This is a genomic window from Enterobacter sp. CFEC122 (assembly GCF_052983755.1).
Genome location: NZ_JBRIQR010000023.1, coordinates 1 through 57,671, shown reverse-complemented (window position 1 = coordinate 57,671; position 57,671 = coordinate 1). Strand labels below are relative to the sequence as shown.

The 57,671-nt window shown below is 53.5% G+C and carries 44 protein-coding genes and 1 pseudogene (1 of these 45 running past the window's edge); 17 read left to right on the top strand and 28 right to left on the bottom strand.

Features of this window, described 5'->3' with window-relative positions; all coding sequences use genetic code 11:
• The 3 genes from silS to copM form a co-directional block, all read left to right on the top strand.
• A protein-coding gene (silS, locus tag ACVCAM_RS16555; protein ID WP_000555736.1) for a copper/silver sensor histidine kinase SilS crosses the window boundary here: on the top strand, positions 1-275 show its 3' portion. 1,207 nt of this gene lie to the left of the window's left edge; only the last 275 of its 1,482 coding nucleotides appear in the window; its start codon lies off the left edge, out of view; it ends in the stop codon at positions 273-275.
• A gap of 244 nt (positions 276-519) precedes the next feature.
• Positions 520-951, top strand: a complete 432-nt coding sequence (gene silE / locus ACVCAM_RS16550) for a silver-binding protein SilE (protein ID WP_000790485.1) — start codon at positions 520-522, stop codon at positions 949-951.
• Positions 952-1,098: 147 nt separating this feature from the next.
• Positions 1,099-1,449 carry a CopM family metallochaperone gene (gene copM / locus ACVCAM_RS16545; RefSeq protein WP_000647571.1) on the top strand — a complete coding sequence of 117 codons (351 nt, stop codon included), beginning with the start codon at positions 1,099-1,101 and terminating at the stop codon, positions 1,447-1,449.
• A gap of 168 nt (positions 1,450-1,617) precedes the next feature.
• On the opposite strand, the gene ACVCAM_RS16540 is transcribed toward copM, so the two are convergent.
• The 8 genes and pseudogenes from ACVCAM_RS16540 to ACVCAM_RS16505 all read right to left on the bottom strand — a co-directional run bounded on the left by ACVCAM_RS16540 (position 1,618) and on the right by ACVCAM_RS16505 (position 12,940).
• Positions 1,618-3,444 (bottom strand): AAA family ATPase, encoded by a 1,827-nt coding sequence (locus tag ACVCAM_RS16540; protein WP_001239419.1) that lies wholly within the window; start codon positions 3,442-3,444, stop codon positions 1,618-1,620.
• A gap of 563 nt (positions 3,445-4,007) precedes the next feature.
• A complete protein-coding gene (locus ACVCAM_RS16535; RefSeq protein ID WP_001097216.1) occupies positions 4,008-4,307 on the bottom strand; it encodes a helix-turn-helix domain-containing protein in 300 nt (99 codons plus the stop codon).
• 352 nt (positions 4,308-4,659) lie between these two features.
• Entirely contained in the window at positions 4,660-5,586 is a 927-nt protein-coding gene (locus ACVCAM_RS16530; RefSeq protein WP_000262423.1) for a hypothetical protein, read from the bottom strand.
• An 11-nt stretch (positions 5,587-5,597) separates the two neighbouring features.
• Positions 5,598-7,154 carry a TnsD family Tn7-like transposition protein gene (locus ACVCAM_RS16525; protein ID WP_001324699.1) on the bottom strand — a complete coding sequence of 519 codons (1,557 nt, stop codon included), beginning with the start codon at positions 7,152-7,154 and terminating at the stop codon, positions 5,598-5,600.
• 40 nt (positions 7,155-7,194) lie between these two features.
• The gene (locus ACVCAM_RS16520; protein WP_001049180.1) at positions 7,195-8,643 is read right to left on the bottom strand and encodes an ATP-binding protein; all 1,449 of its coding nucleotides are present in this window, start codon (positions 8,641-8,643) and stop codon (positions 7,195-7,197) included.
• Positions 8,643-10,766: pseudogene (locus ACVCAM_RS16515) on the bottom strand (transposase). The gene ACVCAM_RS16520 and the pseudogene ACVCAM_RS16515 overlap by 1 nt, the downstream one beginning before the upstream one ends.
• The gene (locus ACVCAM_RS16510) at positions 10,753-11,595 is read right to left on the bottom strand and encodes a TnsA endonuclease N-terminal domain-containing protein (RefSeq protein ID WP_000090707.1); all 843 of its coding nucleotides are present in this window, start codon (positions 11,593-11,595) and stop codon (positions 10,753-10,755) included. The pseudogene ACVCAM_RS16515 and the gene ACVCAM_RS16510 overlap by 14 nt, the downstream one beginning before the upstream one ends.
• A gap of 142 nt (positions 11,596-11,737) precedes the next feature.
• On the bottom strand, positions 11,738-12,940 hold the full coding sequence (locus ACVCAM_RS16505; RefSeq protein ID WP_447093627.1) for an NAD(P)/FAD-dependent oxidoreductase: 1,203 nt from the start codon (positions 12,938-12,940) through the stop codon (positions 11,738-11,740).
• 228 nt (positions 12,941-13,168) lie between these two features.
• Here ACVCAM_RS16505 and pitA point away from each other — a divergent pair, with 228 nt between their 5' ends.
• The gene (gene pitA / locus ACVCAM_RS16500; RefSeq protein WP_008503116.1) at positions 13,169-14,668 is read left to right on the top strand and encodes an inorganic phosphate transporter PitA; all 1,500 of its coding nucleotides are present in this window, start codon (positions 13,169-13,171) and stop codon (positions 14,666-14,668) included.
• Positions 14,669-14,722: 54 nt separating this feature from the next.
• On the opposite strand, the gene uspB is transcribed toward pitA, so the two are convergent.
• Entirely contained in the window at positions 14,723-15,058 is a 336-nt protein-coding gene (gene uspB, locus ACVCAM_RS16495) for a universal stress protein UspB (RefSeq protein WP_003861224.1), read from the bottom strand.
• 283 nt (positions 15,059-15,341) lie between these two features.
• On the opposite strand from uspB, the gene uspA reads away from it, so the two are divergent.
• A complete protein-coding gene (gene uspA, locus ACVCAM_RS16490) occupies positions 15,342-15,779 on the top strand; it encodes a universal stress protein UspA (protein WP_003861223.1) in 438 nt (145 codons plus the stop codon).
• A 91-nt stretch (positions 15,780-15,870) separates the two neighbouring features.
• Here the strand turns inward: uspA and rsmJ are convergent, their stop codons facing one another.
• Together rsmJ and prlC are read right to left on the bottom strand one after the other, a co-directional pair.
• The gene (gene rsmJ / locus ACVCAM_RS16485; protein WP_021242153.1) at positions 15,871-16,623 is read right to left on the bottom strand and encodes a 16S rRNA (guanine(1516)-N(2))-methyltransferase RsmJ; all 753 of its coding nucleotides are present in this window, start codon (positions 16,621-16,623) and stop codon (positions 15,871-15,873) included.
• A 7-nt stretch (positions 16,624-16,630) separates the two neighbouring features.
• The gene (prlC, locus tag ACVCAM_RS16480; protein WP_193149042.1) at positions 16,631-18,673 is read right to left on the bottom strand and encodes an oligopeptidase A; all 2,043 of its coding nucleotides are present in this window, start codon (positions 18,671-18,673) and stop codon (positions 16,631-16,633) included.
• Between the two features lie 207 nt (positions 18,674-18,880).
• Here prlC and ACVCAM_RS16475 point away from each other — a divergent pair, with 207 nt between their 5' ends.
• The 3 genes from ACVCAM_RS16475 (at position 18,881) to ACVCAM_RS16465 (ending at position 22,980) form a co-directional block, all read left to right on the top strand.
• Positions 18,881-19,723: a 23S rRNA (adenine(2030)-N(6))-methyltransferase RlmJ gene (locus tag ACVCAM_RS16475; protein WP_021242151.1), complete on the top strand. Its 843-nt coding sequence runs from the start codon at positions 18,881-18,883 to the stop codon at positions 19,721-19,723.
• A gap of 71 nt (positions 19,724-19,794) precedes the next feature.
• Positions 19,795-21,147, top strand: a complete 1,353-nt coding sequence (gene gorA, locus ACVCAM_RS16470) for a glutathione-disulfide reductase (RefSeq protein WP_407223737.1) — start codon at positions 19,795-19,797, stop codon at positions 21,145-21,147.
• A 183-nt stretch (positions 21,148-21,330) separates the two neighbouring features.
• Positions 21,331-22,980: an alpha,alpha-trehalase gene (locus tag ACVCAM_RS16465; protein WP_008503121.1), complete on the top strand. Its 1,650-nt coding sequence runs from the start codon at positions 21,331-21,333 to the stop codon at positions 22,978-22,980.
• 47 nt (positions 22,981-23,027) lie between these two features.
• On the opposite strand, the gene ACVCAM_RS16460 is transcribed toward ACVCAM_RS16465, so the two are convergent.
• Positions 23,028-24,617 (bottom strand): STY4199 family HEPN domain-containing protein, encoded by a 1,590-nt coding sequence (locus tag ACVCAM_RS16460; RefSeq protein WP_008503122.1) that lies wholly within the window; start codon positions 24,615-24,617, stop codon positions 23,028-23,030.
• Positions 24,618-24,764: 147 nt separating this feature from the next.
• Between ACVCAM_RS16460 and ACVCAM_RS16455 the strand changes: the two genes are divergently transcribed.
• Positions 24,765-25,304, top strand: a complete 540-nt coding sequence (locus ACVCAM_RS16455; protein WP_069598862.1) for a GNAT family N-acetyltransferase — start codon at positions 24,765-24,767, stop codon at positions 25,302-25,304.
• Positions 25,305-25,375: 71 nt separating this feature from the next.
• Positions 25,376-25,714 (top strand): lysozyme, encoded by a 339-nt coding sequence (locus tag ACVCAM_RS16450; RefSeq protein ID WP_008503124.1) that lies wholly within the window; start codon positions 25,376-25,378, stop codon positions 25,712-25,714.
• Here ACVCAM_RS16450 and ACVCAM_RS16445 read toward each other — a convergent pair.
• Both ACVCAM_RS16445 and ACVCAM_RS16440 read right to left on the bottom strand, forming a co-directional pair.
• Complete coding sequence (locus tag ACVCAM_RS16445; RefSeq protein WP_023294761.1) at positions 25,693-26,295, bottom strand: response regulator transcription factor; 603 nt, start codon at positions 26,293-26,295, stop codon at positions 25,693-25,695. The two genes, ACVCAM_RS16450 and ACVCAM_RS16445, sit on opposite strands and share 22 nt — an antisense overlap.
• A 154-nt stretch (positions 26,296-26,449) precedes the next feature.
• Positions 26,450-27,208 (bottom strand): SDR family NAD(P)-dependent oxidoreductase, encoded by a 759-nt coding sequence (locus tag ACVCAM_RS16440; RefSeq protein WP_025910193.1) that lies wholly within the window; start codon positions 27,206-27,208, stop codon positions 26,450-26,452.
• Positions 27,209-27,327: 119 nt separating this feature from the next.
• On the opposite strand from ACVCAM_RS16440, the gene ACVCAM_RS16435 reads away from it, so the two are divergent.
• The 3 genes from ACVCAM_RS16435 to ACVCAM_RS16425 all read left to right on the top strand — a co-directional run bounded on the left by ACVCAM_RS16435 (position 27,328) and on the right by ACVCAM_RS16425 (position 30,886).
• Positions 27,328-28,227 carry a LysR family transcriptional regulator gene (locus tag ACVCAM_RS16435; protein ID WP_008503127.1) on the top strand — a complete coding sequence of 300 codons (900 nt, stop codon included), beginning with the start codon at positions 27,328-27,330 and terminating at the stop codon, positions 28,225-28,227.
• 50 nt (positions 28,228-28,277) lie between these two features.
• Complete coding sequence (gene yhjD, locus ACVCAM_RS16430; protein ID WP_008503128.1) at positions 28,278-29,303, top strand: inner membrane protein YhjD; 1,026 nt, start codon at positions 28,278-28,280, stop codon at positions 29,301-29,303.
• 260 nt (positions 29,304-29,563) lie between these two features.
• On the top strand, positions 29,564-30,886 hold the full coding sequence (locus tag ACVCAM_RS16425; protein ID WP_407223738.1) for an MFS transporter: 1,323 nt from the start codon (positions 29,564-29,566) through the stop codon (positions 30,884-30,886).
• Between the two features lie 93 nt (positions 30,887-30,979).
• Here ACVCAM_RS16425 and ACVCAM_RS16420 read toward each other — a convergent pair whose 3' ends face one another.
• Positions 30,980-33,022, bottom strand: a complete 2,043-nt coding sequence (locus ACVCAM_RS16420; RefSeq protein ID WP_367071430.1) for an AsmA family protein — start codon at positions 33,020-33,022, stop codon at positions 30,980-30,982.
• A 65-nt stretch (positions 33,023-33,087) separates the two neighbouring features.
• The gene (gene pdeH / locus ACVCAM_RS16415) at positions 33,088-33,861 is read right to left on the bottom strand and encodes a cyclic-guanylate-specific phosphodiesterase (protein ID WP_008503227.1); all 774 of its coding nucleotides are present in this window, start codon (positions 33,859-33,861) and stop codon (positions 33,088-33,090) included.
• A 229-nt stretch (positions 33,862-34,090) separates the two neighbouring features.
• Here pdeH and ACVCAM_RS16410 point away from each other — a divergent pair, with 229 nt between their 5' ends.
• Positions 34,091-35,020, top strand: coding sequence for a 2-dehydro-3-deoxygluconokinase (locus ACVCAM_RS16410; protein WP_407223739.1), 930 nt, complete (start codon positions 34,091-34,093; stop codon positions 35,018-35,020).
• Between the two features lie 57 nt (positions 35,021-35,077).
• Here the strand turns inward: ACVCAM_RS16410 and ACVCAM_RS16405 are convergent, their stop codons facing one another.
• From ACVCAM_RS16405 to bcsR, 9 genes are all read right to left on the bottom strand, one after another.
• Positions 35,078-36,571: a M16 family metallopeptidase gene (locus tag ACVCAM_RS16405; RefSeq protein WP_008503229.1), complete on the bottom strand. Its 1,494-nt coding sequence runs from the start codon at positions 36,569-36,571 to the stop codon at positions 35,078-35,080.
• Positions 36,572-36,798: 227 nt separating this feature from the next.
• Entirely contained in the window at positions 36,799-38,085 is a 1,287-nt protein-coding gene (locus tag ACVCAM_RS16400; RefSeq protein WP_021242141.1) for a dicarboxylate/amino acid:cation symporter, read from the bottom strand.
• 159 nt (positions 38,086-38,244) lie between these two features.
• Positions 38,245-40,251: a biofilm formation regulator HmsP gene (hmsP, locus tag ACVCAM_RS16395; protein WP_023345069.1), complete on the bottom strand. Its 2,007-nt coding sequence runs from the start codon at positions 40,249-40,251 to the stop codon at positions 38,245-38,247.
• Between the two features lie 119 nt (positions 40,252-40,370).
• Positions 40,371-43,853, bottom strand: coding sequence for a cellulose synthase complex outer membrane protein BcsC (gene bcsC, locus ACVCAM_RS16390; protein ID WP_407223740.1), 3,483 nt, complete (start codon positions 43,851-43,853; stop codon positions 40,371-40,373).
• Positions 43,835-44,941 carry a cellulose synthase complex periplasmic endoglucanase BcsZ gene (gene bcsZ, locus ACVCAM_RS16385; RefSeq protein ID WP_023294768.1) on the bottom strand — a complete coding sequence of 369 codons (1,107 nt, stop codon included), beginning with the start codon at positions 44,939-44,941 and terminating at the stop codon, positions 43,835-43,837. The genes bcsC and bcsZ overlap by 19 nt, the downstream gene beginning before the upstream one ends.
• A gap of 6 nt (positions 44,942-44,947) precedes the next feature.
• Complete coding sequence (gene bcsB, locus ACVCAM_RS16380) at positions 44,948-47,368, bottom strand: cellulose biosynthesis cyclic di-GMP-binding regulatory protein BcsB (RefSeq protein WP_045408650.1); 2,421 nt, start codon at positions 47,366-47,368, stop codon at positions 44,948-44,950.
• Between the two features lie 10 nt (positions 47,369-47,378).
• Positions 47,379-49,994, bottom strand: coding sequence for a UDP-forming cellulose synthase catalytic subunit (bcsA, locus tag ACVCAM_RS16375; RefSeq protein WP_025910169.1), 2,616 nt, complete (start codon positions 49,992-49,994; stop codon positions 47,379-47,381).
• Entirely contained in the window at positions 49,991-50,743 is a 753-nt protein-coding gene (bcsQ, locus tag ACVCAM_RS16370; RefSeq protein ID WP_008503236.1) for a cellulose biosynthesis protein BcsQ, read from the bottom strand. Before bcsQ ends, bcsA begins: the two co-directional genes overlap by 4 nt.
• 11 nt (positions 50,744-50,754) lie before the next feature.
• Positions 50,755-50,943 carry a cellulose biosynthesis protein BcsR gene (bcsR, locus tag ACVCAM_RS16365; RefSeq protein ID WP_407223741.1) on the bottom strand — a complete coding sequence of 63 codons (189 nt, stop codon included), beginning with the start codon at positions 50,941-50,943 and terminating at the stop codon, positions 50,755-50,757.
• 174 nt (positions 50,944-51,117) lie between these two features.
• Between bcsR and bcsE the strand changes: the two genes are divergently transcribed.
• The 3 genes from bcsE to bcsG are packed head-to-tail and all read left to right on the top strand — an operon-like array spanning position 51,118 to position 54,543.
• Positions 51,118-52,680, top strand: coding sequence for a cellulose biosynthesis c-di-GMP-binding protein BcsE (gene bcsE / locus ACVCAM_RS16360; RefSeq protein ID WP_025910162.1), 1,563 nt, complete (start codon positions 51,118-51,120; stop codon positions 52,678-52,680).
• On the top strand, positions 52,674-52,871 hold the full coding sequence (bcsF, locus tag ACVCAM_RS16355; RefSeq protein ID WP_024908822.1) for a cellulose biosynthesis protein BcsF: 198 nt from the start codon (positions 52,674-52,676) through the stop codon (positions 52,869-52,871). Before bcsE ends, bcsF begins: the two co-directional genes overlap by 7 nt.
• Positions 52,864-54,543, top strand: coding sequence for a cellulose biosynthesis protein BcsG (gene bcsG, locus ACVCAM_RS16350; RefSeq protein WP_008503239.1), 1,680 nt, complete (start codon positions 52,864-52,866; stop codon positions 54,541-54,543). The genes bcsF and bcsG overlap by 8 nt, the downstream gene beginning before the upstream one ends.
• 54 nt (positions 54,544-54,597) lie before the next feature.
• On the opposite strand, the gene ACVCAM_RS16345 is transcribed toward bcsG, so the two are convergent.
• The 3 genes from ACVCAM_RS16345 to murB are packed head-to-tail and all read right to left on the bottom strand — an operon-like array spanning position 54,598 to position 57,594.
• Positions 54,598-55,590, bottom strand: coding sequence for a glycosyl hydrolase family 8 (locus ACVCAM_RS16345; protein ID WP_407223827.1), 993 nt, complete (start codon positions 55,588-55,590; stop codon positions 54,598-54,600).
• Positions 55,591-55,606: 16 nt separating this feature from the next.
• Positions 55,607-56,569 (bottom strand): bifunctional biotin--[acetyl-CoA-carboxylase] ligase/biotin operon repressor BirA, encoded by a 963-nt coding sequence (gene birA, locus ACVCAM_RS16340; RefSeq protein ID WP_008503241.1) that lies wholly within the window; start codon positions 56,567-56,569, stop codon positions 55,607-55,609.
• Complete coding sequence (gene murB, locus ACVCAM_RS16335) at positions 56,566-57,594, bottom strand: UDP-N-acetylmuramate dehydrogenase (RefSeq protein ID WP_025910154.1); 1,029 nt, start codon at positions 57,592-57,594, stop codon at positions 56,566-56,568. Before murB ends, birA begins: the two co-directional genes overlap by 4 nt.
• Between the last annotated feature and the right edge of the window lie 77 nt (positions 57,595-57,671).

Here is a 57,671-nt window from a genome sequence, read left to right as displayed (position 1 = left end):
GAGAGCAGGAGAGCTTTTTTGACCTTGTGATTGAAAATCCGGGGAAACCAATCCCTGAAGAGCATTTATCAAGGTTGTTTGACCGTTTTTATCGGGTGGATCCGTCCAGACAACGAAAAGGAGAAGGCAGCGGCATCGGCCTTGCGATTGTGAAGTCAATCGTGGAAGCACATCACGGAAGAGTGCAGGTGGAATCGGACGTACACTCAACGCGTTTTATCTTATCCGTGCCCAGACTGGAGAAAATGATTCCGGACACCCAGTGCTGGGAATAAAGATTTAAATGACAAAGATGTCATTAGCCTGTCATGCAGCAAACAGAAGCCATTCGATATAATTAGTGCAACTTATCAGGAAGGCTGGATTGCTTTATCAATATCCGGCGTCAGTGGACGCCAGGAAATGAATATCCAGTCCCCTCCCGGAGAAATAAACACTTCCGAACCTGTTTCAGTTATGGAACTGAAAACACCGGTTGTACTCCCCCGGACATCACTAATTAAGAAATGGAGAGTTATCATGAAAAATATCGTATTAGCATCCTTGCTGGGCTTTGGCTTAATTTCTTCGGCCTGGGCCACTGAAACCGTGAATATCCATGAGCGGGTCAACAATGCACAGGCACCTGCTCACCAGATGCAGTCTGCTGCGGCTCCTGTCGGGATCCAGGGGACTGCACCTCGTATGGCCGGTATGGACCAGCATGAACAGGCCATTATTGCTCATGAAACCATGACGAACGGGTCGGCGGATGCGCACCAGAAAATGGTGGAAAGTCATCAGAGGATGATGGGAAGTCAGACCGTTTCCCCTACCGGGCCGTCGAAGTCATTAGCGGCAATGAATGAGCATGAAAGAGCTGCAGTTGCCCATGAATTTATGAATAACGGTCAGTCTGGCCCACATCAGGCCATGGCCGAAGCGCATCGTCGCATGCTCAGTGCAGGCTGACGGCGAGGGAAGTATCTGTGCTGTCCTTATTTCCTTGATAGATTTTTCCGTAACCGGATATATGGCAACATCTTTGCCCCCTACAGGGGGCATTTTTATCAGATTCTGCTACAGTTAACGGGCATCAACGCTAAAAGGATATTTTTTATGAAAGCCAGAAACACTTTATTTGCAGTATTAATGTTATCCCTGCCAGCGATTTCAGCAGAACATTCAGAAATGAAAATGACTGATATGTCTACCTCGGCTTCGTCACAGGAATATATGGCTGGCATGAAAGACATGCATGACAAAATGATGGCTGCCGTAAATGAGTCCGATCCCGACAAGGCTTTTGCGAAAGGCATGGTAGCGCACCATGAAGGGGCAATAGCAATGGCTGAGACCGAGCTCAAATACGGAAAAGATCCGAAAATGAGAAAGCTCGCGCAGGACATCATTAAAGCTCAAAAAGGTGAAATTGAGCAGATGAATAAATGGCTTGATAGTCAAAAGTAAACATTGTAGAAATGTCACGACAAGCGTGATTTTACATCGTTCCTGGGCGCGGGAGTCGGTTAATCTTTATATAATTCAAACCCGATTAATTTCGGGTTTTTACTACTCTGTACTCCGGTCCTTTGTTGAGGACCGGAATATATGCACCTGAGATGCTTATTTAATACATTATCTCGTCATGGATACAATGTCGCTCAGGATCTCAACCAGCTCGCTTCTCTCCTGCGTTCCGTCATGATAGGTTGATCTTGAGATGATTCTTTCTGATGTCATCTGAGGCCAGAATTTATCTAGTACATTATCGGGTTTCATTCCCACAGCCCGGCCGATTATTTTTTTAGCGTCACAGGTGTCCGTAAACGTGACGGCTACACCAGTAATTTCCTCGATAAGATCCGGGCACAGATAGTTTTCTATCTCACGTTTGCGCGTAGCGAAAAATACCTTACCGGCCTCCTCTACTTCTTTTTTACGCTTCTGGATGGACAGAACCTGTGCAGGGTCTCCCCCAATATCGGAGTCCAGAAATACGCACCAGGGAAGCCCCAGATCTTTGGCCAGATTCAATGTAACCCAGTGTTTGACGCTACCACACCCTCCTATGAGGACTGGCACTATTTTCACGTCCTCCAGAGAGGCTGGCAGCGCACCTGACTGTTTTAATGAACTGGCCGCATGCCTCAGGAAAGTAACATCCGACTTTCCCTCTACCAGAACAATCCCCTGCGCCCTTTCCATACCGGTCTCTGGCAGCACCCCCAGGCTTTCAGTGGCTTCCTTCAGCACTGCGTCATCCGGCATTTTTACTACGGGTTCACCCGCCTCATTTCGGGTAACATAACGTACGCCTTCGACAGGGATTAATCCGGCCAGCGCCGGGACATGGGTGGTGACGATAATCTGACGGTGCGGCTGGCCTGCCAGTGCCAGTAACGCTTTCATCAGCATCATCTGATAGTTCGGATGCTGTGACGTTTCAGGCTCCTCTATGGCATAAATCACATTTCTGGGCGTCCCCGCGACATTCTTTTCAGCCTCAGCCCGAAAAAAATTCAACAGGATAAGCCTCCTTATCCCGCTGCCGCGCTTATTGATGGGGATGCCATTTTCCCCGTCCAGGGTGAAATTGAAGGTCCACTTGGGTTTCTCCTTAAATCGTGGAGTCAGTTCACTGGCGAGTTCGGGGGCCATTTCACGTAATTTATCCAGCGTTCTCTGTGCGACATCCAGGACGCTGTCCTGAATCTCATTTTCCAGCGCTGTAATTTTGTCCTGCAGCGCAGCCTGAGCGTCTTTTACGGCCTGCTGTAAGGGGTTTTTAGCTTCGGAATCCCCGTCGCTGCTTTCCCTGTCGGCTTTGAAAATCGCATACGTGGGCAGCAAATCGAGGATCTTACCCCATAATGATTTTGTGTCGGTTCCGAACTCTTTATCGACATCCAGCATAATTTCCGAACAGGTATAGGGGGCTGCGGCTTCCCTGATGGCCTGACGCCATAACGATGCAGTGCGTTTATCCGCCACATTTTTTTCAACTTCTTTTCCCACCGCCTTGAGCTCAGAAATTTTCATGCCCAGTAAATTTCTCAGGGGCTCCTCATCCGGGTGGATGCAGCGGATGCAGGTCTGCTCCGGTTTTCCTGAGGTCGTTGCTTTAAACGTTTTGACGATTTCAAAATTGCCGTCCTCATTCAGCAGATGTTCTGAGGCGAGCGTGGTCTGCACCCTGTCGTCGATCATGATAAAATCGGGCAGGTCATCAAATTCACAGGCTATTTCAAAACGGCCGTCCCCTTCTCTTAGGCTGAAACAGTTCATGTCATTCTTGTCAGCCTTCATTCCTTCTGTTTCAAAAAAAATAGCCAGCGCTTCCAGAAGCGTTGATTTCCCAAAGTCATTACGACCGACAATACCCGTCATGCTTTCATCAATAATGATTTCAGTAGAGTTTCTGTAGCCTCTGAAGTTTTTCAGTTTTAATTTTCTGAGCCGCATATGAAGTCCTGTGTGTAAGAAAGCGTTTTGCTGCAACCTGAATACAAAATATATTTTCAAATGCCTGCCAACAAGCAGGGATAACCGTTATTCAGAATATCTTAACGACATTTCGGGATTATGATCTGGTCGCGCTTTCAGAACTTTACTGCCCCTCAAAACACCGGAAACTAACTTGTGGTTGGTTACATGGCAAAGTTAAAACTCCAGAATCACGGGTAATGATTTCAATGCTTATTATATTTTTTGGAATTGACTCATGAGCTTTATAATTTAAATGATAATAATAACCATTCTTTTATGCGTAATATTTGCTACTGACACTGATGAATTTAAAAGAAGATAGATTTTCATTTACGGATTATTTCCTAAATTCATCGATAATGTGATCGACATAAAATTTTCACTGAAGAATGAAGAGATAATTTAAGGCCGAGCGAAATAGCTCAAAATGGTGTATTTAACATAACAGAAGAAATGAAAGGCTCTATCGCAACCTGATACTTCAGGCCGCTAAGGGGTTAATCTTGTTGAAGAAAAATTAGACCGGGAAGCGCCAGGCGTCACCATTTCTCCCGCCTGGCTGGAAGTGAAGAATAATTGTGCATAGCTCCGTATTCGGGCTTTGCATCTGACAATGGTTCCCTGGATGAAAGTACGATCTCCACTCCAAGGACGCTGAACACCCTAAACAAACGCTCAAAACCCGCACTTGCAGGGTTGGCCTCTAGTCGGGCATAAGTTTGCTGTGTTATACCCAAACGTTCAGAAACATCTTTTTGCGTCAGTCCATTGGCTTTGCGAAAGCCGATTAAAACAGGACGTAACTGATTCAAAGTCTTCAAAGCGTATTGAGTGTTCATAAGTGACCTTCCGTATCGACGAGTTAACAAGCATAACGCAGGGATTTACAGCATATAGGCTGTAATGCTCATTAACAGACTATAGGCTGTAATACGAATCCTGCCAAGATGCGGCATCTTTCAAATACAAGGCCGTATTGGGTAAGCAGTACACCGTTATATAGCACCCCTTGCCCCTTTGCTGGAGAGGGACCCACGTGATCGCAGGTCTTTTAGACGTTGTTGCTAACCGGCATCATACACAGGTGGTAACCCCCAGGGAAACTCTATGAGTGATAATTTATTCCTGCCCCAGTCAAAATATAAAACCTTATCTAACTAGCTTTCTTAGTATTTTATAAATGAAGTGAAATTAGCGAAGAAGTTTTACATTGTAAAGTGAGCAAAAATATTTACCATTCAACTGGCAAAATTTACAATCTGCAGCCCTTAGCCTGAGAAAATGCACATTAACAGAATAATCATCAAGTCCGATAGAGGCATAACTTACGTCCTCAAAAATATCAGAAATAAATGAGTTGAAATTACAAAAATTAACTTCACTTAACATCTTGAACACCGCAGAAATATATCTATCATGCATTATCTTGACTTCGATAACCTTAGATAAACTTGAATGCGACTTACATTTGAAGAGATCAAAGAGAAAGTAAATCAGCATATTTTTATTGTCCGAAATCCATTTTAAAATTTTATTACGTGCACATGGTAATATATACACTGGATTTTTGAAAGGGTTTGAAACGTCAACCACAAGGGAACAATAACCATGAGGATTTATTCCACTTATAATTAAGTCACTAAGTCCTTTCACTGCATTCAAATAGTTATCAAAACAAACCTCATATAAACTGGTACTATGAACTGCACATTTAGATTCAAACAACCATCTATGACGCAGATAACCAATGCCTTTAGAGTGTATATCTTCAACAATACATTTGTGACAGTAACGAATGTTTGAGATGTTTACCAATGGATATGAATTAGTTATGTGAAAATTTTTCCGACAGGCATCTTCAACAGCGTTAAAATACCCGTAAACACCAGAAGATAACGACACTATATTGGAAGTTAGTATATAACCATTTCTAGTGGCAAGAATGTCATATATATCCTGCAAGCTATGCAATTTGTACATATCAATCAGTTCGAAACGAGGAAAGGCATCGTACCTTAGTGCGCCATGCTTTGATATTATGTTCCTGCAATTGGATAAGTTATACATTATCTGTGAACGCAGAAGAAAACTGTGCCACAATTCATTTTCGTAAACCATATAACTCCCTCTTATTTAATTAGTTCCATTTTTCTGAGAAGTATCATTGTCATTGGTAGTTTATCTCTGTATTTCAAAAGCCAGCCATGCCCTCCCAGTAAAGCATCTAGACTTGTAAGTGACATCGAGTACTGCCCCTGAGATAAAACATCATTTATTAATGATGATGAGATAATATCTCTCTCGCTCCAGTCTACTCTTTTATTTTTATAGCATCGTATTGTTTTAGGAAGACAGGAATTAAGCCAGTCACATTCATGTTTATTTAGCCAATAGAAACTTGCATAACAACTTTCTTTGACTAACTTTCGTGTTATAGAAACGGATTGATTATGTATAAATCTTAATATTTTCTGCTTATGACGCCGTCTTAAAGAATCTTTTTTACATTTTTTACGCCATGAGCATAAACCGTAACAAGATGAAATTACAGAGGATACAGCTCCTTCCGATAATGAGTTTTTCTCAGCTATGGATGCCAGACTAAACCCCCTTACAGCCATAGACTTGATAAGCAATTCAGTGAATATATTAATTTTTGTGTTTCGCTTAAACGCCCTCAGGTATTTTTTATAAATAAGTGTTTTAATGTAACATCTGCTGCGACTAAATTCCTTCCCAAGGTTGCTAACACTAGTATTATTTTCAACTATATGAAAACTGTATTTCTTATGACTTTTAAAGATTTCTTTCTTTTTATTAGTACGACTTCCTGCATACGTTGGCCAGCAAGTATTTAACAAACAATAACAAAGCAAAAGATGCTTTGTGGGATGCTGACAACATTTGTCTTTGAGTATAGGCTCCCAGTAATGATAATCAGTTAGGGATGTTGGTATAAGTCCCGATGAACCCTCCCCAAATAACTGGCACTTAGCATAAACATGTGCGTAGAATACATTTTTCTTTAAATTTCCATCCAATGATAATAAATTCAACTTTTTAAGTACATCCATGTAATTGGGGTGTGTAATATCTTTTCTTCTGATTATATTTAGGGACTCATAACAAAACTTAGCAAAATCGAAGTCTATCTCATTGCTAAGTTGTTCTGTATACGAAACAGGAGGCATCAGTCCAATACGTATGTGCGGTGAAGAAGGGACATGGATGCTTTCAAGCGCTACCGGATGCCGATGGCAGGTTGTAACCCCATGAAGCTGATGCGCCAGATGCCAATAAGTAACACCATAATGAAAAGTATCTTCACGAGCGCAAACCGGGCAAAACTTCAATAGTGTGCGCTGCCCTAGTGAAAAATTACTAAGGCGGCACAATCGATTAAGCCTGGCAGGGGTCGTGTTGAAATCCATAATTTCATTACGACTGATTGGTAGTGCCCAGGCAAAAAGAGGGAGTAAAGTCTGTTCATGCCAGAGCTGATCTGCACTTTCGGATGTATGAAGAGAAATAGCCTTTAATCCTGAATTGAGAATTGGATGGACGTTCATATCAGGTTTGTTGAAAATGATCGTTAACAGAGAAGATGGGGACATACCGTACACGGTAGTTGTCCGACAAAACCGGCTGAACAAGGATTCATCAGGCAAAACAGGCAACATTCTCATTTCCCACACCTCTCTTTGACCGTTACGAACTGTTACCTCATTACAATTTATTAAGTGGATCTATATTTATAAGCCCGCAACGCTGAAGAGCATCGTAGGTATTTTTCTTTTCAGCTGTTCTGTTGATAACAAGATCGTGGTCAAGAGACAGTATTTTCTCGTCGAAATTGCGCAAAACCTCGTCTATTTTTCCTACGAATTCCTTGTGCTGTGGCCTGTCTATATCCCCAGGGATCAAAGACTTTAGGGACTTCTCTGCCATGATTTTAGCCGAAGCATCACCCTCATTAGATGCAGAGAGCCATTTAGCTTCCTCATCTTCAGTCGCGGCCCCCGGGAGTGGAGTATCCTTATATTCCTCCGTATGACTCACGAGTACCGGTACAGAGGCCGACAAGACTGCGCCAGTGATGATTTCATTGCCGCTACCGATAACCTTTAATTGTGCCCCCCGATAAATCATCTGAGCCAATCCAATATTGCCTTTAGATAAAATGAATAATTTTTCGTTTAACTCATCATTTAATGGAGTTTCAACATTTGTCCATTGTAATGGCCATAAATAATGAATAAACGATTGCCAGTCTTGTGAATCGTATCTAACATTCTTAATTTTCATGTAACCACCAGACTCTGCCCGCCTGGCAATTCTCATTTTCTTTGTCAGCGTCTCGTCAAAAGGATGATTTCCACAAAAAACCATAGATACCCCCATGGAATCTACAATTTCATGTAAAAAATCAATCAACTTACTCTCACCCCCGGTTCTTGAAAATTTAAGCCTCTGCATTTCATCAATAACAAGGATACCCAAAAATGATGATTTAATTCTTTGTGCAATCTGGCGAGCCAGAGCACCATTTCTAATCTCAGGTGTAGTTCGTTCAATACCAATTGCATCATCTAATTTTTGTAAAATCTCTTCACAAAGGTCTCTCACACTTGAATTGTATGGACAATTAATCTTTACCCATACAATTTGCTTACTGAAGCCGGGAAAAACTCCTTTATAGCTGCTGTGTTCTATAATCTGAGGGAAATGATCCATGACTTGCTCAATCATGGTAGTTTTTCCAGAACCACTCATTCCAACTATCGTAATAGTTTCAGCCTGGGATTTAAAATATCCACTTTCTGGCTCAATATCAGGACGCTCATTTCCATAGTAATGAAGATATTGAATTGTTCCGCTTTTTAAAGGATTACGAGCTGCATAGCTTTCCCTAAGTGCCCGTAAGATCATCTTATAAGCCTGGATAAGATTGGTTTGAGGGCAACGGAATTTCTTTATACGTTCGACATACTGCTCTCTAACATTCGCCGGGGCAGTCCAGCGGATTTTTTCGTCAATTTCGGGGAAATAACTCATTTCCAGAAGTACTTCATCTTCCGTAAGCGCTTCAGGAAGTGCTTCAATTAAGGGATTGCCACGATACTCAGGTAACTCCTGTTCTTTATATATCGCTGAAACGCGCCGTATAAGATTCATTATTCTGCGTCCTCAGTCTTCTTCTTACCTTTTAACCATCTTTGTTTCTCCTCCCGGCCAGGCAAAAGCAGAACATTACTGGATGAAGGAAGTAGGGGTTCAGATCTTCCATTAGCAACATGAGTTCGCCCTAATGAATCAAGTTCATTTTTCCTGTTCTTTTTAATATCTTTACCATGTACCCGGCGAGATTCGTATATTTCATTTAATCTTTCGTTACCTTTCCTGTTAAATTCATCTTTATTATTGATATTGCTGAGCGAATCCAGAGTAAATAAATTAATTTCTTTTTGAGTATCTACCCAATCAGCCATTACATCTGTATCAAGATGAGCTTTCCCTTTAAATACATCTCTTTTCTTAAGTAGGTAATGTTTTTTGAAAATGCTATTTTTGTCAAATCTTACATATATATAATCTACGCAATTGTCATCTATTCTTGCTTCACAAGTGGTTCTTCCAAATACTCTGACACCTGATGCAATTTCAGGATCACATTCATAAAAAAGATTATTGTACTGAATCCCACCGGCGGTAATGTTAGCGTTCACAGGGATTAACAATCGTGCGATCACTTCGTCGGCCCCAACGGCTCTTGCGCTGAATCTCCCGTGCTTTAAGCTTATCATCCAACTATTTTTTGGTGATATTACGAGATCATTTTCAATCAGTAAGGGATTGATATAAGCCAGTTCCTCATACGTTCTCTGATTATGTGCAAGTATCTCCCGAATCAGTAAAGACGTGACCTCCTGAATCGTTAAACAAGCCCTGGATTGCGGTGTTGGCTCTCCTTTAACAATCTTTCCCCTTCGTGTTGTTCCAATAAGCCTATGAATAACCTCATCATTCAGAATGCCGAAACAGCGTTCAACAATGCTTTTTCTGTCGCCTCTACCGACTGGCGCAAACTCAAGTTTTGTCAGGGGGGTCATCTCTTCCTGAGGTTTAAGACCAATCATCTCCCCGTTGTCACACATCAATGTTAATGGAATGTGAGAACAAGGCCAATCATCATCAGTAATAGAGATTCCAAATAATCTACAATATTCTTTTTTTGGCATAAAGCAATTTGCTAACGCTTGTCGGGCGGCTCGCCATGAAGCATGGTATAAAGAAACATGAAGGCCAACAATCATTCTTGTTGCACGATCCACCACTGTATAAATAGTAGGACGCCCAATGACTTTTCGTCTGTTTAAACTCGAAATAAGATGTACATCAGCGACAGTTGAGTCTATTTCGAAAACATCACCCGGCAAAACAGTTGTATTAGCCACACTACCTAAAAGCGCCCGCATTTTGAGGTCTATTTCTTTTTTCGTGTTCTTCTTATTTATCGAGAAATCTTTAGTGAAGAGTTTTTTATTCCAGTATGAAAATTGTTTTAAAGAAGGAACATATGGAGCTCTATTTTCTAGGTTTGCTGTTTTAATTTCATCCCTAAAATACAAATCAATATGTCTCTCTAATGTTTTCTTTATCGTATCTCCGTTAACTTTATAATGATACGTAATGAGAGATTTTCTAATATTATTTATATCTCTTTCATTAAGAATGAAAACACGTGATCGTTCATTAGGTAATGCTCTGTTTTTTTTTGGAATTCCCAAGTTTAATTTCATGTTTGATTCTACTTTTCCCAGCGGCGCCACAGTTCGAGAATGCGGGTAGCAATGCATAAATATCCTGCCCATGTCGCCAATACAACGCCAGAAGCGTTCTGATAGTATATTGTGATATTTTTTTATTTCTTGAGTAATCCATTAAAAGGTGCGACTTTTTATGTAATGCATAGTCGAACAGAAACATTCTGTCATCTACAAGATCTTTAATGATATTGTAATTTTCATCTCGCCTTCCTCTGTCTTTATCTGTTAATTCTTTCTCATCTACTAACATATATGAAGGATATATATAATCTTTACAAGTTATGCTATTTGATTCAATATAATATTTAAACATTGAAATGAGAAAGGGATTGGCTTACCCGTTCTTTCTGATTTTATTTTAAACAAAATTAACAAATCGACCTTTCTGTCAAAATCCAAAACACGGTAAAGTCCCTCTGCAAGCAAATCAGTGCCTTGAGAGAGCCAGACTGAATTCCTAATAATATCCATTTGCGTTCAGTCCTATATAGTGGTCATTGGAAATTATCTTTATCAGACCGGTTTCGAGTATTGGATATGATAAATCAACATTTATCATTTTTAATCCAATCATTGCCTGCAATAACATCATCGCTTCTTGTGCATCTACCCCAAAGATTGATGAAATCATTGCACGTAGTCCTACTATGGGATAAACATCTGGTTTAAGCTTCCATAGGATTTTATCAAGAGGATATTTATCATAAAATTCAGAACCATCTCTTAATACAGAAGTAGCCCAGCAAATGTTTTTACCGACGACGTTATTGAGTTCCGAGCCAACATAAATTTGAAACTCAACATCAATCAACTGCCAAAACATCCTCTCTATTTCAAGTTTTTGGGCTTCGCGTTCAGGTATGCTCTCGTTATGTTTTACTGCTATAGCTTTGTATCGAAGTCCGCCTTCAGGAGTTCTCAAGGTCAGTAAAAAATCGGTTGTCATAACATTCAGAACTTCGACAGGTACTCCTCTTACTCCCCTCACCATAGGATGTTGAAAATGTAGATGATTTGCTATTTGTTGGGTAAGCCGGAGAGGAAAGAGTGGGAATTGTTCCCGGATATCAATCACCGAGTCATTAAACTCAGCCAGATAGAAAAAGTTACTTTCGACAGAAGAAAGGAGATGATGGTTTCGAAACGTCTTAAGGCCAAAGACTATCGAACGGTTTCCACGGGATTTAACGTCCTGAGCTCTAAGCCAGGGCTGATAACTTTGGCCATAGCCCACTCCTATGCCGTCACCTAGCGCATTTTCATAATCCAAATAGGATTTGAGACGCCTACCCCTAGCCATGATCGTACCCTAAAAACGACATTGATACGTACCTATATGTGCATTTTATAGTCTCCAACCCTATAACCACACATTCAGTAAGTATACAACATTAGCGTCGTTTTTTGAGAATGGTTACAACTTTAGTGCTTTGTGTACAACTTTATTGTCCTCGGACATCTGCCAGCGCCTGAGCACACGCCCAGGCACTTGCCCAGGCCCACTGGAAGTTGTACCCGCCGAGCCAGCCGGTGACGTCCATCACTTCACCGATGAAGTAGAGCCCCGGCACGTTCCGCGCTTCCATGGTACGGGAAGAGAGTTCATTCGTGTCGACTCCGCCCAGCGTGACTTCCGCCGTGCGGTAGCCTTCCGTGCCGTTTGGCTGCACGCGCCAGTTTGTTAGCGTCTCGACCAGCGTTTCCTGCTCGCGGCTGTTAAGCTGCTTGAGCGACACGTCGGGGATCTGCCCCAGCACCTGCAAACATTCTACCAGACGCTTCGGCAGCTGCATTGCCAGGGTGTTTTTCAGGCTCTGATTCGGGTGCGCCGCACGCTGCTCGTTGAGGAAGGCATCCAGATCGCAATCGGGGAGCAGGTTAACCGTGACAAACTCCCCCGGCTGCCAGTAGCTGGAGATTTGCAGGACCGCCGGGCCGGAGAGGCCGCGATGGGTAAAGAGCAGGTTTTCGCGAAACACCGTGCCGTCTTCGGCGGTGATAACAGAGGGAACAGACACGCCAGACAGCGTCTGAAGCTGTTCCAGAAGCGGTTTATGCAGCGTGAACGGCACCAGCCCGGCGCGCGTAGGCAGGACTTTCAGGCCAAACTGTTCGGCAATCTTATAGCCGAACGGGGAAGCGCCCAGCCCCGGCATAGAGAGGCCGCCGCTGGCGATCACCAGATTATCGGCACTGACGGTTTCGCCGTTGAGCTGCAGCGTGTAGCCCTGGTCGTCACGGGAAACCTCCAGCACCTCGGTGCGCAGGCGCATGACCACGCCGCCCTTCTCGCACTCGGCCACCAGCATATCGACAATCTGCTGCGCGGAGTCGTCGCAGAACAGCTGGCCCAGCGTCTTCTCATGCCATGCGATACCGTGCTTACCCACCAGGTCGATAAAGTCCCACTGGGTATAACGCGCCAGCGCAGATTTACAAAAATGACGGTTTTGGCTCAAATAGGCCGCGGGTTCAACATACAGGTTAGTAAAGTTGCAGCGCCCGCCGCCGGACATCAGGATCTTGCGGCCTGGCTTTTTACCGTTATCTAGCAGCAGCACGCGACGACCCGCCTGTCCGGCCATTGCCGCACAAAACATACCCGCCGCACCGGCGCCAATTACCACGGCATCAAACCTTTCCACGTCAAAACCCTCTTTGTTAACTGCCGCGGATTGTAAAGTTTCCTCTGTGGTCACACCAGCGTAAAAAGATATTACAAAGCCATTCCATTGAAATTTAAAGAATATCCTTTCAGGCACTTTTCTCAAATCAGGTGGTATGTCAAAAAAAGTCTATATTTCACTTTGCCCGTTGCGCATTTGTCCTGGATAATGCGCCGCGTTCATGTCCTCAAAATGGCGTAACGTCCTATGCTACATTTGTTTGCCGGCCTGGATTTACATACCGGGCTTTTACTCTTGCTTGCTCTGGTTTTTGTACTGTTTTACGAAGCGATCAACGGCTTCCACGACACTGCAAACGCAGTAGCGACGGTTATCTACACTCGCGCAATGCGATCGCAGCTTGCGGTTGTTATGGCGGCGGTATTTAACTTTTTTGGTGTCCTCCTGGGCGGACTGAGCGTTGCGTATGCCATTGTGCATATGCTGCCAACAGATCTGCTGCTTAACGTAAGTTCTGGCCATGGCCTCGCTATGGTGTTCTCAATGCTGCTTGCTGCAATTATCTGGAACCTCGGTACCTGGTATTTCGGCCTGCCTGCATCCAGTTCTCACACCCTCATCGGCGCGATTATCGGTATCGGGTTAACCAACGCCCTCATGACCGGTACATCGGTTGTTGATGCGTTAAATATCCCGAAAGTACTGGGGATCTTTGCCTCTCTCATCGTCTCCCCTATCGTGGGTCTGGTGGTGGCGGGCGGGCTGATCTTCATCCTGCGTCGTTACTGGAGCAATACCAAAAAACGCTCCCGTATTCACCTGACGCCGGCAGAGCGTGAAAAGAAAGACGGCAAGAAAAAGCCGCCATTCTGGACGCGTATTGCCCTGATCATTTCCGCTATCGGCGTGGCTTTCTCACACGGCGCGAACGATGGTCAGAAAGGCATTGGTCTGGTGATGCTGGTACTGATCGGTGTTGCTCCGGCAGGCTTCGTGGTTAACATGAACGCCTCCGGCTACGAAATCACCCGTACCCGCGATGCGGTCAACAACGTTGAAACTTATTTCCAGCAGCACCCTGAGCTGCTGAAAAAAGCGACCGGCGTTGACCAGTTAATTCCGTCTCCGGAAGCCGGTGCCACGACTGCGCCTGGCGAATTCCACTGCCATCCGGCAAACGCGATTAACGCGCTGGAACGTGCCAAAGGCATGCTGGGCAATATCGAAAGTTATGACAAACTGACCGTTGAGCAGCGTGGTCAGCTGCGTCGCATTATGCTGTGCATCTCTGATGTGACGGATAAAGTGGCGAAGCTGCCAGACGTGAATGCTGACGACCAGCGTCTCCTGAAGAAACTGAAAGGCGATATGCTCAATACCATTGAGTACGCGCCAATCTGGATCATCATGGCGGTCGCACTGGCACTCGGTATCGGTACGATGATTGGCTGGCGCCGTGTGGCGACCACCATCGGCGAGAAGATCGGTAAGAAAGGCATGACCTATGCGCAGGGTATGTCCGCGCAGATGACGGCGGCAGTGTCTATCGGTCTGGCGAGCTACACCGGTATGCCGGTATCCACCACCCACGTACTCTCCTCGTCCGTGGCAGGTACCATGATTGTTGACGGTGGCGGTCTGCAGCGCAAAACCGTGACCAACATTCTGATGGCCTGGGTGTTCACCCTTCCGGCGTCCATCCTGCTGTCTGGCGGGTTGTACTGGATTTCGCTGAAGCTGATTTAATCGGTTAAAGGCGACAAAAAAGCGGGTCAGGTAACTGACCCGCTTTTTTTATGCTCAGTGCCAAATCATCAATGCAATCATGCTGACGACGACCAGCCCGCACAGGGCACTGGTCAAAATGAACTGACGACGCAGGCGCTCGCAGCGACGGATAAATTCTTCATCGTGATGATCGCGGTAGCGCTGGTAGTAGATATATCCCACCAGACGCATCTGTTTGCTGGGCTGTCCATGCGAGGTGAAGAACCCTCCACCGTCCACATACTGATAAAGCAACGGATCGCAACCACGAAGTACCACTAACAGCGCACGTAACGATGAGAAGTAGCGCGCCATATTCACTATGCAAACTACGCATAACGCCCAAAACAATGCGACGGTGCTAATCATACATCCTCCCCGGCGTCCGCCCACGAAGCAAGGCTTCTGAGCTACCGCACCCCAATGCCCTGACAGACAGTTCAGTGAAAGAATGACCAAAAGTCGATCCGGTTCGCGTTTTAATATCCGAACGGCTCATTTAATAGTGTAGGAGATCCGTTAATTTTTTTGCCACAAGGTTAATCGTTATCAACACCAAAGCTTGAAAAATATGTTTAACTGGGCCGTAATGAAAGCATCAGACGACGGCTTTCCCATTTAGTCATCGATAACTTAAGGAAGGAGTAACACTATGGCTTACAAACACATTCTCATCGCGGTAGACCTCTCCCCGGAGAGCAAAGTGCTGGTTGATAAAGCGGTATCCATGGCACGTCCCTACAACGCGAAAGTTTCGCTGATTCACGTTGATGTGAATTACTCCGACCTCTACACCGGTCTGATCGACGTCAATCTGGGCGATATGCAGAAGCGTATCTCCGAAGAGACGCACCACGCCCTGAGCGAACTGTCCACCAACGCGGGCTACCCGATTACCGAAACCCTGAGCGGCAGCGGCGACCTGGGCCAGGTATTGGTTGATGCGATCAAGAAATACGACATGGATCTGGTGGTGTGCGGTCACCATCAGGACTTCTGGAGCAAGCTGATGTCTTCCGCTCGCCAGCTGATTAATACCGTTCACGTGGATATGCTGATTGTTCCGCTGCGTGACGAAGAAGACGAGTAAGTGCAAAAAAGCCCGGTGGCGCTAACGCTTACCGGGCCTACAGGCGGCACGAAATGTAGGCCGGGTAAGGCGAAGCCGCCACCCGGCTTTTTTATTCCGGTGTTCCCGAATAAATATCAAACCGGTGCCCTTTGGTGGTCACCGCGTTGGTCGTGGCAACGTCCGCCAGAGGCGGCGCATAGTCAGGGCGCTTGACCACCACCCGCTTCGTCGCCAGCTGACGAGCCGGTTCCAGCAGGCCATCCGCATCCAGATCAGGCCCCACCAGAGACTGAAACACCCGCATCTCTTTCTTCACCAGCGCGCTTTTCTGCTTGTGCGGGAACATCGGGTCGAGATAGACGACCTGCGGGCGCGGGGTGATATCGGTCAGCGCCGTCAGGCTCGAGGCATGGATCAGCTGCAAACGCTCCTGCAACCACGGGCCGATTTCCGGGTCCGCGTAGCCACGCGTCAGACCATCGTCCAGCAACGCGGCCACCACCGGATTACGCTCCAGCATCCGCACATGACAGCCGACAGACGCCAGCACAAACGCATCGCGCCCCAGCCCCGCCGTGGCATCCACCACGTCCGGCAGATAGCTTCCTTTAATCCCAACCGCTTTCGCCACCGCTTCGCCGCGACCGCCGCCGAACTTGCGCCGGTGCGCCATGGCCCCGCCGACAAAATCGACAAAAATCCCGCCGAGCTTCGGTTCGTCGCGCTTACGTAATTCGAGATGTTCTGGTGTCATCACCAGCGCCATCAGGTTATCTTCATCATGTTCCAGCCCCCAGCGGGCGGCCAGAACAGATAAGGCGCCGTCTCCGGCGCCTGTTTCATCCACTAAGCAGATCTTCACGTAACAATCAGCCTTTGATCCCGTAATGCTCAAGCATCGCGTCCAGCTGCGGCTCGCGCCCACGGAAGCGTTTGAACAGCACCATTGGCTCTTCGGAACCGCCGCGGGTCAGGATGTTGTCGAGGAACGACTGGCCGGTTTCGCGGTTGAAAATACCCTCTTCTTCGAAACGAGAGAAGGCATCCGCCGCCAGCACGTCGGCCCACAGGTAGCTGTAGTACCCCGCCGCATAGCCGCCCGCGAAGATGTGGCTGAACGCGTGCGGGAAACGACCCCAGGTTGGCCCAGGGATCACCGCGACCTGCTTTTTAATCTCCGCCAGGGTTTCAAGGATTTTCGCCCCCTGCTCCGGGCTGAACTCGGCGTGCAGGCGGAAGTCGAACAGGCCGAACTCCAGCTGGCGCAGGATAAACATCGCCGCCTGGTAGTTCTTCGCCGCCAGCATTTTATCCAGCAGTTCTTTCGGCAGCGGTTCACCGGTCTCGTAGTGGCCGGAGATAAACGCCAGCGCGTCCGGCTCCCAGCACCAGTTTTCCATAAACTGGCTAGGCAGCTCGACCGCATCCCACGGCACACCGCTGATGCCTGCCACGCCTGCGGTTTCGATGCGGGTCAGCATATGGTGCAGACCGTGACCGAACTCGTGGAACAGGGTGATCACTTCGTCGTGGGTAAAGAGCGCAGGTTTGCCGTTCACCGGACGGTTGAAGTTACAGGTCAGGTAGGCGACCGGCTTCTGCAGGGAACCGTCTGCTTTACGCATCTGGCCCACGCAGTCGTCCATCCACGCCCCGCCGCGCTTGTTCTCACGCGCGTAGAGATCGAGGTAGAAGCTGCCGCGCAGTTCGTTTTTCTCGTCATACAGCTCGAAGAAGCGCACGTCCGGATGCCAGACGTCGATATCGGTACGCTCTTTGGCAGTGATGCCATAGATGCGCTTCACCACTTCAAACAGGCCGTTAACGGCTTTGTTTTCCGGGAAGTACGGGCGCAGCTGCTCGTCGCTGATGCTGTAGAGGTGCTGCTTCTGTTTTTCGCTGTAGTAAGCAATGTCCCACGGCTGCAGCTCGTCCACGCCGAACTCCGCTTTCGCGAAGGCGCGCAGCTGGGCCAGCTCTTTTTCACCCTGCGGACGGGCGCGTTTCGCCAGATCGGTCAGGAAGTCGAGCACCTGCTGCGGGTTTTCCGCCATTTTGGTGGCGAGAGATTTGTCAGCGTAGCTGTCAAAGCCCAGCAGCTGCGCCAGCTCGTGGCGCAGGGCGAGGATTTCCGCCATGACCGGGCTGTTGTCCCACTTACCGGCATTCGGCCCCTGATCGGAGGCGCGGGTGCTATACGCGCGATACATCTCTTCGCGAAGCGCCTGGTTTTCGCAGTAGGTCATCACCGGCAGATAGCTTGGGATATCCAGGGTTAACAGGTAGCCGTCCTGCTCTTTCGCTTCGGCCTGCGCTTTTGCTGCCGCCAGGGCGCTTTCCGGCATACCCGCCAGCTCTGCTTCGTCGGTAATCAGCTTCGTCCAGCCCATGGTGGCGTCGAGCACATTGTTGCTGTACTGGTTGCCCAGCTCGGACAGGCGCGCGGCGATTTCACCGTAGCGGGTCTGCTTCTCTTTTGGCAGGCCAATCCCGGACAGCTCAAAATCACGCAGGGCGTTATCGACCGATTTTTTCTGGGCGGTGTTCAGCTCGGCGTAGTGATCGCCGTCGCGCAGGTCGCGGTAGGCTTTGTAGAGCCCTTCGTGCTGGCCGACCCAGGTGCTGTACTCAGAGAGCAGCGGCAGGGTTTGCTCGTAGGCTTCGCGCAGCTCCGGGCTGTTTTTTACCGAGTTCAGGTGGCTCACCGGGGAGAAGATACGCCCCAGCACGTCGTCCACTTCGGCCAGCGGCTGACACAGATTTTCCCAGGTGTACGGCCCGCCCTGCGCGACCACGCTTTCTACCGCCGCGCGGCAGTTGTCCAGCGATTGCGTAACCGCTGGAACCACATGCTCGGGGAGGATTTTAGAAAACGGTGGCAACGAAAAAGGCGTCAGTAATGGATTGGTCATAAACGCTGTCCTGTTGAAAGAGGTGAATGAAGCGCGCATCCGGCGCTGTGCATATGCGATCTAGAATGGGGTTAAGTGTAGAGGATTTCAATGCCAGACGTGGCGGAAAAGAGCCCGGTGGCGCTGCGGTTACCGGGCCTACGGGTAATCTGCGCCGTTCTGCTGTAAACTGTGGCAAATCGTCAATTCAGCGGAATATCATTACCCATGCTCAGTTATCGCCACAGCTTCCACGCAGGCAACCACGCCGACGTCCTTAAACACACCGTTCAGAGCCTGATCATCGAATCGCTCAAAGAGAAAGAGAAGCCGTTTCTCTATCTGGACACGCACGCGGGCGCGGGCCGTTATCAGCTGAGCGGCGAGCATGCCGAGCGTACCGGTGAATATCTGGAAGGGATCGCCCGCATCTGGCAGCAGGACGACCTGCCTGCCGAGCTGGAGCCGTACATCGGCGTGGTGAACCACTTCAACCGCAACGGCCAGCTGCGTTACTACCCGGGATCCCCGCTGATTGCCCGCCAGCTGCTGCGCGAGCAGGACAGCATCCAGCTGACCGAGCTGCATCCGAGCGACTTCCCGCTGCTGCGTTCTGAATTCCAGAAAGACAGCCGCGCCCGCGTGGAAAAAGCCGACGGCTATCAGCAGCTGAAAGCCAAGCTGCCGCCGGTTTCCCGTCGTGGCCTGATACTGATCGACCCGCCGTACGAAATCAAAACCGACTATCAGGCGGTGGTGACGGGTATTCACGAAGGCTACAAACGCTTCGCCACCGGGACATACGCCCTGTGGTATCCGGTGGTGCTGCGCGCGCAAATCAAACGCATGATCAAAGACCTGGAAGCCACCGGCATCCGCAAAATCCTGCAGATCGAGCTGGCCGTGCGTCCGGACAGCGACCAGCGCGGCATGACCGCCTCGGGCATGATCGTCATTAACCCGCCGTGGAAGCTCGAAGCGCAGATGAACAACGTGCTGCCGTGGCTGCACAAAACGCTGGTGCCAGCCGGTACGGGTCATACCTCCGTCAGTTGGATCGTGCCGGAGTAATCGCAGCCATCGGTGGAAACTATTGATTTCAGGTATACAATCGCGGCAATTCACGATTAAGGACAAAAGCTATGACTAAGCATTATGACTACATCGCCATCGGCGGTGGCAGCGGCGGCATCGCCTCCATCAACCGCGCGGCCATGTACGGCCAGAAGTGTGCGCTGATTGAAGCCAAAGCGCTGGGCGGCACCTGCGTGAACGTGGGTTGTGTACCGAAAAAGGTGATGTGGCATGCGGCGCAAATCCGTGAAGCTATCCATATGTATGGCCCGGACTACGGCTTTGACACCACCATCAACCACTTCGACTGGGACAAACTGATCGCCAGCCGTACCGCCTACATCGACCGTATTCACACCTCGTACGACAACGTGCTGGGCAAAAATAACGTCGACGTTATCCACGGTTTCGCCCGCTTTGTGGACGCGAAAACGATCGAAGTGAACGGTGAGACGATCACCGCCGATCACATCCTGATCGCCACCGGCGGCCGTCCGAGCCACCCGAACATCCCGGGCGTGGAATATGGCATCGACTCTGACGGTTTCTTCGAACTGCCTGCCCTGCCTAAGCGCGTTGCCGTGGTGGGCGCGGGTTACATCGCGGTGGAGCTGGCTGGCGTGATTAACGGTCTGGGTGCCGAAGCGCACCTGTTCGTGCGTAAACACGCGCCGCTGCGCAGCTTCGATCCGCTGATCGTTGATACGCTGGTTGAAGTGATGAACACCGAAGGCCCAACCCTGCATACCAACGCCGTGCCAAAAGCGGTGGTGAAAAATGCAGACGGCAGCCTGACGCTGGAGCTGGAGGATGGCCGCAGCCAGACCGTCGATTGCCTGATCTGGGCGATTGGTCGTGAACCGGCGAACGATAATTTCAACCTGGGCGTGACCGGCGTGAAAACCGACGAAAAAGGCTATATCGTCGTCGATAAATTCCAGAACACCAGCGTACCGGGCATTTATGCGGTCGGCGATAACACCGGTGCGGTTGAGCTTACCCCGGTTGCCGTTGCGGCGGGCCGCCGTCTCTCCGAGCGCCTGTTCAATAACAAGCCGGACGAGCATCTGGACTACAGCAACATCCCGACCGTGGTCTTCAGCCACCCGCCAATCGGCACCGTCGGCTTAACCGAGCCGCAGGCGCGCGAGCAGTATGGCGACGACCAGGTGAAAGTGTATAAATCCGCGTTTACCGCGATGTATACCGCCGTTACCTCCCACCGCCAGCCGTGCCGCATGAAGCTGGTCTGCGTCGGCCCGGACGAGAAGATTGTCGGTATCCACGGCATTGGCTTCGGCATGGATGAAATCCTGCAGGGCTTTGCGGTAGCGCTGAAGATGGGCGCGACCAAGAAAGATTTCGACAATACCGTGGCGATCCACCCAACGGCCGCCGAAGAGTTTGTCACCATACGTTAATGCATAAGCCCCTCTCCGGAGGGGCTTTTTTTATTCACATTCATAAATCGTTGCAAAACGAATGCTCCGAAAAGAGTGATCTACCGCACATATCCCTCCACATCTACCGAAGCGAATGTCTACGCTTATAAGACGCCCGGATAAACCTGTCTTTTGAACACACAACCGGAGGTCCCTATCACCATGTTCAACCAGAAACTACAGGCTACCGAGAACATCGAATTCGAGATTGCAGAAGAGCTGCGCTACGAGACCGATCCCTGCGAGTTGAAACTGGATGAAATGATTGAGGCGGAGCCGGAACCCGAGATGATCGAGGGGCTACCCGCCTCCGATGCACTGACGCCCGCAGACCGCTATCTTGAACTGTTTGAGCACGTGCAGTCCTCGCGCCTGTTCACGGACAGCAAAACCTTTCCCGACTGCGCGCCGAAGATGGATCCGCTGGATATCCTGATCCGCTACCGCAAGGTCAGACGCCACCGGGATTTCGACCTGCGCCAGTTTGTGGAAAACCACTTCTGGCTGCCGGAGACCTACAGTACGGAATATGTCTCCGACCCCGGTCTGTCCCTCAAAGAGCACATTGACAGCCTGTGGCCGGTGCTGACGCGCGAGCCGCAAGATCATATTCCCTGGTCTTCCCTGCTGGCGCTGCCCCAAGCCTATATCGTTCCCGGCGGACGATTCAGCGAGACCTACTACTGGGATTCCTATTTCTCCATGCTGGGGCTGGCGGAGAGCGGTCGTAACGATCTGCTGAAATGTATGGCGGATAACTTCGCCTGGCTGATTGAACGCTACGGGCATATTCCCAACGGCAACCGTACCTATTATCTCAGCCGCTCCCAGCCGCCGGTCTTTGCGCTGATGGTGGAGCTGTTTGAGGAGGACGGCGTGCGCGGTGCGAAACGCTATCTGGAACACCTCAAAATGGAGTACGCCTTCTGGATGGACGGCGCGGAGTCGCTCCTGCTTAACCAGGCCTACCGCAGCGCCGTGCGTATGCCGGACGGCTCGTTGCTCAACCGCTACTGGGATGACCGTGATACCCCGCGCGATGAATCGTGGATTGAGGACGTGGAAACTGCCCGCCATTCGGGCCGTCCGCCAAACGAGGTGTATCGCGACCTGCGCGCCGGGGCGGCGTCCGGCTGGGACTATTCCTCCCGCTGGCTGCGCGATCCGTCGCGGCTCGCCAGCATCCGCACGACGCAGTTTATCCCCATCGATCTGAACGCCTTCCTGTACAAGCTGGAAAGCGCAATCGCCAACATCTCGGCGTCGAAAGGGGATAAAGAGACGGCAGACCTGTTCCGCCAGAAAGCCAGCGATCGCCGCGAGGCAGTGAACCGCTATCTGTGGGACGAGGAGAGTGGCTGTTACCGCGATTACGACTGGCGACGCGAAGAGCTGGCGCTGTTTTCTGCCGCCAGCATTGTGCCGCTGTATGTCGGCATGGCGACCCATGAGCAGGCCGAGCGCCTGTCGGATGCGGTCAAGGCGCGACTGCTGACGCCGGGCGGGATTCTGGCGACCGAGTACGAAACCGGCGAGCAGTGGGATAAACCCAACGGCTGGGCGCCGCTGCAGTGGATGGCGATCCAGGGGTTCAAGCAGTACGGCAACGACTCGCTGGGGGATGAAATCGCCTGGAGCTGGCTGCATACGGTGAACCATTTTTATCAGACGCATCATAAGCTGATTGAGAAGTACCACATCGCCAGCAGCACGCCGCGCGAAGGGGGCGGGGGTGAGTATCCGCTGCAGGATGGTTTCGGCTGGACGAACGGCGTGGTGCGGCGGCTGATTGGGTTGTATGGGGAGCCTTGAATAGGGTGCGGGCTGGTGCCCTCTCCCACGGGGAGAGGGAGGAGAAATCAGCGAATCACCTCATAAATGGCGCTCTGAATAGACTGCCATTTTTTGGTGGTGGCATCCGGCTGTGACTTCGCACGGCGTGTGGCCATGTCGAGATCGTGCTGCTGGCGTTTCACCACCGCTGGCACGGTGCAGAAAGCTTTGAGGTACTCTTTACGTACCGAGGTCAGAGACTCGCCGTTCGACATCGCGTGGCTGAGCGTGTTGATGAAGCGCCGACACGGCTTCTCCTCCACCATGTTTTGCCGGTAGCGTAGCATCAGCTCCAGCACGTCGTCATAGCCTGCCGACATCGCCTCTTCGGTCCAGGACAGCTTCCAGTCCATACCGCCCTGCAAAAAGAGCTGGGTCACACGGGTGTCGTTGCGGTTAATGGCCGAGCGGAAATTATTCTCGTCCCAGGTCACTCCCATGCGCGTGAGCGTTTCGCGCGAGGAAGGCGTCTCACGCATTTCCTGTGGCGGCGCCGCTTCAGCCGCGCTGACGGCCGCAGGCTGCGGTTTACTGCTGGTCACCAGCCAGAAGCCTCCCGCCACGATGGCAATCACCATAACGCCAACCGCCCCCCATAACGCACCGGAAATGAGCTGCTCGCGTTGTTCGGGGGTGCGCGGCGCGCGCTGGGTCGGCTTTTCAATGGTGTCACGGACTTCAAACAGATCCCCACCGGTGACCCGATCCATTTTCTGCGCCTTTTCCCAGAAGGTATGCAGTTCGCTGGCATCTACCGCCATGAATCCCGCCGGATTGACGCGCGTTCTCCCCTCTTCAAACGCGCGTTGAACGGGCCGCGCGATCTGCGCATAGTAGTTATCCAGCAGCTGGATTTGCGCCGAGCTTAACGTTTTCTGGACGGTGATGTTGTTGCGAATTTGCCGAATGTCATCGAGGAAGGTTTGCAGCGTTTTACGCGGTTCAACCAGCAGCGTCAGCATGGACGGGTCGCTGAAAAGCGAAGCGTAATAGCGGCTGAACTCTTTTTTATCCACCAGCATTTGCGCCAGTTCGCTGAACATCATGCCGCTCAGGACATCGTTGATCTCGCCCAACTTCAGCCAGCGCCGTACGCGGTCGGCGTTAAACAAAGTCTTGAGATGGTTATTCAGCCTTACCTGATCGGGCCAGGCCTGCTGGATGAGCCCTTTTATCATGAGCTCTATCGCCCGCACCTGCTTATGCGCCTGCTGCTGCTGGAGTTCGCTGCCCGGAGCCAGCTCCGTGCTGTAGGTCAACAGCGGCTGCTGCAGGCGAAGGTGCTCCAGCGCGGTGACAAAGCGCATCGCCGCAATCAGCTGGTTTTCACTCACATCCTGTCCGCTTTCATACTGCGGCACGCGCTGCTGCAGCAGGCGCAGCTGGAGCGTAAATTCCGACATCTCGGCATCATTCAGGTTGAGTTTTTTCGCTACGGCTCCCCAGCCGCCCAGGGCTAATCGCGCGCTGTCCAGTTGTTCCAGAAACCAGCGTGGATCTTTGCCCTCAGAAGCATGTACATTCAGAAGAAGCAAAATTTCCACCGACGCATGGCGAATGACCGCCAGACAGTGTTCGAACTGTTCGCGAATATGATGTGATGTGCTGAGAGTCATTGTTTTCCTTAAGCGACAACGAAGACATCCGGATTGGCACGTAACGGCCTTTTTTCTTTTTATTTATACGCGGTTAACCATACCTGACTTTCTGTTGAAATAAAGTGACAACCCTAAAATCATTTAAAATGTTTCAGGAGAATCTGAATGCCGGTTTTAATTACCCCTCGCCTGAACTGCTCGCCTTTACGAGAAGAAGACTGGCCCTTTTTTCTGACGCTACAGCAGCATCCCGACGTCATGCGCTTTGTGGCGGAAGACCGCCCCGTCGCGGCGATCCGCGAGGCGTTTGATTCGCGCCTGACGCCCTGGACGCCAGGCAGCGCGCACTGGCTGTGCCTCGTCGTGCGTGACGCCGCTTCCAGGGCTCCGTTGGGCGTCACCGGGTATATTCATCGGGAGGAGGATTGCGCTGAGGTCGGTTTTCTTTTCGCTCCCGAGGCGCAGGGGAAAGGTTACGGCTTTGAATCCCTGAAAGCGCTTTGCGATTACGCTTTTCATCAGGGCGGTATACGTCGACTTACCGCCACCGTCACCGCCGGGAATGTCGCCTCACGACGTCTGCTGGAAAAAGCCCGCTTTTGCCTGGAGGGCGAATTACGCGAGAGCTATTACCTTGCGGGACGTTGGCATAATGACTGGTTATTTGGTTTATTGCGGCAGGAATATCTGAATAACAATCCCTGATCAATAGCCATTTGGCGGATATTTCTCGTACCTCATTTCCTCTACAGTGTCGCCATTAAGAGGAAATGAATATGAAAGAGCATGCGCTGAAAATATCTTCTGCCGCCATCGCGTTAATAAAGAAACATCAGGGTCTTTCTCTGGAAAAATATCGTGACGAAAAAGGATTATGGGTTATCGGCTATGGCCACGTTATCCGCGATCAGGAGCATTTTCACGGCCCTGTCACACCTCTGGAGGCTGAGACTTTGTTGCGCGAAGATATCCGGTTGTGTGAAGCGCTGCTGCGGGAAAATATGACACGTCCATTAACCCAACAGCAGCATGATGCGCTGGTGATGATGATATTCAGTTTCGGAGAGATAACGTCGCTCCCAAACGCGCTTTTTCAGGCCGTCGCCCGGGTATAATACATGGCTGCCTGCGTTCTGTTTTTCACGTCCAGCCGCCGGAAAAGCGCCTCGAGGTGCGCTTTTACCGTGGCCGCACTGATGTTCAGATTGCGGCCAATCTCTTTATTCGACTCCCCCGCCGCCAGCAATTTCAAGACTTCGCGCTGGCGCTCGCTCAAGGATAATAATGCCTGAGGCGACGTCGGCTCTCTGACCCACTCTCCGGGAAAACAGACCATCCCTCTGGATACCGAATCCAGTACGGCGGAAAACCGTTCGGGATTGGCGTTTCGGGGAACAATGGCCATGACGTTTCGCTGCCGCAGCTGCTCAGCACATTTGGCCTCTTTTTTCGCCAAAATCAGAATCACACGTATCGCCGGAAAGCGATGCAGGATCGCTTCCAGCAAAGTGCTCCCTTCGTCCTGAATTAAATTCCCATCAATCATGACGATAGCCGACGGTGAAGCAGAAATCTGAGTCCATAAATCTTCTGCCTGACAGGTCCCAGTTATATTTATTTCCGGAATCAACCTCTGAAGACTGTGTATCGCTCCGTGAATAAAGAGTGACTGCCTGTCAAACATGATTACTCGCATCGTTTTTTCCCCTCTGAGAATAGCGAAGGGGGATTCTACAGAGGCATTATTTAAGAAAAAACTCAACGAATGGATACGTTACAAATCCCCGGGGTTCTTTATATCTGTCAGTATTTAGACACATTTATCTTAAGGATTTACTCAAGCGCATACCTCACAGGAACATACCGCCTGATACTTCAATACGTTGCGCATTCATCCAGCCCAGTTTGTCGCTGAGCAGTGCCGCAATGGCATCGCCGATATCGTCAGGCAGCCCCACCCGCCCCAGCGCCGTCTGGGACGCCAGCATCTGGTTGAGCTCCGCGTTGTCGCGCACGTGTCCGCCGCCAAAGTCGGTTTCTATCGCACCAGGCGCAATGATATTGACGGAGATGCCGCGCGCGCCCAGCTCTTTCGCCTGATAACGCGTCAACACTTCCATTGCTCCTTTCATCGCCGCGTAGGTCGCCGACCCCGGCTGGGTAAAACGGGCCAGCCCGCTGGAGACGTTGAGGATCCGTCCGCCGTCGCTAAGCAGCGGCAGCAGGCGCTGCGTCAGGAAGAAAGGTCCTTTGAAATGAACGTTCAGCGCCTCGTCAAACTGGGCTTCCGTCGTGTCGGTATAAGGCGCATATAAACCCGTCCCGGCATTGTTCAATAAATAGTCGAACGTTTCACGCTGCCAGACGCTCTTAAGGGTCTCCTGAAGCTGTTGGGCAAAATGCTCAAAGCTCGTGATATCCCCGACGTTGAGCTGCAATGCCGCCGCGTTGACGCCTTTTTCCTGAATTTCATGCACAACGTCCAGCGCTTCCTGCTGGCTGCGGTTGTAGGTCAGCACAATTCCCGTGCCGTCTGCCGCCAGCTTTAAGGCAGCGTTTTTACCCAAACCACGGCTACCACCCGTCACTAATGCGATACGTTCAGTCATCATAAACCTCGTTTTGGCTGTTATGGAGATTGAGTAAGAGCTTATTAGGTGATAGAAAATCAATAAAGATGAGTTAAAACGCTTCACTGTTTCAGCACAAACAACAATGAGCTATATCTATGGATAAAATTCACGCAATGCAGCTGTTTGTTCGCGTCGCGGAACTGGAGAGTTTTTCCCGCGCGGCAGAAACATTAACGTTGCCGAAAGGCAGCGTGTCACGACAGATTCAGGCCCTCGAAAACCGGCTTGGCACCCAGCTATTGCACCGCACCACCCGCCGCGTCAGCCTGACGCAGGACGGTATGGTCTATTACGAACGGGCAAAAGATCTGCTGGCAAACCTCGATGAGCTGGACGGTATGTTTTTGCACGATCCCTCCAGCATCAGCGGACGGCTCCGCGTGGATATGCCCGTCGCCGTAGCTCGAAATTTAGTCATCCCCAAACTGCCTGCTTTTCTGCAGCATTATCCGGGCATCGAGCTGGAGCTCAGCAGCAGCGATCGTCTGGTGGATGTGATCCGCGAAGGGTTTGACTGCGTGGTACGCGTCGGCACGCTGAAAGATTCAGGACTTATTGCCCGACCGTTGGGCAAGCTGTCGGTGATTAACTGCGCCAGCCCGGATTATCTGGCGCGTTTTGGCTACCCGGAAACGCTGGACGATTTAGGCTCGCACGCCGTCATTCACTACACCGCTACGCTGGGAACTCGCCCACAGGGCTTTGAGTTTTATAACGGCAGTACGACGCAGTGGATAAAAACGGGAGGGGTGTTAACTGTTAACAGCACCGAAACTTACCAGGCTGCCTGCCTCGCCGGGCTGGGCATCATTCAGGTTCCGCGGGTTGGGGTGCGAGATTTACTGCGCGCGAAGAAACTGATTGAAATTCTCCCGCAATACCGGGCCGAACCAATGCCTGTCTCCCTGATTTATCCCCACCGGCGCAACCTCTCCCGCCGGGTACATCTGTTCATGGAGTGGCTGACCGAACTCACAAAAGCTTACGTGGACTAGTCGCAAGCTATAATTCAGTAACATCCAGCCAAACGAAAAGGAAAAGACGCGTGACGCCGGAAAATAACCCGCAACGACCCACCCAACATTTAGAGTATGAACCCATCAAGAAGATGGAGACCGAGCCGGAAGAGACCAGGTCTCCAGGTACCGCCAGCAAAGCGCTGGGGACCGTCACCGGCATTATCGCCAGAATTCAGCAGTTTCCCATGATTGCGCATCTGATACGTGCGACCGAACGCTTTAATGACCGTATGGGAAACCAGTTTGGTGCCGCCATCACCTATTTTTCCTTCCTGTCGATGATCCCGATCCTGATGGTGTCGTTTGCGGCGGCCGGTTTTGTGCTCGCCTCGCACCCGACGCTGTTGCAGGATATCTTTAACAAAATCCTGAATAACGTCAGTGATCCAACCCTTGCCAGCACGCTCAAAAGCACCATCAATACCGCCGTCCAGCAGCGCACTACCGTCGGTATCGTCGGTTTGCTGATTGCCCTTTACTCCGGCGTTAACTGGATGGGCAACCTGCGTGAGGCCATTCGCGCCCAGTCGCGCGATGTCTGGGAGCGTAAGCCGCAGGATCAGGAGAAAATTTGGGTGAAGTATCTCCGCGACTTTGTTTCGCTGATTGGCCTGCTCGTCGCGCTCATCGTGACGCTGTCCATTACCTCCGTGGCGGGCTCGGCGCAGCAGATGATCATCTCCGCGCTCTACCTTGATTACATCGAATGGCTGAAGCCCGCCTGGCGCAGCATTGGGCTGGCCATTTCCATCTTCGCCAACTACCTGCTGTTCTTCTGGATCTTCTGGCGCTTGCCCCGTCATCGTCCCCGCAAGAAGGCGCTGATCCGCGGCACGTTGATCGCGGCGATCGGCTTTGAGGTGATTAAAATCGTGATGACCTACACCCTGCCGTCGCTGGTGAAATCCCCTTCCGGCGCGGCGTTCGGCTCGGTGCTGGGATTAATGGCATTCTTCTACTTCTTCGCACGGTTAACCCTGTTCTGCGCCGCGTGGATCGCCACTGCCGAGTACAAAGACGACCCGCGAATGCCGGGCAAAACGCACCGTTAACGCCTCTCCCGGGCTGAAATTTCAGCCCGATTCATCATTTCAGCATATAAATCCAGTCCGTAACTTTTATTTAACCGAAAACCAGTTTTATTGACTGATATTTAAAATCTGTGAAGCATTTCATAGACGTGTTTTGGCTGGCCTGAAAATTATCCGCTTTTTGTTGCTTTTATCACCAGGTCGCGGCTTTGTTACAGATTGAAATGTCGCTTTTGCTGTGCGTAATATGGCCTTTCGTTCGACAAAAATAAGAAAATATTATGCAAGCAACCGCCACCACACTCGACTCAGAAACCGAAAACGTTCCGGTAAATTCGCGAAATAAAGTTGTCGTCGCCTCGCTGATTGGCACCGCCATCGAGTTCTTCGACTTTTACATTTACGCCACCGCGGCGGTCATCGTCTTCCCGCACATTTTCTTCCCGCAGGGCGATCCGACGGCGGCCACGCTGCAGTCTCTGGCGACCTTTGCTATCGCGTTTGTTGCGCGTCCGATTGGCTCCGCGCTGTTTGGACACTTTGGCGATCGCATCGGACGTAAAGTGACGCTGGTGGCCTCGCTGCTGACGATGGGGATCTCCACCGTGGCCATCGGCCTGCTGCCGACGTATGAGACCATCGGCATTCTGGCGCCGGTCCTGCTGGCGCTGGCGCGTTTTGGTCAGGGTCTGGGACTGGGTGGTGAATGGGGTGGCGCGGCGCTGCTGGCCACCGAGAACGCCCCGGCGCGCAAGCGCGCGCTGTATGGTTCTTTCCCGCAGCTTGGCGCACCGATTGGCTTCTTCTTCGCCAACGGGACGTTCCTGCTGCTCTCCTGGCTGCTGACGGATGAACAGTTCATGAGCTGGGGCTGGCGTATCCCGTTTGTCTTCTCAGCCGTGCTGGTGCTGATTGGCCTGTACGTGCGTGTTTCTCTGCATGAGACCCCTGTTTTCGCGAAAGTGGCCGCGGCGAACAAGCAGGTGAAAGTGCCGCTGGGCACGCTGCTGACCAAACACGTCCGCGTGACCATACTGGGCACGTTCATCATGCTGGCCACCTATACGCTGTTCTACATCATGACCGTCTACTCCATGACCTTCAGTACCGCCGCCGCGCCGGTTGGGCTGGGTCTGCCGCGTAACGAAGTGCTGTGGATGTTGATGATGGCGGTGATCGGGTTTGGCGTGATGGTTCCGATTGCGGGCCTGCTCGCGGATAAGTTCGGTCGTCGCGCAAGCATGATCACCATCACCACGCTGATCGTTCTGTTTGCTCTGTTCATCTTCCCGCCGCTGCTGGGTTCAGGCAGCCCGGCGCTGGTGATGGCCTACCTGCTGATTGGCCTGAGCCTGATGGGGCTGACCTTCGGCCCGATGGGGGCGTTGCTGCCAGAGCTGTTCCCGACGGAAGTGCGTTATACCGGCGCGTCGTTCTCCTATAACGTCTCGTCTATTCTGGGCGCCTCCGTTGCGCCGTATATCGCCACCTGGCTGCAGGCAAACTACGGCCTGTTCTATGTGGGCGTTTATCTGGCGGCCATGGCGGCACTGACGCTGATTGCGCTGCTGCTGACGCACGAGACGAAACACCAGGCTCTGTAAGCTAATGCCGGGTGGCGGCTACGCCTTACCCGGCCTACGATTCAAATGTAGGCCGGCTAAGCGCAGCGCCACCCGGCAAAAACAGGCCGCTCCTTACTTCTTCATCTGTGACAAAATGGTCCGGCACTGATTCGCCTCGCCTTCTGACGGCGAAATCAACGCCAGCAGCGCTGCGGCGGGGGTAACCAGCGTCGCAAGCGCCGCAGCCACCGCGCCACGCGCAATCAGCGGTCCGGGCTTCACGCCCGCCTGCGGATTTTTGAAGGTTCCGCGCACGTAAAGCGGCGAGCGCAGGGTGATGATTCGGACACCCTTACTTTCCGGGTCAATCGTCAAATCAAGCTGCTCCGAGGCCATGCTGGCGGTACCGGTCACGTTAATGACCGCGTTTTCCGTGTCGAAGGCAAAAATCTGCGGACGCGCCACGCCGTTAACCAGATCCAGATTGGCCGCCGCGCAGTTCACCCGCACCTCATCATCACCGAAGATTTGCCCGATGATGTAGTTCCCGACGTTCAGGCCCAGGATTTCCATCAGGTTGCGGCTCACCAGCCCGTCGTTCATCAGCAGCTTCAGGTTGCCATTACCGCTGCCCAGCAGCGCCGCCACGGAGTTCCCCACGCCGCGAATGTCGGCATCGCCGTTCATCTCGCCGAGCGTCTTCTGCATCAGCTCGACGTTCGGCATCAGCGCTTTCAGCTTAAGCCTGCGCGCCTGAATCTCCGCCCGGCCCTGCATCGGCTTTTTATCGCCTTCCAGGTGAATGTTGGAGGAAATCGTCCCGCCCGCCATGCCAAACTTCAGCGGCTGCAGGCGCAGATCGGCATTTTTCAGGATGATATGCGTCGAGAGGTCGCTCAGCGGCAACGTGCTGCCATGCTCAATCTTACGCCCTTTGAAGCGGACGTCCGCATCCATCACGTTCCACTTATCGGTTTCAAAGCGATCGTAAGGCAGCACTTTTCCCGCAGGTTGAATGTCCTTTTTCACCTCTTTTGACTTCGTACCTTTACCGGAATCCACGCCGATCAGCGGGCCGAGATCGGCCAGACGCAGCTGGCGGGACTCAACGTCCCCTTCCAGCTTCGGTCTCGGTTTTCCGGTGGTGTAGGTCAGCGAGCCGTGGATATCGCTGTCGCCGATGCGGCCGTTAAAATCACGGTAGTCAAAAACCGACGATTTTTCGCTGTCGATTTTGGCGACCAGATGCCCGTCCGTTTCGAACGGCGGGGTATCCGGCAGCAGCACGCCGGTCAGCTCATACAGCTCGCCCAGCGAATCACCGGCAAATTTAAGCTGAAGATCGACGCCGCCCATGTTCATCGGGTCGTTAACCGTTCCCACGAACGCCACGCGGGTGTTACCGGAGCGGAAGTCCGCCTGCACCGGGAACGGCGTGCCTTCGCTCCGGAGCGCCAACATGCCGCCTATTTTCCCTTTACCGGTGAGCGGCTGGTCGTTGTAGCGTCCTTTTGCCGTCAGGCCGAAGACATAGTCGCCCACGCTTGCCGTGTCACCTTTGGCTTTCGTCCCCGTGACCTCGCTAAACGGCAGCGGCTTGCCGAGCGGATCGACCAGGATCTCCACGTCGGCCTTGCTGACCTTATCGTCGATGGCGATCCGCCCGCGATCGAAGAGAATATTGTCGAGACGGAATGACCAGGAGGAAGGCTGGGCGTTCGGATCCTTTTCGCCATCGCTGGCAAGGTTAAACGTCCAGTTGTTGTTTTTTTCAGAGAGGCGGATCAGGCGCGCGTCGGGCTGCTGAAGTTTGATCCACGGCAGATAGACCGTTTTGGTCAGCAGCGCGAGCGGGGCCAGCGTGGCCTCAACGCGCGGCAGGTGGATCATGGTGACGTCCGGGATATCCGGCGGGTTACCGAGAATGATGTCGTCGGCGTGGACGTGCGGCCAGGGGATCCAGCTTCGCCAGCCGGGCTCCTCTTTCTGACGCTCCCACACGACCCCTAAATCACCGCGTATGGCGAAGGGGCGGTTCAGTTCGGTTGAGACTTTCTGGTTGATGGTCGGCTTAAGACGGTTCCAGTCAAACGTCGCGATAATAATGGCGACGACCACGATCAACAACAAGAAAATCCCTGCTGTCCAGGAGATCACCCTGGTTGTTCTTGTCATTTTTATCCCCTTTCCTGATGACCTGTCCTGTAAAACTATAGTCCAGACAAAGGGAAGCGGGCTTATCAGAGGGTAGTTATCACGCTATCGAGGCGATCCATGGGTACCGGTCGGGAGAGAAAATAGCCTTGCGCCGCCGCGGCAGGCGAGCTTTGCACATCACGCCACTCTTCTAGCGTTTCCACACCTTCAACAATCACGCCCTGGCAATAGCGGTTCATCAGCTGTAATAACAGCGTAAACAGGTTCCGCCCTTCCGGGGTCTGACGCAGCATAATGAACAGATCGCGGGCCACTTTAATGTAGTCATAACGCACTTCACTCAGAGCCGAAAAGTTCGCCATGCCGGTGCCAAAGTCATCCAGCCACAGCGGGCCGTATTCGCATATGGAGGCGAACGAGGAGTCCTGCGGCAGGCGGACATGCTCCACCAGCTCAAAGCGCACCCACGGCAGGGTGGCGATCAGCGCCTGCAATTTCGCGTTCTGACGCAGCGCCAGCAGAGTGGGGCCATCAACATTCACTGAGGCGAGGATATCGTGCTGTTCGAAAAAGGGCTGCTTCGTTGCCAGCATACGGAGCTGCTCTTCCAGCACGTCAAGACGCTGGCGAACGGCCACTTCGGCAAAATAGCGATCCGGTGCGATACGCTGGGTAGGGTTTGAGGGATGCGTTACGACGGTCAAAATTTCAATGGCCATCAGTCGACCGTCTGTTCGGTATATCGGCTGATAGGTATACGCACGCTCACATTGCAGCCAGTAGCGATGCTCCTGCAAGTTCTCAATACTTGCCTCAGGCGTGGTGCTCAGCCGCTGGATAACCTGCTCTGACTTCATTTCAGATGTCCTGTTGTTGGGATGGCCTTTCTGGACTCGTCACAGGATTATCGGCGCGACAATTGAGAACTTTATGTTCAATTCACCGGGAAAATGAAATTAAGATGACAGAAATGCGCAGGAACACGCGCTGGCTCAAATAAAATAATGGAACGTTGTTTTAATATAGTTGACCGGTTAATTCACTCAGCGCACACTGCTGATCATTCTTCTGTTCAGGTTCACGATTATGTCTAAAAAAATTGCCGTGATTGGCGAATGCATGATTGAGCTGTCACAAAAAGGCGCGGAAGTGAGCCGCGGATTTGGTGGCGATACGTTAAACACCTCCGTTTATATTGCCCGCCAGGTTGCGCCTGAGGCGCTCACCGTGAACTACGTTACCGCTCTGGGGACGGACAGCTTCAGCCAGCAGATGCTGGAGGCCTGGCAAAGTGAACATATTGATACCTCGCTGATCCAGCGTATGGAAAACCGCCTGCCGGGTTTGTATTACATTGAGACCGACGACACCGGCGAACGAACGTTTTATTACTGGCGTAACGAAGCCGCGGCCAAATTCTGGCTGGAGAGCGAGGATGCCGCGGCCATCTGCGAAGCGCTGTCGACCTTCGACTACCTCTATCTGAGCGGGATCAGCCTGGCGATCCTGAGCCCCACCAGCCGTGAAAAGCTGCTCTCGCTGCTGCGCGAATGCCGTGCCAACGGCGGCAAGGTCATTTTCGATAACAACTACCGCCCGCGCCTGTGGGCCAGCCGTGAAGAGACGCAGCAGGTCTATCAGCAGATGCTGCAATGCACCGACATCGCCTTCCTGACGCTCGACGATGAAGACGCCCTCTGGGGGGAGAAACCAGTAGAGGACGTGATTGCACGCACGCAGGCGGCTGGCGTGCGCGAAGTGGTGATTAAGCGCGGTGCGGAGTCGTGCCTGGTCGCGATTACGGGTGAAGCGGCGATTGAGGTCCCGGCTGTGAAGCTTGCCAAAGAGAAAGTGATTGATACCACGGCGGCGGGTGATTCATTCAGTGCGGGCTATCTGGCGGTACGCCTGACGGGCGGAACGCCGGAAGCGGCGGCACAGCGTGGACATCTGACGGCCAGCACGGTGATTCAGTATCGCGGGGCGATTATTCCGCGTGAGGCGATGCCTGTTTAAGTAGGGTGCGGGCTGATGCCCTAACCCTCTCCCACAGGGAGAGGGTTAGTCTACGCATTACTGCCCTTGCGGGATATCCGTCGCGTCCGGGTGTAAATCATCAGCCGTCGCGGCCTGCGTCGGCTGCGGCGCGGTCGCCATGATGGAATCCCAGGTCTTCTGAAGTTCCTTCATGTCATATTCCGGTTCGCCCTTCGGCTGCAGAAGGATCAACGCCATCTCCTGCGACAGCTGCTGACGGAGATCCTGGTTGAGCATTTCGACGGTCAGACCGTTCAGGAAATCCTGACGGAGCTTCTGGTACTGTTCCGGCGCAATATCCACCACCTGATTCTGCAGGGAACGAATACGCTGGCTGATCAGAATATCGGTATCGGCGCGCGCGTAGGTCGCAAACAGCTTCTGCAGCTCGAGTTTTTTCTGCGCCACAAGCGCGTTGAATTCCTCTTCGGAAAGCCCCTCTTTACGCACTTTTGCCAACTCTTTCGCGACGACACCCAGATTGGCATTCAGCTTATCACCCGGTGATTCAACGTTAATGGCGCATTGCGCACGCTGGAACAGCACGCGGCAGTCAAAGCCAAGACCGATATTCTTCACGTTGTTCTTACTGAGCGTCTGCTGAACGTGCCAGAACAGCGCTTCACGCGCCAGGTCGGCACGCCAGTAGCGCAACAGCGCCGCGGACTCACGGATGGGCTGCCAGGCGTTATCCCACATCACAGAGAGTCGGTCCTGACGCACGGTGTCCGTCATAATGCTGACAGGCTCTGCACGCAGCGGGGAGAGTGTCGGAACAGGGGCAGGCGATTCACGCTTGCCTTTCAGATCGCCAAACGCTTTGTTGATCTGCTCCACCACCGCGCGGCTGTCCACGTTACCCACCACGATCAGCGTCATCGCGTCCGGGGTGTACCACTTCTGGTAGAACGATTTCACCTGCTCGGCGTCCACCGGCTGTTTTAGCGGTTCGGCAGGGTCATGTCCCAGCAACGTCGAGCCTTTCAGGCGGTAACGCCACCAGCCCTCTTTGGTATCACCAGGCCAGGTCGCCACCATGTCGCTATTGCTCAACGCATAGTTGACGGTGTCCGGCGTAATCGCCAGATTGCCGGAGGCATCGGAGAGATACGTCAGGGCTTCTTTAAGCAGATCGTTGCGGTTATTAGGCAGGCTCAGGTTAAACATAGTGTAGTCATACGAGACCACAGCCGGAGGAAGCGGGCGCTTCGGATCGATGGCCTGTTGCCAGAGCGAACGCACCTGAACCGCTTGCAGGCTGCCGCTCTGCGTGAGCGCCAGCCGGGGAATAAAGTGGCTGAAACCGGTTTGCTGGGTGCTTTCCGTGAGGGAACCGGTATTAACAGACAGACGGATTTCAATACGGTCACTGGGACGTTGCGGCGTGGCTAACACCTGCCACTGAAAACCGTTCGCTAGTGTCCCTTGTTGCCAGGCCGGGTCTGGCTGGAGCGCATCTGCCTGCACATAACTGGCTGCTGCCATCATCAGCAAACCGCCGGTTAAGAGTCGAATTTTTGTGCCCTGCATGTGAACCCCTGATCAACATTCCTGGTTAAAAAAGAGTGCCTCGCGACGCGCTTCACTCTTAAAGATGACGATGAAAACACGTCGATTAGACCGCGCGTTCGGCAAAACGTCACGGTCCGAAGTGAAATATACCCAAAAAAAATCTTGTCGAATTATGACAGGTATGAACAGTTATTATGCGCAGGAGCCCGCATCCCCACAAGGGAATACGGGCATTTGTGACAAGATTAAGAGGATAAGCCAGGATTTTTGCTGTCAGTTGAACGATTATTCAGAGTATCGTCGAGCTTTTTGTGATCCAGCTCTTTCACCCATTTCGCGACCACTACCGTTGCCACGCCGTTACCCACCAGGTTGGTTAACGCACGCGCCTCTGACATAAAGCGGTCAATACCGAGAATCAACGCCAGGCCCGCCACCGGCAGGTGCCCCACTGCAGAGATAGTGGCTGCCAGCACGATAAAGCCGCTGCCCGTTACGCCCGCCGCGCCTTTAGAGGAGAGCAGGAGCACCACCAGCAGGGTGATCTGATGGAAAATATCCATATGGCTGTTGGTCGCCTGTGCGATAAACACCGCCGCCATCGTCAGGTATATCGAGGTGCCGTCCAGGTTGAAGGAGTAGCCCGTCGGGATCACCAGCCCAACCACCGATTTACGACACCCGAGTTTCTCCATCTTATCGAGCATGCGCGGCAGCGCCGATTCTGACGAGGAGGTTCCCAGAACAATCAGCAGCTCTTCGCGGATGTAACGGATAAATTTGAAGATGCTGAAACCGGTCGCGCGGGCGATGGAGCCCAGCACCACCACCACGAAAAGAATACAGGTGATATAGAAACAGATAATCAGCTGACCCAACTGGACCAGCGTACCGACGCCATACTTACCGATGGTGAAGGCCATCGCACCGAAGGCACCGATGGGCGCCAGGCGCATGATCATATTGATGATGCCGAAGATGACCTGCGAGAAGCTTTCGATCACGTTAAAGATCAGCTGGCCTTTGCTGCCCAGACGGTGCAGGGCGAAGCCAAACATCACGGCGAACAGCAGCACCTGGAGGATGTTTCCGCTGGCGAACGCGCCAATGACGCTGCCAGGAATGACGTCCAGCAGGAAGGCCACCACGCCCTGATCCTTCGCCTGTTCGGCATAGACCGCAACCGCTTTGGCATCCAGCGTCGAGGGATCGACGTTCATCCCCGCACCTGGCTGCACCACGTTAACGATGACCAGACCAATAATCAGCGCAAGGGTACTGACCACTTCAAAATAGAGAAGCGCCACTGCACCGGTACGGCCAACCGCCTTCATGCTTTCCATGCCAGCGATGCCCGTGACGACCGTACAGAAGATCACCGGAGCGATGACCATTTTAATGAGCTTAACGAACGCGTCGCCAAGCGGTTTCATTTGCGCGCCCAGTTCAGGGTAATAGTGACCCAGCAGAATACCGATGGCGATGGCTGTCAGGACCTGGAAATAAAGACTTTTGAAGAGTGAGGTTTTCATAGGGTGTCCTTGGGAAGAAAAACCACAGGCTTTGTAAGGTTATGGTTAACCTGCGGCTTTAAAATAACACCCGCATAACAGGACAGAAATAAACTCAGTTCAAATTTGAAACACAAATGTTAAGAGATTTGAGCTGGCTCGCACAAGCCAGCAACAAAATTACACTTTTGCGTTATTGTCAGCACCAGAAAGGTATCGTTCTTCAAAGACATCCGAAGGCACTGCGGGGGCAAACAGGAAACCCTGCCCGCTCTCCACGCCCGCCTCTGCCAGCCAGGCGCGTTGCGCGTCGGTTTCAATTCCCTCGGCAATAAGGTGCAGGTTGAGGCTGCGCGCCATCTGGATAATCGCCTGCACCATGCTGCTGTCGTCCGGCAGACCGTCGACAAACGCTTTGTCAATTTTCAGCACATCCACCGGAAGCGTCTTCATGTGCTGAAGCTGGCGCAGCCCGGCGTAGCCCATGCCAAAATCGTCCAGGGCAATGCGAATGCCGGCATTACGCAGCGGCTTAAGAATCGCGACCGCCTCATTGGGGTCGTCAATGCGTCGACTCTCCGTCACTTCCAGGGTCAAGGTATCCGGTTTGATGCGGTAACGATGGATCAGCTCCAGCATCTCAGAAACCATGGTCGGGTGCATAAGCTGCATGGCAGACAAATTGACCGACAGCGGCAGCGTTATGCCGCGCTCCTGCCAGGCGGCAAGCTGACGACAGGACTCTTCGAGCACCCAGTAGCCGACGGTGACCATCAGGCCGCAGGACTCGATGCGCTCAATCAGCCCTTCCGGCAGCTCCCATGTGCCATCCGGCTGCTGCAGACGCAGCAGGGCCTCGGCGCTTTTTACCTCTCCCGTCCGCAGATCCACCTGCGGCTGCAGCCAGAGGGCAAACTGGCGGTTATCCAGCGCGGTCAGGATGTCGCTCTCTTCCGTCAGGCGCTGCTGCGCCTTTTCCATCTGCGCCGGGTCGAAGAACTGGATTTGGTTTTTCCCTTTGCGCCGGGCGGTAAAGGCCGCCGAGAAGGCGCGGCGATAAAGCTGTTCCGCGGTCAGGTCGCCATAGAACATGGCAATCCCGATACTGGCACTCGGGCGAAGCTGGATACCCTGAATCGGCAGCCGCTCATTAATGACAGTGAGTACTTGCTGACCTAACGTGATCGCATGCCAGGGTTCTTTTACGCCGTTGGCAATCACCACCAGGTCGTAACCGCTGACCTGGGTCAGCACCATGCGCGGGGCAAGGACAGATTTGATCTTTTCCACCAGGGTGAGCAGCAGCATCTCTCGCTGGCTCTCCTGAAGCACGCCAGCCGTGTCCTGCAGGGTTTCACAGGCAATGACCATCAGCGCGGTGGTTTGCTGGCGCTCAACGGTTTGCTCCAGCATCGCCATCAGGAACGCTTTATTGGGAAGCTCCGATACCGGAAAACGGGTGGCGCTACTGTTCATCTCATCCTGCTGACGCTGGATGCGCTGCTGGTTGAGGTTGTAGCTGCGCACCAGCATGCCGATCTCATCGTCATGATGCAGACGCGGCAGCTCAAGCTGGTGTCCCATCTGATCCTGCGGCGCAAGCGTGTTCAGCTCGCGGGCGATACGGCGCAGGGGATGGACAATCAGCCGGTTAATGCACCAGGTCAGCGCCACGCTGAGAATAAGCGTCATAAGTAAGCAAGTGGTCACTAACGTAACCACCCAACTCATGACGAATTTATACATGCGGTAGGAGTCTGCCTGTAACACCAGGTAGGCCAGAGGCTGTGGATTCGCTGGGCGCTCAAGCGAATAAACGGGAAGCGAAATTTGCACCGGCAGCTCAAACAGGCGCATCACCATCATCGGGACGGGACGCTCCGGGATAAAGCTCATCCGCAGCGCCTGAAACTGATTGGGTAGCACGACGTCCGCCCGGCTCACAACACCGGCTGGCTGAATACGTTTCAGAATGGTTTCCGCTTCGGGGATATCCCCTTTCAGGATGGAGGCAGACAGCGGGCCGCGTACCGAGCGGGCGATACTTTCTAATTGCGAAGCCGTGTTATAGCGATTCTGCTGTACGGAATGAAACAGCAAAATTACGCAGAAGAGCAGGACAAACAGCATGGTGACGGCAGAGACCATCGCCATCTGTTTGATTGTTAAGGAACGGCTGACACGCAAAATGACTCTCCACAAAACTCGAAGCGCAGGGCGCGCCAGGGTGTAAACCTGGCGCGCCTGAGTATACCCGATTGCTGCGCTGTTAAGAGAGACTTACAAATGGATTAAGGAAAATCCGATTACCAGTCCGCGTAAGGGATGAGCGGTTGCGGCGGTAAGTCCATATCGCCCTGCCAGCCTGCAGCAGAGTAGCGCACATAGATCAGCGCATGGCTTGGGGTATAGTCTTTCGCTTCCTGAATGTCCACGCCCATGCCAACAAACCAGTTGGACGTAACCCGGCGCTCAATAATGGCTCGCGCGGTATAACCCGTGCCTGAGGAGCTGCTGCCGGTTTCCATTGCGCCCCGATCGGTATAGCGGTCTGGCTCATCGGTCGGGATCAGATTCTGGATCGGGTAGCGCAGCTCGTCTTTGGTTTTAGAGTGAGACCAGGAGACCGAGCCCCCCAGCTCCCAGGACCAGTTTTCCGTGCGCTTACGCCAGGTCACCGGCAAGGCGAAGGAGACATACTCCTGCGGGCTGTAATAGCCGCCCTGACCCAGGGTATAACCGCTCAGGTCTTTGTCGTAGTGCCAGAGCATGTTGGAGACGCCGACCGTCAGGCGCTCATTGTTTTTATTAATGAGCTTGTAGTAGTAACCCGTCATCCAGCGGACGCGCCAGTTATCCTCTACATTTTTACCCGTCAGCGTTTCCGCGTTCAGGCTTGACCAGACGCCGTTCGCTTCCCCTTTGTCATAGCTGATGCTCACGCCGCCACCGGTCGCGCGTACGCCGCCCCAGGTGGTGCCGGTGTTGGTGTCTTTTTGCCCGCCGAAGGCCAGCAGAGAGCTGGAGATTGGCCGACGATGGGCGTTAACGGTATAGCCGATGGGCCCCAGATCGCTGCTGTAGCTGATGCCGCCCACCACGTCGACGACGTCAAAGCCCATCGGCGTGGTGCCAATATCCATCGCCCAGGTTTTATTCTGCCAGCCGACAGCGACGCTTGCGCCATTGTCTGACTGATGGGTGTTACCGCTACACGGCGTTTCGTAGCAGGTTCCCCATTTAGGGTCGTAAGTCCCGTTCCTGGTATCGAATGATCCGACGTCCATATTGACCAGATCGCTTCTGAAGAACATGCGCCCGTCAGAGAGAGGCGCATCCACCTGCAGCATGGTGGTATGCGCTTTCAGATCGGAATAGCCGCCCGTGCCGCTGGAGCCCCAGTAATCGTGCTGCAGCGTGACGTTAACATCCTGCTGGCGGTACAACTCACCGGCATCACTGCGCACGCCGCGCTTCAGCCAGTCGTCTTTTTCATCGTTACGCGTCAGACGGGTGAAACTGTCGTTATCAGCCGGACGCGTCGTGGTGATACCCGTCGATACCATCGCATCTTTATAGGTTTCCAGCGCCTGCTGAGGCTGCCCGTTCTGCGCCTGGAAACGCGCGGCATCACGCAGCACCAGCGCGTTTTCCATTGATCCGGGCTGCGATTTAGCCTGCGGAATGATTTTACTGAAGGTCTGTTCTGCCGCGGCGGAATCACCCAGCCCCGCCTGCGCCATCGCGATGCGGCGCTGCATATTGAGCGACAGCGGCTGGCCGTTCTGCGCGGCGGGCAGCTTCGCCAGCTCCGCGCGCGCGGCATCTTTGTTACCCTGGGCGCTGTAAATCTCGGTCAGGCCGAGGATCGCGTCTTCGTTCTGCGGCTCACGCTGCAGGACGGCGTTGTACGTCGTTTTCGCGGAGTTCAGATCGCCACGCTGCTGTGCCCAGTCCGCCAGCGTCAGGTCGATGCGGGTGGAGGTTGGCTGCTGGCGAAGAAGATTCTCCGCCTCCTGCTCTTTACCGCTGTCCCGCAGGCGGTTGGCGGTTTCCAGCACCTGATTGCTTTGCAGGCGGTCGGCAAGTTCCTGAATATTGCTGTTCCACTGGCTGCGCGGCAGCGTGTCCAGATGCGCCAGCGCGGCACGGTCCTGATCGTTTCCGGAAAGATAGAGCCCGCTGGCATAGACCTGATCCGGATCGGACGGTTTCTGGCGGGCAAGCTGACGCATCAGGGTATCTGCCTGGCTGCGCTGACCCGCGCTGTAGAGATCGCGCGACAGACGATAGGTTATCCACACGTCGCCAGGAGAGAGCGCCAGACGACGACGCTGAATGTCTGCTGCCTGGGCGTATTTCCCCTGGTTTTCCAGCTGTTCGGCCTGGGCGGAGAGCTGTTCGTTGGTCAGACTACGCTCGATATCATCAATGCTCCGACGCTGGCTGGCGGAAAGCGACTGGATAAACTGCGAGGCTTTCTCCGGGGACTGCGCGCGGTAAATATTGGCCAGGCCGCGAACCGCGTTGCTGTTGCCGCTGTCCATTCGCAGCGCCTGACGGTAATAACGCTCCGCCGCGTCGTTATCTTTACGCGCCGCGGCGGCGTCGCCCAGCCCCAGCACCGCGTAGCTGTCGGTATTGTCGATGTTACGCGCCTGCTGATAGTAACGCTCTGCCTGCGCCGGGTTATTCGCCTTCAGCGCCGCATCGCCCTGCTGGATCAGCAGCCAGTAGCGGTTAACCTTCAGAAGACTATCCCACTTACCCCGATTATCGCTCTGGGGATCGAGGGCAATCGCCTTTTCAAATTGTGCCACCGCGCGGGCGCGGTCGCCCTTCTGGGAATACGCCTGCCCCAGGGCACCCACCGCTTCACTGTCGGCATGGTTGGCGCTGACGGCTTTTTGCAGCTCGGCCACCGCCTTACTGCCCTGCCCGGCATCCACCGCCGCGAGCCCTTCCGCTTTCGCGCGGAACGCCGGATCGGCGAGCTGTTTTTGCTGCGCTTCAAGCTGGGCACGCGCCGCAGCGACGCTATCCCCGTCGCTGAATACGCTCAGATATTTTTGCAGCGCGCTGACGCTGGCGCTGCTGGCAGGCTGGTCTTTGATTTGGTCGTACCACATATCAGACGCCTGGCTGCGGCCATTGGTGGATTTGGCCATCTCCTGCAGTACCGCAAAGCCTTCATCACGTCGTCCGCTCTGGAACAGAAGCTGGGCCAGCGTTGTCTGCAGCTGCGTATTCCCGGGGCTGCTGCTGTTAATTTTTTTCAGCTGGTTAATGGCCGCACCGCGGCGAGCTGGATCTTTCGCCACGACGTTCCAGTATTCCGTCGCCACATCGCCACCCGGCGGGTTGCCGTCAAACAGCTTGTCATAGGCGGCAATCGCTTCCTGCGTGTGCCCCGTAGTGGCGAGCAGTCGCGCCTGCTGGAGCTGCTGTCGGCCATCCGGAGTAGAAAGCAGCATGGTGTTGCGTGAGGACTGGTAAGCGCTCGAACCCGGGGCGATCCCTTTCAGACGATCCAGCTCTTTTTGCGCGCCGGCGTTATCGCCCTGACGCAGCAGGTAGCGAAAGCGCGCGGCAATGACGTCAGGGTTGTTGGGGTCAATCAGCTCAAGGCGATAGAGCGACTGACGAACCAAATCCTCACGCTGTGTCGATTCGCCCAGCCTGACCTGCTCCAGCAGCTGTTTCTGCTGCGGAGAGTTGGCGGCCTGTGCCCACGGCATAAGCGCCAGGCCAAGCGATAAACTGAGTAGATTTACTGTGAACTTGCGCATTCCTGGCCCCAATCCGGTATTAATTCACCTTTTGCGGTGAAGCGAAAACGATGCTGATCCCATCCTTGCCCAAAAAGCGTCAGCACATAGCTGTAATAGGCATTGTTATCGGGAAAATGGTCTGCAACGCGCTGGCGCTGAACCGCCTGGGCATCACGTTGTTGTAAAAAAGGCAACATAGCGGCAGAGAACCCGACCGGGCCGTCACCGGTACGTTTCCCCGTCGCCACATCCACTTTCTCCGGCGGCACACCCCGTTTCACGGTCTTTGCCGCCATCGGCTGGAAGCGCGTCAGGAGCCGGGCTTTCTGAGGATCTTTATCACTCATCATGCCCACCCAGAGATACACGCGGATGGCGTCGTAGCCGCCCACCAGCGCTTTCTCCTGCTGTAACCGCCAGCCTTTGTTTTTCTGATACTGCACCCAGTCCGGCGAAAAACCTTTCGGCGCACTCTCAAGCAGCAGGCGCAGGTTAGTTTCACGAAGCTGGGTCCACGGGGAACCAAAGCGCGTGAAATAAGCCGCTAGCTGCGGAGGAAGATAGCTGGGGTTAAAACGCCAGGCGTTCTCATCGGCAAAACCGACTTTACCAGGAAGCAGCATTGCGCCGAGCCCCGGGACGTTGACCACTTCCTCGCTGACAATGCGTTTCAGCAGCGCCTTACCCGTGCGGGTATAGTCCCGATCTTTCCACAGCCGACCCGCTTCGAGCAGTGACCAGGCGATCCAGACATCGGCATCAGAGGCGGAGTTGGTATCAATCACCGCCCAGGCGTCTTTATCTTTCTGACCCCATAGCCAGGCAGGCAGATGGGCGTTGAGATCGCCGCTGGCGAGATTATCGCGCGTCCACGTCAGCAGCAGGTCAAAGGCTTTGCGATCGTTCGCCGCCAGGGCAAAGAACAGGGCGTAGCTTTGCCCTTCCGAGGTCGTAATTTTGCGCGTGTCACTGGGATCAATGACGCGCCCGCCTTCACTGATGTAGTCCTTTTTAAACTGCTCCCAGGCAGGCCAGGTACAGGCGGCGCGAAGAGGAAGCGCCGCCAGCATCACCGCTGCTAATACACACCAGCGAAAGGCTTTCATCACATCTTACTCATCCGGGTTCAGACGACGACGGCTGATGATTCGCAGCAGACGCCACAGCACCCATGCCAGCAAGACCACGCTGACCGCAGCCAGGATAGCGAGCAGAACCGGATGGTTAGCCAGCGCATACCACAGGCGTTCGAACCACGGCAGATGGCCCACGTAGTACACATCCCCCACGCGCAGGCTATTGACGCCGGACTCACGGATCACCGACACGGAACCAAACATCGCGGCACGTTTACCGCTGTCGTTCATGGCCGTATTGAGCAGTTCATACCCGCGCGGGCTGTCCGCGAGGAGAGCCACCACGCTGCGCTGTTCGTTGTAAGGCGACTGGAAGCCCACCACCGCGGCCATCGCCCCCTGAGACGTTACCGTCGTCTGCGCGCTGGCCTGACGATCGTTCACATCCGGCATAATGCTCGGGAACTCGGTCTGTCGCAGCGGCGTATTAACCCAGGACTGGGCCGCTTTCACCAGCAGATCGATACGTTTGTCATCCTTCAGCTTATCCGGGATGGTCCCGATCACCATGATGTCAGCATCTTTGTTCTGAATCTGGCTGCCATCGTCCGTCAACGTGACGTTAATGGCCGGTAATCCTGTTTGTCCTCCAACGGTCGCCATGGTGTCGAGCAGGGTCGTAACCTGACCTTCGTTTGGCGCTTTTGGCATTACCACAATGGACTCAGAGAGATCGGCCATACGGCTGAACGGGAAGCCCGCGTTAGCAAAGGCGCGCAGGTCCGGCATCGCCAGGAAGTGATAGTACTTCGAGAAGTCGATGGTCGACTCATCGCCAATGACCACGTGGTTCTGTACCGGCTGGAAGGTGATGCAGTTTTCCGCCGAGCCGCCAGGCATTGGGTTCATGTACTGGAAATCAAAGCGCAGCTGGTTTATCGCACCCAGCTTCAGTGCCGGAATAGAAACATCCGTTTTACCGTCCAGCAGCCCCTGCAGCACCGGCAGGCGAAGCATCAGGCGGTTCGTATCCTGCGTGCTTTGCAGGCTGAAGGATTGCAGGAACTGGTTGTTCAGGCTGATATCCATGCGCGAGCTGTCTTTGGTGGCTGGCGCGGTATAGCGGTAGTTCAGATTGATATCAATGCCGTTGGTACGCAGCAGGTACAGATCCGGCGGCAGATTCAGCGACAGGCTAATCGGCGCTGGCTCAAGCCCCGTCGCCTGCAGCTGTTCTTCATAGGTTTTCAGCTCGCCAAAGGTGACCGCACGGTCGGTACGTACCCAGTTTGGCGCATCATAAGGTTTACGCGCCAGCAGCGGTTTGACCTCATCTATCACGACGCTGTTGCCGCGAAAAAGGACGTTGCCCTGGGCAATGGCTTTTGCTGCCTGAACCAGATCTTTATCATCACGACCAAAGACCACCAGCAGCTTCACGTACGGGTTTTCCGGGTGGCTTATCATCTCAACGGTCGGCGCTTTGACGTCCGGATGATCGCGCAGGAAGGCCGGACGTTTTGCATTGGTGGCAAACACAATGGCATTTCTGTCCGGCAGTTTGTCATACATCGCCGGGAAGCTCTGACCGCGCCAGCCCGCGCGTGAACCAAACCAGGAGGCCACAATGGTGGCCGCCAGCTGCTCGGTCACGTCCGGGGACGATGCGAACACCATCGGCAGCGTGAGCGGGCGGTTATCACGCGGATCGAAGAACGGAACCGGGAAGGCCGAGAGATCGTTTTTCAGCGCCAGCGACTGGTAGGTCATCTGCAGCGAGGAGTTACGCCCGACGTCCATCCACAGCGTGTTGCTGGCCGGGTTTTCGCAGACATCGCGGTAGTGGCCGACAAACTCCAGGCGGATACGGTTAAAGTCGGTGATGAACAGCGGGTTGATCGGCACCTGCGCCTGCGTTTTCTTGCCGAGCTGCTCTTTCGTGACCGGCAGAACGTCCATCAGCTCGTCATTCAGATAGACCTTCAGCTGAGACTGGGTCGGCAGCAGCGACGGCGACGGCGTGTATTCGAGATTCAGCACCGCATTAGAGACGACCTCGTCGCTGCGCATGCCAAATTCAATGCCGCCGTTAGGGTTGATGCCGCGCAGCACCATGCTGCCCGGAGGCGGCGCAATTTGCGCAAAGGTCAGCTTCACGTCACGCGACGGCGCATTGTCCGCAACGACGGGCGCATTCGCCCCCCGGACGCCCGGCATCACCTGCCCGATGACCTGGCCGTCTGCCGGCAGGGTGTTCCCCTCCGTTGGCTGGTTCGGCATGATGTTTTCAGTTTGACCCGGTGCCGCGGTGACAACCGGATCGGTTGCTTGCGCGACGACAGGTACGGTTGGCGCAGGCGTTGCCGCTGCGTTGCCCGGGGCTGCGTTAGCCATTGTTGCGGGGATCGCATTCATCCCCATTGCCACTGCACATAACCAGGAAAGTTTTGTTTTCATCGCGTTATCATCATTGTTGAGCCATAACCGGGTCCGCCTGCTTCGCCTCATCCCGCTCAGGACGACGAGGAATGAACGACACGACCCAGGAAACCAGCGAAGTAAGTGACCGGAAAATTAATTTCACCGACGACGGGGCAAATTCTGCAAGGTGACGATAGCCACGGAACCCCAGCTTCAGAATATCCAGCAGGCTTTCCAGAGGCTTATCCTCCGGGAAGCTGTCCTGCCAGAGAGCCCACGTATCCGCGCGGGCAAACGTACACTGCACAAAATCGATATGTTGCTTTTTGGTCAACGGCATCAGCTGTAGGCCGACTTCATTGCCCACCACGCGAACGACCTGCGTCGGGAAGACATACTCCTGCTGGCCGCGCTTAAGCAGCAGGTTAACTTTTTGCCCTTCCAGCACCTTCGCCTGGCCGTTGATTTTGATCCCCAGACCGCCGTCAGAGAAGTCGTGCACGGTACAGGAGAAGAGATGGCCATCTTCACGGGCGATCGCCGCTGGCATGCAGATTTCCACGCGATGCGCGCGACGAACCTGTTTGCTCTCCACCGACACCGCCACCGCGCCGCCGAGGATAATCAGGTTGTAGAAGACCCAGGCCATACTGACGAAGACGGTCAGGATTTCGTTTTCCGGGCCGTAGAAGTAGCGCCAGATACCCGCAATGACGCCCACAATATTCAGCAGCACCAGGAAGATATACGGCCGGGAGATCACCCAGTCGACGTACTCCTCCTCCACCAGCCCGCCCTTCGCGGTGACGTTGAATTTCCCTTTATGCGGGTTAATCAGCGCCACCATCGTCGGCGGCGCGATGTACCAGGCCAGCACCGTTTCGTAGATTTCACTCCAGAAGGAGTGGCGGTATTTACCCTGTATCTTCGAGTTCGTCAGGCTCGCATGGATCATGTGCGGCAGAACAAACAGCGCAATCATCAGCGCGGGAGCGTAGATGATATAAGCGTGAAGGAGCAGGAACGCCAGCGGCGCGGTCAGGAAGATCAGCCGCGGAATGCCGGACAAGAAGTGGAACATGGCGTTGACGTAGCAGAGACGCTGCGCCAGCTTGAGTCCTTTCCCGATCAGGGGGTTATCAAGACGGAAGATCTGCACCATGCCGCGCGCCCAGCGAATACGCTGACCAATGTGCGCCGACAGTGACTCGGTTGCCAGACCGGCCGCCTGTGGGATACGCATATAGGCAGAGGTATAGCCACGACGGTGCAGGCGCAGAGAGGTGTGCGCATCTTCAGTCACCGTTTCGACGGCGATACCGCCAATTTCATCCAGCGGCTTACGGCGGATAACGGCGCATGAGCCGCAGAAGAAGGTGGCGTCCCACATGTCGTTTCCGTCCTGTACCAGCCCATAGAACAGCGTGCCTTCGTTCGGGGTTTTGCGGAAGCGGCCAAGGTTACGTTCAAACGGGTCCGGCGAGAAGAAGTGGTGCGGCGTCTGCATCATCGCCAGCTCTTTCTCCTTCAGGAACCACCCCATGGTCATCTGCAGGAACGAGCGCGTCGGCACGTGGTCGCAGTCAAAAATCGAGACAAACTCCCCGGTGGCATACTTCAACGCGTTGTTGATATTCCCGGCTTTAGCGTGTTCGTGCGTCGGACGGGCGATGTACTCGACGCCAACCTCCTCCGCGAACTGGCGGAATGCCGGGCGGTTGCCGTCATCCAGGATCCAGACCTTGAGCTTGTCTTTCGGCCAGTCGATGCCCAGCGCGGCATAGATGGTGTTCTTCACCACGCTCAGGTCTTCGTTGTAGGTCGGCACGAAGAGATCGACGGTTGGCCACTGGGTCGTGTCCTTTGGCAACGGAACCGGCTGGCGGTTGAGCGGCCAAATCACCTGGAAATAGCCCAGCACCAGCACAATCCAGGCATAGGTTTCAGCAAACAGCAGCACCAGGCCGCACACCAGACTCACCGGGTCGTCCCAGTTCAGCGTCGAGGTATAACGCCACCAGATGTAGCGGCAGGAGACGGTCAGCGACAACACGATCAGCATCAGCGCCGAGAAGCGACCCGGAATTCGGCGCACCAGCAGCGCCACGCCCCACAGCAGGATCAGGAAAGTGAACTGCGCCAGAGGGTTGAAAGGCTGCGTAATACAGACCAGCGCCAGAATGAGCGAAAACACGACGATTACGCCGAGGATAAAACGCCGCAAGCCCGGGTGGAGATGCCCGAGCTCTTTATGGTTATCCAGATGGCTGGTCTTATCGCTCACGCTGTCGGGCAGTCTGTCCAGCCACTGATGGTAGCGTTCACGTAACTGCTGCACGCGGGAGAAGCTCCGCCAGTGCGGTGTTTTTGTCTCCGCGCGGGATGAGGTCGCCACCAGCCAGATGGCCTGAATGAGATAGCGCGCCGGATCCAGTGGACGCGGCCGGTCAGGATTAATGTGCGGATATAGCTCGCTGTGCCGGGCACGTATGCGCTGCCAGCGCGGGTGTTCAAGCGGTATAAATATCCAGGCCAGAATCATCCAGAAACAGCCGAGCGCGGCGCTAAATGCCGACGCACCGTGACGGCGAAAATGCCGGTAATGTTCGCTCAAACGCGAACTGACCGGTGGGATGAGTAACCAGCTGGCGAGACGACTCATACAGCACTCCCTGCATGCTCCGCCCTGTTGGCGAAGTTCAGCAGACACCAGTTAGCCAGCGTCAGGATCTCTTCTGCCGCCAGTGAATCGCTGCGGTATTCACCGAGCGGTTGCTTAGACGCAAGGCATTCCGCCATTCCCTCATCACGATGGATGACAATCGGAAGCAGGCGGCGCTGGCTTTGCAGCCAGACCTGATAGAGATCGTCCTGGATCTGGCTGCCAATGCGCAAATCGTTAATCAGGATATGGCCATTTTGAGGCAGTCCCTGCTGGTGCAGGCGGATATGGCAGTTCGCATCGACGTTAACGATCGAGAGGACATGATCGCACTGGGCGATAAGCTGTCGTGTCAGCGTGCCGGCACCGTGCGGCAGATCCAGCAGGATCCACTTGTAGTGCCCCTTTTCCCTCAGGCTCTGCAGCGCCAGCGTGAACTGTGAAAACAGGCGCTGGTACGCGGCTTCATTCTCGCGTTCCGTAGTGGTCAGTTGACCAAACGGCAGCAGGTCAAGAAGGGAGGTATAGCGCATACCTGCATCCTGCCAGTCTTTATCGTCAAGCAGCGCGCGGGCCCAGCCCTCTTCGCGAGTAAAGTCGACGTTAAACGACATACGCAGCAAATTATCGGCGCAGGCGTCAATAACCAGCACCGATTCACCTAAAAGCTGTAATGACCACGCCAGCGCCGCGGTAACAGATGTGGTACCCACACCCCCACGGACACCCTGTAATCCGAGTATGGCCATCAATGGCTCCCTTATTGTTGATGGGCGAATTCAGCTAATAACGGCCAGCGTTTAATAGCCGCAGCCAACTGTTCCCGCTGGGAAATATCGGTGTAATCTATTTCAGGGAAAGAAAAGGCCTGCGTCAGCGCCTGAAAATCGTTTTGGAATGTGTAACCCAGGGTCGAGTCGACTGGGGTTCCGGGTTCGTTATTATCCATTCTTTTTCCATCCCTTTGCGTAAAATCGCCAGTTCAGAAGTAGCGAGGCATCCTGCCCTATGAAATTTCATTTACATGCTAAATCTGATGTTCTTTAATTTCAATGTTAGGTTTATTTCTACGCTTTCGCTAGTAAACTGAGATACAGATAAATTAGACGAAAAGAGGGACACCGTGGACTCCATATTTTCTATTGGCATCCAGTCATTATGGGACGAATTGAGCCACATGCCAGTCGGAGGAGTCTGGTGGATTAATACGGACCGTAATGAAGATGCTATCAGTCTGGTAAACCAGACAATTGCTGCCCAGGATAAGGATTCCCGCGTGGCTGTCATTAGCATGGGCGAAGATCCGAAGAAAATTATCACGCTGGAAAACGATCGCGGCCCTCAGACGGTGCGATTATTTTCCATGACATCGGAAGCCGATAGTCTATACTTTTTGTCCCGCGACGTTCAGTGCACTATTGATCCGGATCACTATTTAGTGATTCTTAAATGTGCAAATAACGTCCTGCAAAATATCCCTGCTGAAAAACTGCTGCCCTGGCTGGAAAAAATCAATAAATGGGCAAAATTTCAAAATTGCACGCTACTGATAGTCAATCCCGGCAGTAATAATGACAAGTTGTTCTCACTTTTAATGGGTGAATATCGTTCTCTGTTCGGTCTGGCAAGCGTTCGTGACCAGGTGGGCAGCTATCTCTACGATATTGCATTCTGGTGTAATGAAAAAGGCGTGAGCGCCAGACAACAACTTACGCTGAAACATATCGAGGGTAAGTGGCACCTGGCACAGCAGGAAGAAACCGTGGTGCAACCGCGCAGTGATGAAAAAAGTATCCTGAGCCATATCGCGGTTTTAGAGGGGGCACCGGCCCTGTCGGAAAACTGGTCGCTGTTTGAATCTAACGAAGACCTTTTCCACGAAGCCCGCACAACCCAGGCGGCGACCCTTATTTTCTCATTGATGCAAAATAACCAGATTGAGACGCTGGCAAGGCAAATCCACACCCTGCGCCGCCAGCGCGGAAGCGCGTTAAAAATCATCGTGCGCGAAAACAATACCAGCCTGCGCGCCACCGATGAGCGCCTGCTTCTTGGGTGCGGGGCAAATATGGTTATTCCGTGGAATGCGCCGCTGTCACGCTGCCTGACGCTGATCGAAAGCGTTCAGGGCCAGCAGTTTAGCCGCCATGTACCGGAAGACATTTCCACGCTGCTCTCTATGACGCAGCCGATGAAGCTGCGTGGATATCAAAAATGGGATACCTTCTGCGACGCCGTCGGCAACATGATGAGCAATACGCTTCTTCCTGCAGACGGAAAAGGGGTTATGGTTGCCCTGCGTCCTGTACCGGGTATCCGCGTTGAACAGGCGCTCACCTTGTGTCGCCCCAACCGTACGGGAGATATCATGACCATTGGCGACAATCGCCTGGTACTGTTTTTGTCCTTCTGCCGGGTCAACGATCTCGATACGGCGCTAAACCATATCTTCCCCCTGCCTACCGGGGATATTTTCTCGAACCGTATGATTTGGTTCGAAGATAATACGATCAGCGCGGAGCTGGTACAGATGCGTGCGCTCCAGCCTGAACAATGGGCTAAACCGCTCGCAATTAAGAGCGATGCGAAACCGATCCTCAATGCCAGACATGATGGCCATATCTGGCGCCGGGTTCCGGAGCCCCTTCGCTTATTAACGGACAACGCGGAGAACGCACCATCATGAATATCAGCGATATCATCCAACTGGTTATATTCTGTGCGCTGATTTTTTTCCCGCTTGGCTACTATGCACGCCATTCCATACGTCGTATCCGTGATACGGCCAGAGTGCTGTTTATAAAACCTCGCTATGTAAAACCAGCCGGAACACTGACACGGGCATCACACGTCAAGGCAGACCGAAAACATGACTAATTCTACCTATACCGCTTCGTCACCCTCGCCGCTCTGGCAATACTGGCGCGGCCTTTCCGGCTGGAACTTCTACTTTCTGGTGAAGTTTGGTCTGCTGTGGGCAGGCTATCTGAATTTCCATCCCCTTCTCAACCTGGTGTTTATGGCCTTCCTGCTGATGCCCCTGCCGAATATCAGGCTGCATCGCTTGCGTCACTGGATAGCCATCCCTGTCGGCTTTGCGCTGTTCTGGCATGATACCTGGTTACCGGGGCCGGACAGCATTATGAGCCAGGGGTCGCAGGTGGCAGGCTTTAGCGCCAGCTATGTCCTCGATCTGACCGAGCGGTTTATTAACTGGCAGATGATTGGCGCGGTATTTGTGCTGCTGGTTGCCTGGCTGTTCCTGTCACAGTGGATCCGCATCACGGTGTTTGTCGTCGCGATTATGATCTGGCTGAACGTGCTGACGCTGGCTGGTCCGGGCTTTTCGCTGTGGCCTGCTGGTCAACCGACCACCACGGTGACCACCACAGGGGGAAGCGCAGCAGCAACCGTTACCACGGCTGGCGATACGCCTGTAGTGGGCGATATCCCAACCCAGACCGCACCGCCGACCTCCACAAATCTGAACGCCTGGCTCTCCAGCTTCTACACTGCGGAAGACAAGCGACAGACTAAATTCCCGGACGCGCTGCCGGCGGATGCTCAGCCGTTTGAATTGCTGGTGATCAACATCTGCTCTCTCTCATGGGCCGACGTGGATGCAGCCGGTTTGATGTCCCATCCGCTGTGGTCGCATTTCGACATTCAGTTTAAAGATTTTAACTCTGCCACCTCGTACAGCGGCCCGGCAGCAATCCGCCTGCTGCGTGCAAGCTGCGGTCAGGCATCGCATAAGAATCTGTATCAGCCTGCCGGCAATCAGTGTTATCTGTTTGATAACCTCGCCAAACTGGGCTTTACGCAGCATCTGATGCTGGGACATAACGGCCAGTTCGGTAACTTCCTGAAAGAGGTGCGTGAACAGGGTGGTATGCAGGCACCGTTGATGGATCAAACTGGTCTTCCCGTTACTCTGCTGGGCTTCGACGGCTCGCCGGTTTATGACGATACCGCCGTGCTGCAGCGCTGGCTTCAGACCATCGAGAAAGACAGTAATCCGCGCAGTGCGACCTTCTTTAACACCCTGCCGCTCCACGACGGTAACCATTTCCCGGGCGTGAGCAAAACGGCAGATTATAAAGTGCGTGCGCAGAAGTTCTTCGACGAGCTGGACGCGTTCTTCACGGAGCTGGAAAAATCAGGCCGTAAAGTGATGGTGGTTGTGGTACCTGAGCACGGCGGCGCGCTGAAAGGCGACAGAATGCAGGTGTCGGGTCTGCGTGATATCCCAAGCCCGTCCATCACCAACGTGCCTGCTGGCATTAAATTCTTTGGTATGAAAGCACCCCATCAGGGCGCACCGATTGAAATCACCCAGCCGACCAGCTATCTGGCGATCTCTGAACTGGTTGCCCGTGCCGTTGACGGGAAGCTGTTTGTGGAAGATAGCGTGAACTGGGATCAGCTCACCAGCAACCTGCCGCAAACGGCAGAAGTCTCCGAGAACGCCAACGCGGTCGTCATTCAGTATCAGAACAAACCGTACGTTCGCCTGAACGGCGGGGATTGGGTACCGTATCCGCAGTAACTGATTTACCCCTAACCCTCTCCCCATTAGGGAGAGGGGATAGTCAGTGCGTTGTTATTGCGCCGAAATCCACACCAGCATTTTCAGACTTGCCGAATAGTAGTCGTCTTTAGAGGTGATTTCGGGTTCTCCGGAAGACTGTCCCATCGTTAAATCGCGTACAGCCAACAGGCCGCCTTCCATCATGTAGGGCGCATATTCGTTGGTCGTGACGTTAACCCAGGCGGGCGTTTGTTCCCGGGGGAACTGACCAAACCAGGCTTTCCACGGCGCCAGGAGCGGGCTTTGCTTATCAGACCAGGCAAGGTACAGCGGAATACGAATCGCGTCATAGCTCATCCGCGGCGGCCAGCCTTTGGCAGGTTCCAGCTTGCCATCTGATGCCAGCGAGACCCAGTCAGCGGGCAGATTCGCTTTTCCCGAGCCCATTTTCCCCAGCAGGCGCTTCCCGTCCTTGATCAATTCACGCCAGACCGGTAAATGGCTGCGCCCGGCAAAAGCCTGCCAGGCCGGAAACACGAAGTAGGAAGGGTTAAGGATCGCTTCACCGTCAAGCTTAAATCCCTGGACGCCGGGCAGCATCACGCGGTAACCCGCATAGCGGATGACGCTATGGGCAACCAGCGCTTTTGTGATGGCATCCGATGCGGCACCGTAGCGTTTGTCATGCCAGCGGGCTTCGGCTTTAAGCAGCGCCCAGGCAATCAGCACATCGCCATCGGCGGCATTGTTTTTGTCAGCGACCGGGTTGGACTCTGCGGGGTTATAGCGCCAGTAAAACAGACCGTTCTCTTTGTTCTTCAGCTCACGGTTTGTCCATTGCCAGAGCTTATCGAACGTGGCCTTATCGTCGTTGGCCACTGCCATCAGCATGGCAAACCCCTGACCTTCCGTATGCGACACGCCGCCATTGCCGGTATCGACAATGCGGCCTTCCGGTTTGAAAAAGCGTGCCTTATAACTCTCCCAGGCCTGACCCGCCTGAGAGAGGGGTGAGAACAACACGCTCATCATGACGGCCAGCGTCGCGCAGACGGTTTTTCGCATCATTCACTCCATCCGGTTATTCGGCACTCCGCAGGGAAATCTCACCGCCCATCCAGGGTTTGATCACACCATCTTGCTCCAGGAGCAGCGCGCCCTGAGCGTCAATACCGCGGGAAGTGCCGTAGATCTCTTTATCCCCAATCAGCAATTTCACCGGGCGGTTGATGAAGTTATCCAGTTTTTCCCAACGAGACAGGAACGGTGCCAGCCCTTCCTGCTCAAAAAGCGTGAGCGAGCTGCGCAGCTCTTTAATCATACGTACGGCAAGGGTGTTACGATCGATGACGATCCCCGCCTCCTGGAGGTTAGTCCAGGCCTGATTCACCACATCATTCTGGACATTGCGCATCACCATATTGAGGCCTGCGCCGATGACGATTTGCGCCGCATCGCCCGTTTTTCCCGTCAGTTCAACCAGAATGCCGGCAAGTTTACGATCGTTGAGGTACAGATCGTTAGGCCATTTAACACGCACTTGATCCGCACCCAGATCGTGAAGCACCTCCGCCATAACGATGCCGATGACCAGACTCAGGCCAATGGCAGCGGCCGGGCCCTGATCGAGTCGCCAGTACATAGACAGATAGAGGTTGGCACCAAAGGGGGAAAACCACTTGCGGCCACGACGACCGCGACCGGCCTGCTGATACTCAGCAACGCAGGCATCGCCGGATTTCAGCTCAGGCAGACGATCCAGCAGATACTGGTTCGTCGAATCAATCACCGGCAGCACCGCCACATTACCGTGTCCAATCTGGCTGCGGATCGTGTCTTCATTCAATAATTGTATCGGCTCCGGCAGGCTGTACCCTTTTCCGGGAACCGTGAACACATCAACCCCCCAGTCGCGAAGCGTCTGGATATGTTTATTAATGGCGGCGCGGCTCATGCCAAGCTGTTCACCCAGCTGCTCGCCGGAATGGAATTCACCATCCGCCAGGATACCAATCAGGGTTAACGGGACCGTATTGTCCTTCATGCGATAGTCTCCACGGCGTTGACTTCACCTGTGCGACCAATGAAGCGGACTTCTGGCTCCAGCCAGACGTTAAATTTTTCGCCCACACGCTGACGAACATAATGAGCCAGCTGTACCACATCGTCGCTGGTTGCATCGCGCTGGTTAATCAGCACCAGAGCCTGCTGTCGGTGAACGGCTGCCCCGCCGACTGAAGTGCCTTTTAGCTGGCATTGATCGATAAGCCATCCTGCTGCCAGCTTCACGCTGCCATCCGCCTGAGGGTAATGTGGCGCGGTTGGCCACTCCTCCAGAAAACGTCGGGCATTTTCGCCGCCGATCACCGGGTTTTTGAAGAAGCTTCCTGCATTTCCGTTAACTTTGGGATCGGGAAGCTTGGTCATCCGCATATGGCAAACCGAGTCAAAAACGTCGCGGGCGGTAACGGTAGCCGGATCGAGACGCGTTAAATCCCCGTAGGTCAAAACAGGCTGCCAGTTCTTCGACAGACGCAGGCCCACGGCGACAATCACGTAGCGATCCTGATATTCATGCTTGAAGATACTGTCACGATAGCCAAAACGGCACTGTTCTGCCGTTAAACGCGTGGCCGTTCCGGTCGCCAGCTCGATGCAGTCGACATAGTCACAGACGTGCTTCAGCTCGATGCCGTAGGCACCGATGTTCTGAATGGGTGACGATCCAGCGCAGCCTGGGATAAGCGCAAGGTTTTCAAGACCCGCCATCCCTTGTTCGAGGGTAAATTGCACCAGGTGATGCCAGTTTTCGCCAGCCCCCACGTGCAGATGCCAGCTATCGGCACGCTCTTCCACATCAATTCCCATGATGCGGTTAACGATCACCGTTCCCGCAAAATCGTCGAGAAACAGGACATTACTTCCTTCGCCCAGAATCAGTACAGGTTCGTTTTTTTCTGTTGCGCTTTGCCATGCATCCAGCAGCTGCTGTGCAGTATCGGCACGTACAATTTGATTAGCATTGCGTTGAATGCCAAAGGTATTCCAGGGCTTAAGGGAGTGGTTCATAGACGCTATCCTGATGCAAAAACGCAGGTAGTTTACCGTATAAGCAGGGTGTTGGGGGATCTGTTTGTGCAGCGCAG

Bases quoted from the DNA above. Each gene is read 5' to 3' on its own strand.
- silE (WP_000790485.1), top strand. From the start codon at position 520: ATGAAAAATATCGTATTAGCATCCTTGCTGGGCTTTGGCTTAATTTCT.
- copM (WP_000647571.1), top strand. From the start codon at position 1,099: ATGAAAGCCAGAAACACTTTATTTGCAGTATTAATGTTATCCCTGCCA.
- ACVCAM_RS16540 (WP_001239419.1), bottom strand. From the start codon at position 3,444: ATGCGGCTCAGAAAATTAAAACTGAAAAACTTCAGAGGCTACAGAAAC.
- ACVCAM_RS16535 (WP_001097216.1), bottom strand. From the start codon at position 4,307: ATGAACACTCAATACGCTTTGAAGACTTTGAATCAGTTACGTCCTGTT.
- ACVCAM_RS16530 (WP_000262423.1), bottom strand. From the start codon at position 5,586: ATGGTTTACGAAAATGAATTGTGGCACAGTTTTCTTCTGCGTTCACAG.
- ACVCAM_RS16525 (WP_001324699.1), bottom strand. From the start codon at position 7,154: ATGAGAATGTTGCCTGTTTTGCCTGATGAATCCTTGTTCAGCCGGTTT.
- ACVCAM_RS16520 (WP_001049180.1), bottom strand. From the start codon at position 8,643: ATGAATCTTATACGGCGCGTTTCAGCGATATATAAAGAACAGGAGTTA.
- ACVCAM_RS16510 (WP_000090707.1), bottom strand. From the start codon at position 11,595: ATGGCTAGGGGTAGGCGTCTCAAATCCTATTTGGATTATGAAAATGCG.
- pitA (WP_008503116.1), top strand. From the start codon at position 13,169: ATGCTACATTTGTTTGCCGGCCTGGATTTACATACCGGGCTTTTACTC.
- uspB (WP_003861224.1), bottom strand. From the start codon at position 15,058: ATGATTAGCACCGTCGCATTGTTTTGGGCGTTATGCGTAGTTTGCATA.
- uspA (WP_003861223.1), top strand. From the start codon at position 15,342: ATGGCTTACAAACACATTCTCATCGCGGTAGACCTCTCCCCGGAGAGC.
- prlC (WP_193149042.1), bottom strand. From the start codon at position 18,673: ATGACCAATCCATTACTGACGCCTTTTTCGTTGCCACCGTTTTCTAAA.
- ACVCAM_RS16475 (WP_021242151.1), top strand. From the start codon at position 18,881: ATGCTCAGTTATCGCCACAGCTTCCACGCAGGCAACCACGCCGACGTC.
- gorA (WP_407223737.1), top strand. From the start codon at position 19,795: ATGACTAAGCATTATGACTACATCGCCATCGGCGGTGGCAGCGGCGGC.
- ACVCAM_RS16465 (WP_008503121.1), top strand. From the start codon at position 21,331: ATGTTCAACCAGAAACTACAGGCTACCGAGAACATCGAATTCGAGATT.
- ACVCAM_RS16460 (WP_008503122.1), bottom strand. From the start codon at position 24,617: ATGACTCTCAGCACATCACATCATATTCGCGAACAGTTCGAACACTGT.
- ACVCAM_RS16455 (WP_069598862.1), top strand. From the start codon at position 24,765: ATGCCGGTTTTAATTACCCCTCGCCTGAACTGCTCGCCTTTACGAGAA.
- ACVCAM_RS16450 (WP_008503124.1), top strand. From the start codon at position 25,376: ATGAAAGAGCATGCGCTGAAAATATCTTCTGCCGCCATCGCGTTAATA.
- ACVCAM_RS16445 (WP_023294761.1), bottom strand. From the start codon at position 26,295: ATGCGAGTAATCATGTTTGACAGGCAGTCACTCTTTATTCACGGAGCG.
- ACVCAM_RS16440 (WP_025910193.1), bottom strand. From the start codon at position 27,208: ATGACTGAACGTATCGCATTAGTGACGGGTGGTAGCCGTGGTTTGGGT.
- ACVCAM_RS16435 (WP_008503127.1), top strand. From the start codon at position 27,328: ATGGATAAAATTCACGCAATGCAGCTGTTTGTTCGCGTCGCGGAACTG.
- ACVCAM_RS16425 (WP_407223738.1), top strand. From the start codon at position 29,564: ATGCAAGCAACCGCCACCACACTCGACTCAGAAACCGAAAACGTTCCG.
- ACVCAM_RS16420 (WP_367071430.1), bottom strand. From the start codon at position 33,022: ATGACAAGAACAACCAGGGTGATCTCCTGGACAGCAGGGATTTTCTTG.
- pdeH (WP_008503227.1), bottom strand. From the start codon at position 33,861: ATGAAGTCAGAGCAGGTTATCCAGCGGCTGAGCACCACGCCTGAGGCA.
- ACVCAM_RS16410 (WP_407223739.1), top strand. From the start codon at position 34,091: ATGTCTAAAAAAATTGCCGTGATTGGCGAATGCATGATTGAGCTGTCA.
- ACVCAM_RS16405 (WP_008503229.1), bottom strand. From the start codon at position 36,571: ATGCAGGGCACAAAAATTCGACTCTTAACCGGCGGTTTGCTGATGATG.
- ACVCAM_RS16400 (WP_021242141.1), bottom strand. From the start codon at position 38,085: ATGAAAACCTCACTCTTCAAAAGTCTTTATTTCCAGGTCCTGACAGCC.
- bcsC (WP_407223740.1), bottom strand. From the start codon at position 43,853: ATGCGCAAGTTCACAGTAAATCTACTCAGTTTATCGCTTGGCCTGGCG.
- bcsZ (WP_023294768.1), bottom strand. From the start codon at position 44,941: ATGAAAGCCTTTCGCTGGTGTGTATTAGCAGCGGTGATGCTGGCGGCG.
- bcsB (WP_045408650.1), bottom strand. From the start codon at position 47,368: ATGAAAACAAAACTTTCCTGGTTATGTGCAGTGGCAATGGGGATGAAT.
- bcsA (WP_025910169.1), bottom strand. From the start codon at position 49,994: ATGAGTCGTCTCGCCAGCTGGTTACTCATCCCACCGGTCAGTTCGCGT.
- bcsQ (WP_008503236.1), bottom strand. From the start codon at position 50,743: ATGGCCATACTCGGATTACAGGGTGTCCGTGGGGGTGTGGGTACCACA.
- bcsR (WP_407223741.1), bottom strand. From the start codon at position 50,943: ATGGATAATAACGAACCCGGAACCCCAGTCGACTCGACCCTGGGTTAC.
- bcsG (WP_008503239.1), top strand. From the start codon at position 52,864: ATGACTAATTCTACCTATACCGCTTCGTCACCCTCGCCGCTCTGGCAA.
- ACVCAM_RS16345 (WP_407223827.1), bottom strand. From the start codon at position 55,590: ATGCGAAAAACCGTCTGCGCGACGCTGGCCGTCATGATGAGCGTGTTG.
- birA (WP_008503241.1), bottom strand. From the start codon at position 56,569: ATGAAGGACAATACGGTCCCGTTAACCCTGATTGGTATCCTGGCGGAT.
- murB (WP_025910154.1), bottom strand. From the start codon at position 57,594: ATGAACCACTCCCTTAAGCCCTGGAATACCTTTGGCATTCAACGCAAT.